Source organism: Enhydrobacter sp. (assembly GCA_025808875.1).
Taxonomy (GTDB): Bacteria; Pseudomonadota; Alphaproteobacteria; order Reyranellales; family Reyranellaceae; genus Reyranella.
The window spans coordinates 3772820-3829806 of the sequence record CP075528.1 but is presented as its reverse complement, the minus strand read 5'-3'; the positions used below and the strand labels follow the sequence as shown (position 1 = coordinate 3829806).

At 61.8% G+C, this 56987-nt stretch carries 55 protein-coding genes (2 of these 55 running past the window's edge); 39 read left to right on the top strand and 16 right to left on the bottom strand.

The features are described 5' to 3' along the window. From KIT25_18960 to KIT25_18900, 13 genes are all read left to right on the top strand, one after another. Nucleotides 1–209, top strand: the end of a protein-coding gene (locus KIT25_18960; GenBank protein ID UYN94110.1) for a conjugal transfer protein TraG. The gene continues 1789 nt to the left of window position 1, outside the view; 209 of the gene's 1998 nt are visible here — the last part of the coding sequence; its start codon lies off the left edge, out of view; its stop codon occupies nt 207–209. 3 nt (nt 210–212) lie between these two features. Beyond that, nucleotides 213–653 carry a ribbon-helix-helix domain-containing protein gene (locus KIT25_18955; GenBank protein UYN94109.1) on the top strand — a complete coding sequence of 147 codons (441 nt, stop codon included), beginning with the start codon at nt 213–215 and terminating at the stop codon, nt 651–653. 466 nt (nt 654–1119) lie between these two features. Further along, complete coding sequence (trbB, locus tag KIT25_18950; GenBank protein UYN97985.1) at nt 1120–2040, top strand: P-type conjugative transfer ATPase TrbB; 921 nt, start codon at nt 1120–1122, stop codon at nt 2038–2040. Further along, entirely contained in the window at nt 2037–2360 is a 324-nt protein-coding gene (locus KIT25_18945; GenBank protein ID UYN94108.1) for a TrbC/VIRB2 family protein, read from the top strand. The genes trbB and KIT25_18945 overlap by 4 nt, the downstream gene beginning before the upstream one ends. Continuing rightward, nucleotides 2360–2623, top strand: a complete 264-nt coding sequence (locus tag KIT25_18940) for a VirB3 family type IV secretion system protein (protein ID UYN94107.1) — start codon at nt 2360–2362, stop codon at nt 2621–2623. The genes KIT25_18945 and KIT25_18940 overlap by 1 nt, the downstream gene beginning before the upstream one ends. Before the next feature lie 9 nt (nt 2624–2632). After that, nucleotides 2633–5074, top strand: a complete 2442-nt coding sequence (locus KIT25_18935) for a conjugal transfer protein TrbE (GenBank protein UYN94106.1) — start codon at nt 2633–2635, stop codon at nt 5072–5074. After that, nucleotides 5071–5808: a P-type conjugative transfer protein TrbJ gene (trbJ, locus tag KIT25_18930; GenBank protein ID UYN94105.1), complete on the top strand. Its 738-nt coding sequence runs from the start codon at nt 5071–5073 to the stop codon at nt 5806–5808. The genes KIT25_18935 and trbJ overlap by 4 nt, the downstream gene beginning before the upstream one ends. 7 nt (nt 5809–5815) lie before the next feature. Continuing rightward, nucleotides 5816–6193 (top strand): putative entry exclusion protein TrbK-alt, encoded by a 378-nt coding sequence (trbK-alt, locus tag KIT25_18925; GenBank protein ID UYN94104.1) that lies wholly within the window; start codon nt 5816–5818, stop codon nt 6191–6193. A 4-nt stretch (nt 6194–6197) separates the two neighbouring features. Next, nucleotides 6198–7454, top strand: a complete 1257-nt coding sequence (gene trbL, locus KIT25_18920; protein UYN94103.1) for a P-type conjugative transfer protein TrbL — start codon at nt 6198–6200, stop codon at nt 7452–7454. Next, entirely contained in the window at nt 7454–8137 is a 684-nt protein-coding gene (locus KIT25_18915; protein ID UYN94102.1) for a conjugal transfer protein TrbF, read from the top strand. Before trbL ends, KIT25_18915 begins: the two co-directional genes overlap by 1 nt. A 77-nt stretch (nt 8138–8214) precedes the next feature. Further along, nucleotides 8215–9147 (top strand): P-type conjugative transfer protein TrbG, encoded by a 933-nt coding sequence (gene trbG, locus KIT25_18910; protein ID UYN94101.1) that lies wholly within the window; start codon nt 8215–8217, stop codon nt 9145–9147. Then, on the top strand, nt 9144–10322 hold the full coding sequence (locus KIT25_18905) for a TrbI/VirB10 family protein (GenBank protein ID UYN94100.1): 1179 nt from the start codon (nt 9144–9146) through the stop codon (nt 10320–10322). The genes trbG and KIT25_18905 overlap by 4 nt, the downstream gene beginning before the upstream one ends. 12 nt (nt 10323–10334) lie before the next feature. Beyond that, nucleotides 10335–10622, top strand: a complete 288-nt coding sequence (locus tag KIT25_18900) for a DUF2274 domain-containing protein (protein ID UYN94099.1) — start codon at nt 10335–10337, stop codon at nt 10620–10622. Here KIT25_18900 and KIT25_18895 read toward each other — a convergent pair. Both KIT25_18895 and KIT25_18890 read right to left on the bottom strand, forming a co-directional pair. After that, entirely contained in the window at nt 10580–11503 is a 924-nt protein-coding gene (locus tag KIT25_18895; GenBank protein UYN94098.1) for a LysR family transcriptional regulator, read from the bottom strand. The two genes, KIT25_18900 and KIT25_18895, sit on opposite strands and share 43 nt — an antisense overlap. 510 nt (nt 11504–12013) lie before the next feature. After that, nucleotides 12014–13633, bottom strand: coding sequence for an NAD(P)/FAD-dependent oxidoreductase (locus KIT25_18890; protein UYN94097.1), 1620 nt, complete (start codon nt 13631–13633; stop codon nt 12014–12016). Nucleotides 13634–13930: 297 nt separating this feature from the next. Here KIT25_18890 and KIT25_18885 point away from each other — a divergent pair, with 297 nt between their 5' ends. Genes KIT25_18885 through KIT25_18860 form a run of 6 tightly spaced genes read left to right on the top strand, consistent with a single transcriptional unit; the run spans nt 13931 to nt 20761 of the window. Continuing rightward, nucleotides 13931–14719 carry an ABC transporter ATP-binding protein gene (locus KIT25_18885; protein UYN94096.1) on the top strand — a complete coding sequence of 263 codons (789 nt, stop codon included), beginning with the start codon at nt 13931–13933 and terminating at the stop codon, nt 14717–14719. After that, a complete protein-coding gene (locus tag KIT25_18880) occupies nt 14716–16656 on the top strand; it encodes an AMP-binding protein (GenBank protein UYN94095.1) in 1941 nt (646 codons plus the stop codon). The genes KIT25_18885 and KIT25_18880 overlap by 4 nt, the downstream gene beginning before the upstream one ends. Before the next feature lie 10 nt (nt 16657–16666). Next, nucleotides 16667–17563 (top strand): branched-chain amino acid ABC transporter permease, encoded by an 897-nt coding sequence (locus KIT25_18875; GenBank protein ID UYN94094.1) that lies wholly within the window; start codon nt 16667–16669, stop codon nt 17561–17563. Between the two features lie 3 nt (nt 17564–17566). Further along, the gene (locus KIT25_18870) at nt 17567–18634 is read left to right on the top strand and encodes a branched-chain amino acid ABC transporter permease (protein ID UYN94093.1); all 1068 of its coding nucleotides are present in this window, start codon (nt 17567–17569) and stop codon (nt 18632–18634) included. A 28-nt stretch (nt 18635–18662) separates the two neighbouring features. Next, on the top strand, nt 18663–19910 hold the full coding sequence (locus KIT25_18865) for an ABC transporter substrate-binding protein (GenBank protein ID UYN94092.1): 1248 nt from the start codon (nt 18663–18665) through the stop codon (nt 19908–19910). Nucleotides 19911–19966: 56 nt separating this feature from the next. Next, nucleotides 19967–20761 (top strand): ABC transporter ATP-binding protein, encoded by a 795-nt coding sequence (locus KIT25_18860; protein UYN94091.1) that lies wholly within the window; start codon nt 19967–19969, stop codon nt 20759–20761. Between the two features lie 376 nt (nt 20762–21137). Here KIT25_18860 and KIT25_18855 read toward each other — a convergent pair whose 3' ends face one another. After that, a complete protein-coding gene (locus tag KIT25_18855; protein UYN94090.1) occupies nt 21138–21812 on the bottom strand; it encodes a TetR family transcriptional regulator in 675 nt (224 codons plus the stop codon). A 386-nt stretch (nt 21813–22198) separates the two neighbouring features. Here KIT25_18855 and KIT25_18850 point away from each other — a divergent pair, with 386 nt between their 5' ends. Both KIT25_18850 and KIT25_18845 read left to right on the top strand, forming a co-directional pair. Beyond that, entirely contained in the window at nt 22199–23356 is a 1158-nt protein-coding gene (locus KIT25_18850; GenBank protein UYN94089.1) for an LLM class flavin-dependent oxidoreductase, read from the top strand. A gap of 361 nt (nt 23357–23717) precedes the next feature. Then, nucleotides 23718–24803: a Zn-dependent alcohol dehydrogenase gene (locus KIT25_18845; GenBank protein ID UYN94088.1), complete on the top strand. Its 1086-nt coding sequence runs from the start codon at nt 23718–23720 to the stop codon at nt 24801–24803. A gap of 46 nt (nt 24804–24849) precedes the next feature. Here the strand turns inward: KIT25_18845 and KIT25_18840 are convergent, their stop codons facing one another. The 4 genes from KIT25_18840 to KIT25_18825 all read right to left on the bottom strand — a co-directional run bounded on the left by KIT25_18840 (nt 24850) and on the right by KIT25_18825 (nt 28049). Further along, the gene (locus KIT25_18840; protein UYN94087.1) at nt 24850–25701 is read right to left on the bottom strand and encodes an alpha/beta hydrolase; all 852 of its coding nucleotides are present in this window, start codon (nt 25699–25701) and stop codon (nt 24850–24852) included. Between the two features lie 96 nt (nt 25702–25797). Next, the gene (locus KIT25_18835) at nt 25798–26373 is read right to left on the bottom strand and encodes a carboxymuconolactone decarboxylase family protein (GenBank protein UYN94086.1); all 576 of its coding nucleotides are present in this window, start codon (nt 26371–26373) and stop codon (nt 25798–25800) included. A 214-nt stretch (nt 26374–26587) separates the two neighbouring features. Next, nucleotides 26588–27817 (bottom strand): cytochrome P450, encoded by a 1230-nt coding sequence (locus KIT25_18830; protein UYN94085.1) that lies wholly within the window; start codon nt 27815–27817, stop codon nt 26588–26590. A 16-nt stretch (nt 27818–27833) separates the two neighbouring features. Continuing rightward, nucleotides 27834–28049, bottom strand: a complete 216-nt coding sequence (locus KIT25_18825) for a ferredoxin (GenBank protein UYN94084.1) — start codon at nt 28047–28049, stop codon at nt 27834–27836. Between the two features lie 342 nt (nt 28050–28391). Here KIT25_18825 and KIT25_18820 point away from each other — a divergent pair, with 342 nt between their 5' ends. The 10 genes from KIT25_18820 to KIT25_18775 all read left to right on the top strand — a co-directional run bounded on the left by KIT25_18820 (nt 28392) and on the right by KIT25_18775 (nt 38163). Next, nucleotides 28392–29165, top strand: a complete 774-nt coding sequence (locus KIT25_18820) for an SDR family oxidoreductase (GenBank protein UYN94083.1) — start codon at nt 28392–28394, stop codon at nt 29163–29165. Further along, entirely contained in the window at nt 29104–29961 is an 858-nt protein-coding gene (locus KIT25_18815) for an enoyl-CoA hydratase/isomerase family protein (protein UYN94082.1), read from the top strand. Before KIT25_18820 ends, KIT25_18815 begins: the two co-directional genes overlap by 62 nt. 10 nt (nt 29962–29971) lie before the next feature. Beyond that, nucleotides 29972–31126, top strand: coding sequence for an acyl-CoA dehydrogenase family protein (locus KIT25_18810; GenBank protein UYN94081.1), 1155 nt, complete (start codon nt 29972–29974; stop codon nt 31124–31126). A gap of 13 nt (nt 31127–31139) precedes the next feature. Further along, entirely contained in the window at nt 31140–31922 is a 783-nt protein-coding gene (locus tag KIT25_18805) for an enoyl-CoA hydratase/isomerase family protein (protein UYN94080.1), read from the top strand. Between the two features lie 36 nt (nt 31923–31958). Further along, nucleotides 31959–33125 (top strand): Rieske 2Fe-2S domain-containing protein, encoded by a 1167-nt coding sequence (locus KIT25_18800; protein ID UYN94079.1) that lies wholly within the window; start codon nt 31959–31961, stop codon nt 33123–33125. After that, nucleotides 33122–34279 (top strand): amidohydrolase, encoded by a 1158-nt coding sequence (locus KIT25_18795; protein ID UYN94078.1) that lies wholly within the window; start codon nt 33122–33124, stop codon nt 34277–34279. Before KIT25_18800 ends, KIT25_18795 begins: the two co-directional genes overlap by 4 nt. Before the next feature lie 57 nt (nt 34280–34336). Continuing rightward, a complete protein-coding gene (locus tag KIT25_18790) occupies nt 34337–35476 on the top strand; it encodes an LLM class flavin-dependent oxidoreductase (protein UYN94077.1) in 1140 nt (379 codons plus the stop codon). A gap of 25 nt (nt 35477–35501) precedes the next feature. Continuing rightward, nucleotides 35502–36374, top strand: coding sequence for an SDR family oxidoreductase (locus tag KIT25_18785; GenBank protein UYN94076.1), 873 nt, complete (start codon nt 35502–35504; stop codon nt 36372–36374). 180 nt (nt 36375–36554) lie between these two features. After that, entirely contained in the window at nt 36555–37676 is a 1122-nt protein-coding gene (locus KIT25_18780) for a zinc-binding dehydrogenase (protein ID UYN94075.1), read from the top strand. A gap of 28 nt (nt 37677–37704) precedes the next feature. Then, nucleotides 37705–38163 carry a PaaI family thioesterase gene (locus KIT25_18775; GenBank protein ID UYN94074.1) on the top strand — a complete coding sequence of 153 codons (459 nt, stop codon included), beginning with the start codon at nt 37705–37707 and terminating at the stop codon, nt 38161–38163. A gap of 61 nt (nt 38164–38224) precedes the next feature. Here the strand turns inward: KIT25_18775 and KIT25_18770 are convergent, their stop codons facing one another. Further along, complete coding sequence (locus KIT25_18770) at nt 38225–38680, bottom strand: MaoC family dehydratase N-terminal domain-containing protein (protein ID UYN94073.1); 456 nt, start codon at nt 38678–38680, stop codon at nt 38225–38227. Between the two features lie 370 nt (nt 38681–39050). On the opposite strand from KIT25_18770, the gene KIT25_18765 reads away from it, so the two are divergent. The 4 genes from KIT25_18765 (at nt 39051) to KIT25_18750 (ending at nt 43390) form a co-directional block, all read left to right on the top strand. Beyond that, nucleotides 39051–40292, top strand: coding sequence for an AMP-binding protein (locus KIT25_18765; protein UYN94072.1), 1242 nt, complete (start codon nt 39051–39053; stop codon nt 40290–40292). Nucleotides 40293–40426: 134 nt separating this feature from the next. Then, a complete protein-coding gene (locus KIT25_18760) occupies nt 40427–41197 on the top strand; it encodes an SDR family oxidoreductase (protein UYN94071.1) in 771 nt (256 codons plus the stop codon). Between the two features lie 34 nt (nt 41198–41231). Further along, nucleotides 41232–42521 (top strand): acyl-CoA/acyl-ACP dehydrogenase, encoded by a 1290-nt coding sequence (locus KIT25_18755; protein UYN94070.1) that lies wholly within the window; start codon nt 41232–41234, stop codon nt 42519–42521. An 89-nt stretch (nt 42522–42610) separates the two neighbouring features. Beyond that, a complete protein-coding gene (locus tag KIT25_18750; protein UYN97984.1) occupies nt 42611–43390 on the top strand; it encodes an SDR family oxidoreductase in 780 nt (259 codons plus the stop codon). A gap of 389 nt (nt 43391–43779) precedes the next feature. On the opposite strand, the gene KIT25_18745 is transcribed toward KIT25_18750, so the two are convergent. Together KIT25_18745 and KIT25_18740 are read right to left on the bottom strand one after the other, a co-directional pair. After that, nucleotides 43780–44439, bottom strand: coding sequence for a 2OG-Fe(II) oxygenase family protein (locus KIT25_18745; GenBank protein ID UYN94069.1), 660 nt, complete (start codon nt 44437–44439; stop codon nt 43780–43782). Nucleotides 44440–44498: 59 nt separating this feature from the next. Next, complete coding sequence (locus KIT25_18740; GenBank protein UYN94068.1) at nt 44499–45659, bottom strand: ABC transporter substrate-binding protein; 1161 nt, start codon at nt 45657–45659, stop codon at nt 44499–44501. A gap of 235 nt (nt 45660–45894) precedes the next feature. Between KIT25_18740 and KIT25_18735 the strand changes: the two genes are divergently transcribed. Then, nucleotides 45895–46383, top strand: a complete 489-nt coding sequence (locus KIT25_18735) for a MarR family transcriptional regulator (GenBank protein ID UYN94067.1) — start codon at nt 45895–45897, stop codon at nt 46381–46383. Nucleotides 46384–46942: 559 nt separating this feature from the next. On the opposite strand, the gene KIT25_18730 is transcribed toward KIT25_18735, so the two are convergent. From KIT25_18730 to KIT25_18705, 6 genes are all read right to left on the bottom strand, one after another. After that, on the bottom strand, nt 46943–48058 hold the full coding sequence (locus KIT25_18730) for an LLM class flavin-dependent oxidoreductase (GenBank protein ID UYN94066.1): 1116 nt from the start codon (nt 48056–48058) through the stop codon (nt 46943–46945). A 193-nt stretch (nt 48059–48251) separates the two neighbouring features. Further along, nucleotides 48252–49946, bottom strand: a complete 1695-nt coding sequence (locus KIT25_18725; GenBank protein ID UYN94065.1) for an amidohydrolase family protein — start codon at nt 49944–49946, stop codon at nt 48252–48254. Nucleotides 49947–49981: 35 nt separating this feature from the next. Then, entirely contained in the window at nt 49982–50431 is a 450-nt protein-coding gene (locus KIT25_18720; protein ID UYN94064.1) for an OB-fold domain-containing protein, read from the bottom strand. An 11-nt stretch (nt 50432–50442) separates the two neighbouring features. Continuing rightward, a complete protein-coding gene (locus KIT25_18715) occupies nt 50443–51591 on the bottom strand; it encodes a thiolase family protein (protein UYN94063.1) in 1149 nt (382 codons plus the stop codon). Beyond that, the gene (locus KIT25_18710; protein ID UYN94062.1) at nt 51588–53132 is read right to left on the bottom strand and encodes an acyl--CoA ligase; all 1545 of its coding nucleotides are present in this window, start codon (nt 53130–53132) and stop codon (nt 51588–51590) included. The genes KIT25_18715 and KIT25_18710 overlap by 4 nt, the downstream gene beginning before the upstream one ends. A 2-nt stretch (nt 53133–53134) precedes the next feature. Further along, entirely contained in the window at nt 53135–54352 is a 1218-nt protein-coding gene (locus KIT25_18705; protein ID UYN94061.1) for a cytochrome P450, read from the bottom strand. A 358-nt stretch (nt 54353–54710) separates the two neighbouring features. On the opposite strand from KIT25_18705, the gene KIT25_18700 reads away from it, so the two are divergent. The 3 genes in view from KIT25_18700 to KIT25_18690 are tightly spaced (at most 51 nt apart) and all read left to right on the top strand, a layout consistent with a single transcriptional unit that may run on beyond the window. Then, nucleotides 54711–55742: a nitronate monooxygenase gene (locus KIT25_18700; protein UYN94060.1), complete on the top strand. Its 1032-nt coding sequence runs from the start codon at nt 54711–54713 to the stop codon at nt 55740–55742. Nucleotides 55743–55793: 51 nt separating this feature from the next. Further along, a complete protein-coding gene (locus KIT25_18695) occupies nt 55794–56822 on the top strand; it encodes a TIGR03617 family F420-dependent LLM class oxidoreductase (GenBank protein UYN94059.1) in 1029 nt (342 codons plus the stop codon). A 24-nt stretch (nt 56823–56846) separates the two neighbouring features. Beyond that, on the top strand, nt 56847–56987 hold the start of the coding sequence (locus KIT25_18690) for a TIGR03619 family F420-dependent LLM class oxidoreductase (GenBank protein UYN94058.1). 885 nt of this gene lie beyond the right edge of the window; 141 of the gene's 1026 nt are visible here — the first part of the coding sequence; it begins with the start codon at nt 56847–56849; the stop codon falls past the right edge of the window.

Sequence of the window (56987 nt, the reverse complement as noted above, 5' to 3'; positions counted from 1 at the left end):
AGGATCCGGCGAACAGTGGAATCCGACGAGAGCCCGAGCTTCCCGAGCACGAGGATATCGCACCCGACCCAGTAATGCCGTCAGCGGAGTTTGCCTTTGGCGAGGACGAGCCAGATGACGAGGCCGTGCGTGCCCGCGTGCTGCGTGCCAAGGCGCGCGGCTTAGCCCGCCAGGCGGCCATGGATCCGAGTGATGGTATCGACCTCTAGGCCATGCGCACCAAGCACACCTTTCGCCTGCCGCCTGAACTGGCGGGAAAGCTTGCCGACTACGCCACACGCAAGCGCGTCCCGCAGGCCCTCATCGTCGAAACTGCCCTTGACTCGTTCTTGTCTCCAGACGCTTCCGAGCGACTGGAGGGGGCACTGGGCCGTCGTCTGGATCGACTCACGCGGCAGGTCGAGCGGCTCGAACGGCATGTCACCATTACGAATGAGGCGTTGGCGCTGTTCGTTCGGTTCTGGCTGACGGCCACTCCTCCGCTACCGGACACCGCCCAACCGGCAGCACAGGCGAAGGGGCGGGAACGGTACGAGGGCTACGTCGAGGCTCTTGGACGACGTCTGGCGAAGGGACGGACACTTGCCGATGAGATTTCTCAGGACATCGCGCCACAAGTACAAGCCAGCGATGAGGCAGCGGACCCAACCTGAGCTTCCGTCGCGCGCCTGCCTTTCTACGCTGAAGCACTACGCCGGTCTGATGTTGTTGCTTCGCCCCATCTTCTCGTCCTCTTAGTCGACCCCAGTCCACGACCGTCGCTCGCACGGTCTCGCACGGGGTGATCGTGACAGTCCATTCCATGCCTATCCGGCTAACACCCGATGAAGGGGGCCTTTGAAATGAGTGACCAGCAACTCGTCGCTCGCATCAAACGGAGCAGCAAGTATTGGGGGCAGACCGCACCGAATCGGTGGTTCGACGTGCGGGTCGTCGACGATCCAGCGTACCGCCTCCGCGGCAACGACAATAACTATCGGCCAAGCGACGTGGCGCTCGGCATGCGCCTCGTAGACGGGTCCATTGTTGATCTTACGTCGGGAAGGACGATCCGTGGGTGATAACCGGATAAGCACGGTTCATTCTTTCCAAGCCGAAGTGATCTCTCGCGGTGCGCGGATGCTGCGCACGGCGCTTGGTCCAGCCATTGCCGCCTGGCTCGAAGATCCTGCCGTCGTCGAGGTCATGCTGAACCCCGATGGCCGGCTGTGGGTCGACCGCCTGTCCACCGGTCTCGCTGAAACCGGCCAGCATCTTGCGGCCGCCGATGGCGAGCGGATCGTGCGGCTTGTCGCTCATCATGTCGGGGCTGAGGTCCATGCCGGCAGCCCCCGTGTGTCGGCCGAGCTGCCCGAGACGGGAGAGCGTTTCGAAGGGCTTCTGCCGCCCGTCGTGACGGCGCCCACCTTTGCGATCCGAAAGCCGGCCGTCGCAGTGTTCTCGCTCGAGGACTATGTCGCGAGTGGGATCATGACGGCCGCCGAGGCCTGTTCTCTCCGAGAGGCCGTCGCCCAACGGCGCAACATCCTGGTCGCCGGCGGTACGTCGACCGGCAAGACGACACTGGCCAATGCCCTCCTGGCCGAGATCGCCAAGACATCGGATCGGGTGGTGCTGATCGAGGACACCCGCGAGCTGCAATGTCGGGCGCCCAATCTCGTGGCCCTGCGCACCAAGGACGGTGTGGCGTCGTTGTCCGACCTGGTGCGCTCTTCGCTGAGGTTGCGGCCAGACCGCATCCCGATCGGCGAGGTCCGCGGCGCCGAAGCGCTCGATCTCTTGAAGGCTTGGGGAACCGGCCATCCTGGCGGAATCGGCACCATCCACGCCGGCACGGCGCTTGGCGCCCTGCGGCGACTAGAGCAGCTCATCCAGGAAGCCGTCGTCACAGTGCCGCGCGCCCTGATCGCCGAAACGATCGACCTGATCGCCGTTCTGTCCGGTCGAGGCACCGCGCGCCGCCTGACCGAGCTCGGTCGCGTCGAAGGACTCGCATCCAACGGAGACTACGCACTCACACTCTTGGGAGATCAAACATGATGCCTTTCGTGTTCCGGCGAGCGGTCACACCGGTCGCTGCCGTCACACTTTCCGTGGCCCTTGCCCCATCGGCCTGGGCAGCGGGCTCCAGCATGCCTTGGGAGCAACCGCTGCAGCAGATCCTGCAATCGGTCGAAGGGCCGGTGGCCAAGATCATTGCCGTGATCATCATCATCATCACAGGCCTCACGCTGGCCTTTGGTGAGACCTCGGGCGGGTTCCGACGCCTGATCCAGATCGTCTTCGGCATCTCGATCGCTTTCGCGGCTTCTAGTTTCTTCCTGTCATTCTTCTCCTTCGGCGGCGGGGCCCTCGTCTGATGGAGGGGCCCGTACCAGGCTTCGTGGTCCCCGTGCACCGCGCTTTAACCGAGCCGATCCTGCTGGGTGGCGCGCCGCGCTCGGTCGCGATCCTTGTCGGCACGCTGGCGGCCGCTTTCGGACTTGGCCTGCGGCTCTGGCTCGCCGGCCTCTTCCTTTGGGTCATCGGTCACGCCTTGGCTGTCTGGGCAGCGAAGCGCGATCCCCTGTTCGTCGACGTGGTGCGCCGGCACCTCCGCATCCCCGGTTTCCTGCGCGTGTGAGGGGTGCCCATGATGAACCTTGCTGAATATCGCAATTCAACGGCGCGCCTCGCGGACTTCCTGCCGTGGGCTGCTCTCATTGCTCCTGGCGTGGTTCTCAACAAAGATGGTTCGTTCCAGCGGAGTGCCGCTTTCCGCGGACCCGATTTGGATTCGGCGGTACCGGCCGAGCTTGTCGCCGTTGCCGGGAGGCTGAACAGTGCGCTCCGTCGCCTTGGGTCCGGCTGGGCGATCTTCGTGGAGGCTCAACGGCAACCCGCGAGCACCTACCCCACAAGCCGCTTCCCCGAGCCGGCGTCGGCGTTGGTTGAAGCCGAACGGAAGGCAGCGTTCGAGGAAGAGGGGGCTCACTTCGAATCAGCTTATTTCCTGACGTTCCTCTATCTACCGCCGACCTCGGAAACGTCAGCAACGCAACGCTTCTTCTATGAAGGTCGGGAGCAGGGCACGGGCATCGACGCCCGCGAGATTCTGAACGGCTTCGTCGATCGAACGGACCGCATCCTGCAGCTTCTCGACGGCTTCATGCCTGAGTGCCGTTGGCTCGACGACGCCGAGACGCTGACCTACCTGCATTCCTGCGTCTCGACCAAGCATCAGCGCGTTCGAGTGCCCGAAATACCGATGTATCTCGATGCTCTGTTGACAGACCAACCATTGACGGGTGGCCTCGAGCCGAGACTGGGCGACGCCCATCTCTGCGTTCTCACGATCGTTGGCTTCCCGAGCGCCACAACCCCTGGGCTCCTGGATGAGCTCAATCGTCTCGCCTTCCCTTACCGCTGGTCGACCCGGGCAATTCTCCTCGACAAGACCGACGCCACAAAGCTTGTCACCAAGATCCGTCGGCAGTGGTTCTCCAAGCGGAAGTCGATCGCCGCGATCCTCAAAGAGGTCATGACGAATGAGGCATCGACCCTGTTGGACACTGATGCACACAACAAGGCGATGGATGCTGATGCAGCCTTGCAGGAGCTCGGGGCCGATGTGGCCGGTGAGGCTTACTGCACCGCCACCGTGACGGTCTGGGATGAGGATCGCCGCGTTGCCAACGAAAAGCTTCGGCTGGTCGAGAAGATCATCCAAGGGCGGGATTTCACCTGCAAGGCGGAGACAGTCAATGCTGTCGACGCCTGGCTGGGGTCCCTGCCTGGTCATGCCTACGCCAATGTGCGTCAGCCGCCCATTTCCACCCTGAATCTTGCTCACATCATCCCTCTCTCGGCCGTTTGGTCGGGATCCGAGAAAGATGAGCACCTGGACGCGCCACCGCTCTTCTTCGCCAAGACGGAAGGCTCAACGCCCTTTCGGTTCGCGATCCACGTCGGTGACGTCGGCCATACCCTCGTTGTGGGGCCCACCGGTGCTGGAAAGTCAGTGCTGCTGGCGTTGATGGCGTTGCAATTTCGTCGATATGCAAACGCGCAGGTCTTTGCCTTCGACTTTGGTGGATCCATCCGTGCCACAACGTTCGCGATGGGCGGAGACTGGCACGATCTCGGTGGTGCCCTGTCCGAAGACACCTCCGAGCCTGTCACCCTTCAGCCGCTGGCGCTCATCGAGGACGTCGCAGAACGAGGGTGGGCTGCGGAGTGGCTTTCGGCCATCCTTACTGCTGAAAAGGTCAGCGTCACCCCTGAGGCCAAGGACCATCTCTGGTCGGCGCTGACGTCGCTCGCCTCGGCGCCCAGCGGCGAGCGCACGCTGACCGGTCTTTCGGTCCTTTTGCAATCGACAGCGCTGAAGCGTGCACTCAGGCCATATTGTCTTGGAGGTGCCTATGGCCGGTTGGTCGACGCCGAGGTCGAGCAGCTCGGCATTGGTTCGGTGCAGGCCTTCGAGACCGAGGGCCTGATTGGGACGGGCGCTGCCGCAGCCGTCCTGGCCTATCTGTTCCATCGCATCGAGGCGCGGCTTGATGGCCGCCCGACCTTGCTGATCGTCGATGAAGGCTGGCTCGCCCTCGACGACGAGGGGTTTGCCGCCCAGCTGCGTGAGTGGCTCAAGACGCTGCGCAAGAAGAATGCGTCGGTGGTTTTCGCCACCCAGTCGCTTGCCGATATCGATGCCTCCAAGATTGCGCCGGCCATCATCGAAAGCTGTCTGACCCGGCTGTTCCTTCCCAATGAGCGAGCAATAGAGCCGCAAATCACGGCCATCTATCGCCGGTTTGGCCTCAATGACCGGCAGATCGAGATCCTGGCCCGTGCGACACCCAAGCGCGACTATTACTGCCAATCCCGCCGCGGCAACCGCCTGTTCGAGCTCGGTCTCGGCGAGATCGCACTCACCCTGACCGCAGCCTCGGCGAAATCGGACCAGGCCCTTATAGACCGGCTCTTGGCCGAGCACGGACGTGAGGGGTTTCTCACTGCCTGGCTGACGGCCCGTGGCGTCCCGTGGGCTGTCGACCTCATCCCCGATCTCAAGAACCTGGAGCCCTCATCATGATTCGACTGACACGGTTCGCTGTCGCCCTTGCAGCCGCCACCACCATCGCGGGCACGGTGCTGCCCGCTTCGGCGCAGATGACCGTATTCGATCCCAGCAACTATTCGCAGAACCTGTTGACGGCGGCACGGGCGCTGCAGCAGGTGAACAACCAGATCACATCGCTGCAGAACGAAGCGCAGATGCTGATCAACCAGGCGCGCAATCTCGCCAGTCTTCCGTATTCGTCGCTGCGGCAGCTGCAACAGTCGATTGGCCGCACGCAGCAGCTGCTGGCCGAAGTCCAAGGCATTGCCTTCGACGTCCAACAGATCGACCAGGCGTTCTCTACGGTCTATGCGCCTGCCTCGACGAGCCAGTCCGACCTGTCGTTGATCGCCAATGCGCGGACGCGCTGGCAGAACACGGTTGATGGCCTGCAGGATGCCCTGCGTGTGCAGGCGACTGTCGTTGGCAACCTCGACACCAATCGCAGCGAAATGCCGGCTTTGATCGCCGCAAGCCAAGGCGCGACGGGCGCGCTCCAGGCGACCCAGGCCGGCAATCAGCTACTAGCGCTTCAGGCGCAGCAGCTTGCGGACTTGACGGCTACTGTCGCGGCGCAGGGCAGGGCCCAAGGGCTCGAGGCGGCGCAGCGTGCTGCCGCTCAGGACCAGGCGCGAGAGCAGCTTCGGCGCTTCCTCACACCGCGCCAAGGCTACCAACCGACTACCGTTCAGATGTTCCACAACTGAGTCAGTCATGCGCGAGCAGCATGATCCTGTGCGGCTGATTATCCAGCTCAGCGCCATAGCCTTGTTGCTGGCAACTGTCGTTCTGAGCGTCGGCGCCTTGCGCGACGTAGCGATCGCGAGCGAGTGGTCCTTCATCGCAACGGGGCAGGCAAGGCCTGATGGTCACGAATGGGCACGTTGCCGAACCGTCACACCTGAGCAACGTCCCCTCGACGAGGCATGCCGGCGTGTCTGGGCGGACAAACGCCGGCGCTTCTTTGGGCTCGACGAGCAAGTAGGCAAGGCCTCGACCGCCGATACTCCGACCACCCCCTCGCAACAGCCGTCAGGCGACACTAGGGCGGAATCCAACCACCCGACCGGTTCGCCAAGTCAGAAGGAGTAGGCCCATGGGCGGGACCGGCGTCATCGATCGCTTTCTGGAAGTGTTCACAAGCTATATCGACAGTGGCTTTGGCCTTCTCGGTAGCGAAGTCGGTTTTCTGGCGACCACGTTGGCCGCCATCGATCTTGTACTGGCCGGCCTGTTCTGGGCGTGGGGCACTGACGAAGACGTCGTTGCTCGATTGGTCAAGAAAACCCTGTTCGTGGGCGTGTTCGCGTACCTCATAGGGAACTGGAACAACCTCGCCCGGATCGTTTTCGAAAGCTTCGCCGGCCTGGGATTGAAGGCGTCAGGCACCGGCCTGTCTGCCGCGGACTTCCTGCGACCCGGGCGCGTCGCCCAAGTCGGTCTCGACGCCGGTAGGCCTCTTCTCGATTCGATCTCCGGTCTCATGGGCTACATCAGCTTCTTCGAGAACTTCATCCAGATCGTGGTCCTGCTCTTTGCCTGGGCGATGGTGCTGCTCGCATTCTTCATCCTGGCGATTCAGCTCTTCGTGACCTTGATTGAGTTCAAGCTGACCACGCTTGCGGGCTTTGTCCTCATTCCTTTCGGCCTGTTCAGCAAAACGGCGTTCGCGGCCGAGCGGGTCTTGGGAAACGTGGTTTCGTCTGGTGTGAAGGTGCTGGTGCTCGCCGTCATCGTCGGCATCGGCTCGACGCTGTTCTCCCAGTTCACGTCTGGGACTGCGGGCATACAGCCGTCCATCGACGACGCTATGGCTCTGGTACTGGCGTCTTTGGCCCTGCTTGGGCTCGGCATCTTTGGCCCCGGCATTGCCAATGGCATCGTCTCCGGCGGTCCCCAACTCGGCGCTGGCTCGGCCGTGGGCACGGGCCTGGCTGCCGGTGGCGTGGCCGTCGCTGGAGCAGCTCTGGCGGCCGGCGGCGCCAGCCTGGCAGGCGGTGCCGCCGCGGGTGCTGCACGAGGGGCGGCCGCATTGGGTGGAGGAGCCGCAGCGGCCTATCGCTCAGGTGGGCTCTCTGGCGTGGTCCAGGCAGGAATGTCCACGGCCGCCAGTCCGCTACGCCGTGCGAGGACTGGCCTCAAGAACAGTTTCGAAGCAGGCGGGCGGGGAGCCGCCGGAGTGGCTGAAGGGAGCGGCGAGCCGGTGCTGAATGACGCGCCGCCCGCCTGGGCGCGCCGCATGAGACGCTCCCAGACCGTCAGCCAGGGCACTTCTGCCGCTACCCACGCCATTCGCTCCGGCGATCACGGCGGCGGCGGGTCATCCGTCGATCTCTCGGAAGAAGGTCGTTGATGTTCAAGCGTCCCTCTGTGCGCTACGGCCACACCCCCCGGCCTGAAACTCCCTATCAGAAGGCAGCTCAGGTCTGGGACGAGCGCATCGGCTCTGCAAGGGTTCAAGCAAAGAACTGGCGGCTGATGGCCTTCGGCTGCCTTGTGCTGTCAGCTGGCCTCGCGGGTGGCCTCCTGTGGCAGGCCACCCGCGGCACCATCACGCCATGGGTCGTCCAGGTGGATCGGCTTGGACAGGCACAGACCGTCGCTCCCGCCAATGCCTTCTATCAACCCACTGATCCGCAGATCGCATTCCACCTCGCCCGCTTCATCGAAGACGTGCGCGGCCTACCGACGGACGCCATCGTCCTGCGCCAGAGCTGGCTGCGCGCCTACGAGTTCACGACCGATCGTGGCGCCTCGGCGCTCAATGACTATGCACGCGCAAACGATCCCTTCGCCAAGCTCGGCAAATTACAGATCTCCGTCGAGGTCTCGAGTGTCATCCGGGCTTCCCCCGAGAGCTTTCGCGTAGCTTGGACCGAACGGCGCTACGAGAACGGCCAGCTTGCCACTACGGAACGGTGGACGGCGATCCTCACTGTTGTGATCGAGACACCACGCGACGCAGATCGACTGCGCAAGAATCCACTTGGAGTCTACGTGAACGCCATCAGCTGGTCGAAGGAGCTCGGGCAATGAGGCAAGCCAGGGGTGCTGACGCAATCGCCTACACTGTTGGACGAACCAGATCCGCTCTCGACAGTTCATGCCGGCGCATGGCCGTCGTAGTGGCGATCCTGGCGACTGCGGGTTGCAGCGCGACCAAGCCACCTCAGATCAGCTATGACAGTAACGTCCCTCCGCTGCCCGCTTCTCAGTCGTCCGTCGACGATCGCCCTCGACCGCTGCATGTCCCGCCGGCCTGGACACCCACACGTGGCGGCAAGGCCGGTACGGTCGAGGCAACCGACGCGATGGCCCGGGTCGAAGCTGCTAATGCTGCCGCGCGTGTCGAGCCGCGCCGCGACGGGTACTTCAACGCCGTGCAGGTCTTTCCCTTCAGCCCAGGTGCCCTGTACCAGGTCTACGTCGCTCCGGGTCAGATCACCGACATCGCCCTCGAGCCGGGCGAGCAGCTCACGGGGCCGGGGCCCGTCGCTGCGGGCGACACCGTGCGATGGATCATCGGTGACACCGAAAGCGGCAACGCCGATACGCGTCGTGTCCACGTTCTGGTCAAGCCGACGCGTCCCGCCATCGAGACCAATCTCGTGATCAATACCGATCGACGCACCTACCTGATCGAGCTTCGTTCGCACGATAGGCCTTACATGCCGTCGGTGGCCTGGTTCTACCCCGAGAGCCGAAGCGCTCGCGCCCGAACTACTCCACCGTCGCCCGTTGTTCCTGAGATTGCGCAACGGCGCTATCGATACGCCATTGAGGGTGACAAGCCCCCGTGGCGGCCGATCAGCGCTTACGATGACGGTCGCAAGGTCTACATCGAGTTCTTGCCGGGCATCGTCCAAGGCGAGATGCCACCGCTCTTCGTCATTGGCCCGGAGGGCAAGCCTGAGCTGGTCAACTACCGCACCTATGGGAATGTGCTCATCGTCGATCGGTTGTTTGCTGCTGCTGAGCTTCGGCTGGGCGACGAGCGGCAGAAAAAGGTACGGATTGTCCGGAGTGATGGAAGGCCTTCGCCATGACCGACCAGTCGGGCAGCACTCCCGGCGTGACTTCTGCGACCTCGGCCGCGACGCGCGCCTTGCGGCTCCGCGGGGAAGGGCCGCGCGTCACGCGTCTCTCCCGAAGCGTCCTAATTGGGGGGACGTCACTTGTCCTGATCGTTGTTTGCGGAGCCTTGTTGTGGGCTCTTCAGACCAACCGCCTACGCAGTCCGACGTCCCAGGAACTTTACACGACTGAGCGACATACCGTTGCTGAGGGCCTTGCGGGGCTGCCTCGTGACTACGCAGGAGTTCCGCGTAACGCACCGCCACTCGGACCGCCTCTGCCTGGCGATCTCGGCCGGCCGATTGTTTCTGCCCAAGCTCAGCCCGGCCCAAATGCCGTCGATCCTGATCAGCAGCGTCGAGCACAAGAGACTGAAGCAGCCCGTGTCAGCCGCCTGTTCGCGTCAAGCAACAGCAAGCCCCAGACGCTTGGACCTCAACAGGCCTCTATGCAAGCGACAGGGATAGCACCGTCAGCTTCAGATGAGGCTTCGATTCAAAATGGACAGGATAGCAAGCTTGCGTTCGTCAATGCGCCCGTTGACCGTCGCACCACGGCCCCGGATCGACTTGCGCGCCCAGCGTCCCCCTATGTCGTACAGGCAGGTACCGTCATCCCGGCCGCGCTGATCACGGGCATGCAGTCCGATCTGCCGGGCCAGATCACTGCACAAGTGACCGAAAACGTCTATGACACGCCGACCGGCCGGTCGCTGCTTATCCCACAAGGTGCGCGGTTGCTGGGTGTCTACGACAGCCAAGTTTCGTTCGGTCAGTCACGAATCCTCTTGGTTTGGACACGCCTGATCCTGCCGAACGGCTATTCCATCGTGCTCGAACGTCAACCTGGCGCGGATGCGGCGGGCCAAGCGGGCCTCGAGGATGGAGTCGACCATCACTGGGGGGCCTTGTTCAAGGCGGCATTGCTCTCCACCATTCTCGCCGTCGGTAGCGAATTAGGGTCCGACCAGAACGAGAGCGACATTGCTCGCGCGCTGCGCAGAGGCGCGGGGGACACGGCGAACCAGGCTGGTGAGCAGATCGTCCGGCGCAATCTCAATGTCCAGCCAACACTGACAATTCGACCAGGCTTCCCGGTTCGCGTGCTTGTCAATCGCGACCTGGTATTGGAGCCCTATCGAAGTTGAGGAAGGAGGACCATGGCGCGCTTGAAAATCGGAGCTATCGCTGATGATACGCCCGTCAAACTATCCATCGTGTTACCAGCTGCGGTCCACCGCGACCTCGTTTCCTATGCCCAAGCTATGAGCAAAGAGAGTGGTCAAACCATTGAACCTGCTCAACTCGTCGGACCCATGGTGCAGAGATTCATGGCGACAGATCGGGCCTTTGCCAAATGGCGACGAAACCATAGATCACCCGAACTCGGCCCCTCTGACGATCGTCATGTATCAGGAACGAGACCCCGCGAGACCATTGAACGGTGAGTGCGAAGCAACGCTAGGAAAGTAGCAAGGGCGGGGTTGGTGTAGTCCTTCTTCCAGCAGGCCGAGTAGATGATCCAGGTCGGCCCTGTTCCGTCATGCACCTCGAGGGTTATGAAACCAGGATCAGGCATACGGGTCGTCCCTTCACAGTGCAAGGTGATACCGAGTCCGACCGCAACCAGACTCAAGAGAGCCTCAGCACCAATAGCGTGTTCCTTGATCGTCGCTTGCTTGCCGATCGTGCCGAGCTTGGTCGCGAGAAGCTCCTTCAGTTCAGGTCCAAGCCCTCGGCGGCTTATGAGGACGACATCATCGCCCAGGTCGGTCCAGTTGGCATAGCAACGCGCGGCAAGAGCGTGTGACTCCGGAACGGCCAGGAGGATTCGCTCCGACCAGAGGGACACAGACTCAATCCCTTCGCTGTTTGCGCGCCCAGTGATAACCGCCAGATCTAGGGCATCAGCCTTCAAGTCCATGAGCAAGCCGGGCTTCGGCCTCACGGCAAGCCGTATATCGACGCCGGGACATTCGCGCGCATAGTCAAGCAACACAGGACGCAGCCTTGTGACGGCATGCGAAGTGGGCAGGCCCAGGTCGAGGCGACCCGCTGCTCCACGACCGAGCGCTCCCGCTCTCGAGACGAGTGCGTCGAAATCGCCAAGGAGGCGCTCGGCCGTCTCCAGCAACTCAGTCCCAGCCAAGGTTGGACGCACGCCGCCGCTTGATCGGACAAAGAGAACAACGCCCAGATGTTCTTCGAGCTCACGGATGCCCCGGCTCATTGTGGACTGCCGAAGGTGCAAAGCTTCAGCGGCACGCCGCAGACTTCCATATCTGGACGCCGCGACGACGAACTTTAGGTGGCGCAAACCGACGTCCATCGTTTATGCCCTCTAAGGCAAACGCTGCTGTCTCCATGACAACGCGAAGAGCCTGTTCACTCGTGCTGTTCGCCAGGCCCTCGATAAATTGCCTAAAGATGTGATGCATCAGCGTTCATACAGCGCTCGTTACGTCACGCTGCACTTCTTCATCGATGGTCAAGTTATTCTCAGTCCACCGCTGTGGTCGTGCAAACAGTCCGGCGCAAGCTGGAGATCATCACAACCGACCTCAGGCTGCACCACGCTCGACAGCATCGTCGGCTTCTCCTCTAATCTGCGCTAAGGGCTCGTGACGAAACAAACGAATCGGTAGGCGCGGTGCCAGACCAAGAGCGCCGGAATCGAGGACTACCGCATCGAAGCATTTATCTCGTCACAGACCCTAAGTGCCGATATGACCAGTTCGGTGATCGAGCACCGCTGCGTCCGTGCAAATCCAGGATGCGCCCCGCCCCTGTCAGTTATGTGCAATGCCTATCGGGAGTTGTTCTTCCGGACGGATTTGGTTTAGCGCAATGCGAACCCTTCATACCCGCGCGCCACGACCTCCTCGCACTTCTGGCGGTATTTGGGCGCGCCGCCGGCGTAGGCCATGAAGGTGCGCTTCTGGCGGCCGGCGACGTTCTTGTTGACGCCGGTGATCCATGAATCGACCTTCATCGCCAGCAGCTTGTTGCCGGTGTCGTAGACGTGCGCCGTCCACTCGTCCTCGGCTTCGCGCGTCGCCTCGAGCCTCTTGAGGCCTTTGTCGCGCATATAGACCAGCATCTCGCCGACGAAATCGACGTTCTGCTCGATGCAGCGCGGGATGTTGCAGAAGGTGGCGGCGTTGTGCGGGCCGACCAGCGTCAGGAAATTGGGGAAGCCCGCGATGTTGAGCCCGAGATAGGTGTGCGGGCCGTCGGCCCACTTGTCCCTGAGCTTCTGGCCGCCCTTGCCCTGGATATCGATGCGATCGAAGGCGCCGGTGATGGCGTCGAAGCCGGTGGCGAAGATGATCATGTCGAACTCGCGCTCGGCATCCGACGTCTTGATGCCCTTGGCGGTGATGCGCTCGATCGGCGTCTCGCGCAGATCGACCAACTTCACGTTGGGTTGGTTGTAGACTTCGTAATAGCCGCTCTCGAGCGGCACGCGGCGCGTGCCGTAGCCGTGGTTGGTCGGGATCAGCTTGTCGGCGATCTTCTGGTCCTTCACGCGGGCGCGGATCTTCTTGACCACGAACCTGGTCATCTCGTCGTTGGCCGCCTTGTCGATCAGCGCGTCCCGGAAATTGCCCTGCCAGAAGGAGAAGCCGGGCTGGCTGTAGAGCTCCTCGAACACCGCCTCGCGCTCCTCGGGTGTGAGATCCATGGCGTTGCGCTGGTCGGCGGTGTGGATGAAGCAGCCCCAGGTCTCGCGGCAGCGCCGGAAGATGTCGTCATAGCGCGCACGGATCTTGTCCATCTCCTCGGGCGAGATCCTCGAGTTGCGCAGCGGCGTGCACCAGTTGGGCGTGCGCTGGAACACCGTGAGATGGCCGACCGTCTTGGCGATCTCGGTGATGGCCTGAACGCCCGACGCACCGGTGCCGATCACCGCCACGCGCTTGCCGGCGAAGGTCACTTCATGCTGCGGCCACAGGCCGGTGTGATAGCACTCGCCCTTGAAATCGTCGGCGCCCGGGATGTTGGGCATGGTCGGCGCCGACAAGGGGCCGATCGCCGTAATCAGGAAGCGCGAGCGTGCGCGCTTGCCGTCCTCGAACACCACCTCCCATTCGCCCGCCGCGTCGTCCCACGATGCCGACTTCACGCGGGCATTGAAAGTGATGTCGCGGCGCAGGTCGAACTTGTCGGCGAGGAACTGGCAGTAGCGCAGATTCTCGGGCTGGCTGGAGAAGTGCTCGGCCCAGTTCCACTCCTTCAGCACTTCGGGCGAGAAGGAGAAGCCGTAGCTCCAGCTCTCCGAGTCGAAACGGCAGCCGGGATAGCGGTTCCAGTACCAGGTGCCGCCGAGATCGCCGCCGGCCTCGTAGACACGCGCCTTGAAGCCGAGCTGGCGCAGCTTGAGAAGCTGGTACATGCCCGACAGGCCGGCGCCGACGACGGCGACTTCCCAACGTTCAATCGCGGTGCTCGTGACCATCATATTCCTCCCTCAGGAACCGCTCCAAACTATGTACGTTGCGGCATAGCCAAGCAGCCACATGAGCGTTGAAACAGTCCTTCACATGCTCCTGCTGGATGCAATCGCCGAACCCACCCAAATCACAATTGTTCTGCATCCCTCTTGACGGCGTCTGCCCATAACAATACCGTCGCAAAAAACAAATGACTATTAGAAAATTTGCGGGATGGAAAGTGCGGTTCAAAAAGTGCGGCTCAAAATTGGCATGGCGTAAGAGGTCTCTACGTGCGTCCGAGAACAGGGACGGACAACGAGATGGATGACGCTCCGATCCTTAACGTTGTCGCTTTGTCCAAGAAGTTCGGTGGCGTCACCGCCGTTCAGGACGTATCGCTCGACGTACCGCGTGGCGGTATCCTCTCGATCATCGGTCCGAACGGAGCGGGGAAGACTTCGCTCCTGAACATGATCTCGGGCTTCTACAAGCCTGATGCCGGCCGAATCGTGCTCGAGGGCAAGAACATCACGCATCGCAAGCCGAGTGAGATCGCCGAGCTTGGCGTGGCGCGCACCTTCCAGAACATCGCCTTGTTCAGTGGTCTGACGGTCCTCGACAACCTGATGCTGGGGCGCCACGTGCGCATGAAGGCGGGCGTGCTGTCGAGCGTCATCTACTGGGGTATGGCGCAGAAGGAGGACATCGCCCACCGCGAGGCGTGCGAGGAGATCATCGAGTTCCTGAAGCTGCAGGATCTGCGCAAGCTGCCGACGGCGGCGCTGGCCTACGGCCTGCGCAAGCGCGTCGAGCTCGGACGCGCCCTCGCCGTCGAGCCGAAGGTCCTGCTGCTCGACGAGCCGATGGGAGGCATGAACCAGGACGAGAAGGAAGACATGGCGCGCTATATCCTAGATGTGAACCAGGAGCGTGGCGTCACGGTCGTGCTGATCGAACACGACATGGGTGTGGTCATGGACATTTCCGACCGGGTCGTGGTGCTCGATCGCGGGCGGCGCATCTCCGCCGGCACGCCGGAAGAGGTGCAACGCGATCCCAAGGTGATCGAAGCCTATCTCGGTACGGCGCGGTCCGAAAGCGGCGCATGACCCTCGTCGAATCCCCGCAGACCGACACGCTGCCAAAGCTTGTGGTGCGCAATGCGGCGATCGACCCGCGCGGCGCCGGCATGCGCGAGAAGACCCGCGGCATCTGGCAGACCTACAGCTGGAGCGACTATCTTGACCAGGTGCGAGACTTTGCCCTCGGCCTCGCCTCGTTGGATTTCAAACGTGGTGACAAGCTCTCGGTGGTGGGTGACAACCGCCCACAGCTCTATTTCGCGCAGCTTGCCGCGCAGGCGCTGGGCGGGGTCTCGGTGCCTGTCTACCAAGACTCCATTGCCGCCGAGCTCGTCTACGTGCTGAACCATGCCGAGACCTCGATCATCGTGGCCGAGGACCAGGAACAGGTGGACAAGGCTCTGTCGCTCAAGGACAAGCTGCCCAAGCTGTGCTGGATCATCTTCGACGATCCTCGTGGCCTGTGGTCGTATGACGATCCGATCCTGCAGTCGTACGAACGCGTCCTAGAGGCCGGCCGTGCATTCGCCAAAGCGCACCCGCAGTACTTCGAGACCGAACTCACCAAGGGTCGCCCCGACGACACGGCAATAATCGCCTACACTTCGGGAACGACGGGCGCCCCCAAGGGCGCTATGCTCAGCCACCGCAACATGATCACTACGGCCGAGGCTTTCGCCGAGGTCAACGACGTCAAGGTCGGCGACAACTGGCTCTCCTATCTGCCGATGGCCTGGGTCGGCGACGCGTCCTTTTCGCTCGGCATGGCGATGGTGGCGCGTCTGACTGCAAATTGCCCGGAAAGCCCGGAGACCGTGCAGCGCGACCTGCGAGAGCTCGGGCCCGACATCATGCTGGCACCGCCCCGTATCTGGGAGAACATGCTGACAGTGATCCGAGTGAAGGCGGCTGATGCTTCGCCGTTGAAGCGCCGCGTGTTCGAGTACTTCCGCGGCCTTGCCGAACGCTGCGAGCTGAAGCGCAGCGATGGCCGTGGGCTGTCGTCAGCGGATCGCGTGGAACTCTTTCTAGGCGAAATCTTGGTCTATGGGCCGGTGCGCGACCAGCTCGGACTGCGCAACGCGCGCTGGTGCTACACTGGCGGTGCCCCATTAGGGCCGGATACCTACCGGTTCTTCCGCTCCTTCGGCATCAACCTCAAGCAGGTCTATGGTGCCACCGAGGCTTCGGCACTCATCTCTTGCCAGCCCGACGCCGAGGCCAACCCCAACACCGTCGGCCGTCCCATCCCGCGTATCGAAGTCAAGATCGACGATCGCGGCGAGGTCATGCTCAAGGGGGCGAACGTCTTCACCGGCTACTTCAAGCAGGAAGACGTGACGCGGGACACCGTGACGCCGGACGGCTGGTTGAAGACGGGCGATGCCGGCTTCTTCGACAAGCAGGGCCACTTGGTCATCATCGACCGTGCCAAGGACGTGGGCAAGCTCGCTGACGGCACCGCGTTCGCCCCGCAGTTCATCGAGAACAAGCTGAAGTTCAGCCCGTTCATCCGCGAAGCCGTCGCGTTCGGCCATGAGCGGCCGTTCGTCGTCGCCATGATTGCCATCGACATGCAGACGGCCGGCACCTGGGCGGAGAAGAGGGGACTGCCCTACACGAGCTTCATGGATCTGAGCCGCAAGCCCGAGGTAGCCGGGCTGATCGGCGGCGAGATCGCCAAGGCCAATGCAACGTTGCCCGACGTGCAGCAGGTCAAGCGCTTCCTGCTGCTCAACAAGGAGCTGGAGGCCGACGATGCGGAGATGACGCGCACCCGCAAGGTGCGCCGCAAGTTCGTCGCCGAGAAGTACGCCGAGGTCATCGCTGCATTCTACAACGACGCCAAGCAGGTGCAGGTCACGATGGAGATCACCTTCGAGGACGGGCGCAAGTCGACGCTCACCTCCGACATCGTCATTCATGATCTGGCGCCGGCCGAGCCGGTGCGCCGGGCAGCGTGAGGTCGAAGCGATGTCGGAAGATCTCGAGTTTTTCCTGGCGCTGACGCTAAACGGCGCTTCGATCGGCCTAATGTATTCGCTGATCGCCCTAGGCTTCGTGCTGGTCTACAAGGCAACCGACGCCATCAACTTCGCTCAGGGCGAGTTCGTCATGCTGGCGGGCCTGATCGTGGCGGTGTCGCTGTCGATCGAGACCATGCCGCTGATCGTGGCGATCGCCATCGTCGTCGCTGTGATGATCGGCTTCGGCTTTGGCCTTGAGCGCATCGTGCTGCGACCCTTGCTCGGGCGGCCGGTCGTCGCAGTGATCATGGCGACCATCGGCCTGGCAGCCGTGCTGCGCGGCCTGGGGCCGCTGATCTTCGGCAGCGAAACCCGCGCGGTGTCCCTGCCTGTCGGCGATGACCCGATCGTCCTTGGTCCGGCGAGCCTGCCGCCGATCCAGGTTGTGGGCGCCGCTGTCGCGCTGCTGTTCTTCCTCGCTTTCAGCTGGTTCTTCAAGAAGAGCCGCATGGGCGTCGCCATGCGTGCTGTCGCCGACAACCAGCAGGTCGCCCAGGCGATGGGCATCGACGTCGAGCGCTACTTTGCGCTCGCCTGGGCGATGGCGGGCATCGTCTCGGCGCTGGGTGGCATCATCTGGGGCAGCATGCTGGGCGTCGACGTTCAGCTCGCTCTGGTCGGGCTGAAGGTCTTCCCCGTGGTGATCCTGGGCGGCCTCGATTCGATCGGCGGCGCTCTCGTCGGCGGGCTGATCATCGGCATCGTCGAGAGCCTGGCGGCCGGCTACCTCGATCCATACGTGGGCGGCGGCACCAAGGACTTCGCGCCGTACGTACTGATGATCCTGGTCCTGATGGTCAGACCCTACGGCATCTTCGGCCGTCGCCAGATCGAGCGCGTGTAGCCCATGTTCCATCGCGAAGCCGGAGTCTTCAAGACGACCTACGCCGCCGACATGGCGCTCTACCCGCTGCCCATCGCCAGATGGACGATGATCGCACTGGCGGTGATCTTCGTGCTGATCGTCCCGATGGTCGTCCACGAATACTACCTGTCGATCCTGAACCTGATCTTCATCGCCATCGTGGGCGCGCTCGGACTCAACATCCTGGTGGGCTACACCGGCCAGATCTCGATCGGCCACGGCGCCTTCATGTCGGTCGGCGCCTATACCGCGGCCAACCTCGCAGTGAAGCTCGACCTGCCGTTCTGGCTGACGCTGCCGGCGGGCGGCCTGATGGCGGCGCTGATCGGCGTGGTGGTCGGCATGCCGAGCCTGCGCATCAAGGGGCTTTATCTCGCGATCGCCACGCTGGCCGGCCAGCTCATCATCGAATGGACCATCAACCGCGTGCCGGCCATCTCGGGCGGCGCGCAGGCGTCGATCGAGGTCGGCCGGCCCACGCTGTTCGGCTTCAGCTTCAACACCCAGGGCAGCCTCTACTTCTTCCTGCTGTTCTTCGCCGTGATCGCGATCGTGGCGACGCTGAACTTGGTGCGCAGCCGCATCGGCCGCGCCTTCGTGGCGGTGCGCGACCAGGATATCGCGGCCGAGATCATCGGTATCAATATCTACCGCTACAAGCTCTTGGCCTTCGCGATTTCGTCCTTCTATGCCGGCGTCTGCGGCGTGCTCTACACATACTATTTCGGCATCGCCAACTACGAGCAGTTTCAGCTCATCGTGTCTATCGACTATCTCGCCATGATCATCATTGGTGGACTGGGCTCGGTTCTGGGCTCGATCCTCGGCGCCATTTTCGTCACTCTGCTGCCCATTGTGATCCGCATTTTCATGGAGAACGTCGGATCGCTGTTCTTCACCGCAGTCGAGATGGCCAACGTGATCTCGGGGCTGCGGCTGGGGGTGTTCGGCGCGTTGATCATCTTCTTTTTGATCGTCGAGCCCGAGGGGCTCAATCGACTGTGGAGGAATGTCCGGAGCTATTTCCGGGTATGGCCCTTCTCCTATTAGAGGGGCATAGCTGCGAAGGGAGCAACTCATGACAAGGTTCGTTAAAAGCTGGCTCGGGATCGCGGCGATCACCGCAACCCTCGTTTTTAGCGGAGGCCAAGCCTTCGCTCAGAAGGAACTCGTATTCGGCCTGCAATGCGACAGGACCGGCGCGACTGCGACCGTGGGAACGGCGCTGTGCCCCGGCTATCACGACTACATCGCCCTGGTGAACAGCAAGGGCGGCGTCGAGGGCCACAAGATCAGGGTCATCGAGATCGACAACGAGTACAAGGTGCCGCCCGGCATCGAGGCGCACGAACGGTTCAAGAAGGATGGGGCGATCATCGAGGGTCTCTACGCTACCCCTGTGGTTATGGCGCTCACTAAGAGGCTCGAAGAGGACAAGATACTCGGCACGTCGCCCGGCTTCGGGGCGGCTGCGGCGGCTGACGGCAAGCGCTTTCCGTATGCCTTCCCAATCGCCGCAACCTACTGGTCGCAGGCGGGTGCAGCGGTGGCTTTTGCCAAGGAGAAGCTGGGCGATCTCAAGGGCAAGAAGATCGCCTATCTATTCTACGACAACCCGGCGGGCAAGGAACCACTGCCTATCCTCGAGGACCTCGCCAAGTCCGAGGGTTTCGAGATGCGCACCTTCGCGGTGCCGGCGCCGGGCCTGGAGATGGGCGCGCAGATTCTCGACATCACCGGCCGCTACAAGCCGGACTTCATCATCACCCACTTGTTCGGCCGCTCGCCGTCGGTCTCCATCAAGGAGCTGAAGGGCAAGGGCTATCCGCTGAGCAAGGTGGTTGCCTTCGTGTGGGGCAGCGCCGAGGCTGATATCATCGCGGCGGGCGGAATGGCCACGGCTGAAGGTTATAATGGCATTCAGTTCGCCGGTGTTGGCAAGGACTTCCCGGTGATCAAGGACATCGAAGCGATGTACAAGGCGCAGGGCAAGAGCCCGCCCAAGGAGATGGACTCGACCGTCTACTACAACCGCGGCGTCTTCATCGCGGCGTTGCACGTCGAGGCAGTGCGTAACGCCATCAAGGCCAAGGGCGGTGCGGCGCCGACTTCGGAAGAGGTCAAGAAAGGCATGGAGTCGATCAAGGGCTTTACCCTGGGTGGCCTCGTACCACCGATGGAGCTCACCCCGGCCGACCACGAGGGCGGCGGCTGGGTGCAGATCTGGACCGTCAAAGGCGGCAAGCTCGTCAAGAGCAAGGACTGGTTCCAGGGCTACCGGCCGGTCATCCTCAAGCACCTCGCGGCGGAAGCCTCGAAGTCCTGAACGCGAAAAGGGCGGGCGGCAATCGCCCGCCACTCGCCCCTCACACAGATTGGTTCATGCTCGCAATCAACAACATCGAGGTCGTCTACGACCGCGTCATACTCGTCCTGAAGGGCGTGTCGATCGATGTCGGCGAAGGTGCGATTACGACATTGCTGGGCGCCAACGGCGCCGGCAAGACGACCACGCTTAAGGCCATCTCGGGCGTGTTGCGCAGCGAGCGCGGCGAGGTCACCAAGGGCACGATCCAGCTTGGTGAGCAACGCATCGACGGGCTGCGCGCCCACGACGTGATGCGGCTGGGCCTCGCCCAGGTCTTCGAGGGAAGACGGGTGTTCGAGCATCTGACCACGGAGGAGAACCTGATCGCCGGCGGCCACGTCCAGAGGGACCTCGGCGCGGTGAAGCAGGGCATCGAGCTGGTCTATTCGTATTTCCCGCGGCTCCGCGAGCGGCGGCACCAGCTGTCAGGCTACCTCAGTGGCGGCGAGCAGCAGATGCTGGCGATCGGCCGGGCACTGATGAGCCGGCCGAAGGTGGTGCTGCTCGACGAGCCTTCGCTAGGCCTCGCTCCCATGCTGGTGGAAGAGATCTTCGGCATCGTCGGCCGGTTGGTGAAGCAAGAGAACTTGTCGGTGCTGCTGGTCGAGCAGAACGCCACCATGGCGCTAGCGGTGGCCGATCATGGATACGTCATGGAGAACGGCCGTATCGTGCTGGAAGGCCCGGCCGAGAAGCTGCGCAACAACTCCGACATCAAGGAGTTCTATCTTGGCCTCAATGAAGGCGGGGCACGCAAATCCTACCACGACACGAAGCACTACAAGCGACGCAAACGATGGCTCTCATGATCTTCGATAGCGCAAGAACCGGCAGCCGCACCGAAATGGGGCCAGCTTTGCGGGGGCCAAAATGATCGGAATTAGCTTGTAATGCACAGCGACGCCGTCTCTCGTGTACTATCGCCAGCGCCCCGGGATGACGGATCTGATAGGGCATCTGGAGCAAACCGACCTCGTTTGTCGTACTGAGCCGTCGGTGAAGAACTCGCAAGGTGTTGAAGTGGGGCGAAGGCTGCGCTGGAGGCGGATTTGGAATCGCAGGATTTGACGCCGCAGTGGCCGGATCTTGCGATTTCGTTCTTGGTGAAGGGAGTCTCAGTTTCCCGACATGATCGAGCGCGAAAATCTGATGGTCTTCGATCAGCTCGCGCTCGCCCCTGATCACTCAAGAACGAGCACGCCGCCCTTTGGAAGAACGCTCGAAATGGTCGCTGTCCAAGCCTGCGCCATTCAGCACGATATCGCATACATTCCGAGCCAGCTCGGAAATAGCCAAATGACCTGGACGATACCACGTAGCCGCCCAGTTCATTGCACCGAGCAGCAACAAGCGCAAAACCATCAAGTCGACATCCTTTCGAATCGCTCCGGCGCGCTGTCCCTCGGCAAGCAGCCGGCCCCAATACTCACCATATGCGGCGCGAAGCTTTCGATTCTGTCGTTTGACAGCGGCCGGCGCCTGCTCGAACACTCGTATATTGGCCGACGTATAGTCGCTCTGCTGCAAAAGCATCGTAAGATGGGCTGTCACAGCGGCTTCGAGCTTTTCACTGAATGCGGATGAAGCCGGCAAGGACCCGACGGCGAGACGGACCGCCGAGAACACTCGGGTAATGCCTACATCGAGCACCTCCTGCAGGATATCGTCCTTCGACTCGAAGTGATAGTAGATGCTCCCACCCTGCATCTCTGCAGTCATCGCGATGTCGCTAATGGTCGTTGCGGCATATCCTTTGAGACTGAATGCGCGTGCCGCCGCATCGAGAATGCGTTGCCTTGTGATAGCCGATTTCGGATGGGACGTACGACGGGACCGCGTCGACACTTCCTGTTGACTCACCCAAACCCCCTTTTGGAGCCAGCGCGGAATGGCTCAAACAACAACACGCGGGCCTTGCCGCCGGACTCGGTCCGCGAAGCGCCCCTTTAACGTAACATAATACCGATATGCGGCCCAAATAACAGGATGATCCGTTGTCGGGATTGGTTACGACCGGCCAGTCCCTTGACTCCTTGGCACGGCGTGCCTAGCGTATCTAATGGTCATTCGAAAATGGCTCACATGCAGGATTTCGACTTCCGTGTGTCTCCGGATGGTAGCTTCTCGAAGCCACTACCTTGGTTATGCGACGATGGCGGAGGAGGATCGGCGAGTTGACCACTCCGAGAACACGTAACGATCGATCCTGAAGGTACTAACCGTCTTTCAAGTTGGGACCGACCTACATGATCAAACGCTTCCATGTCCTTTATGTCGGACAGATCGAGCTGGACAACATCGGTCTCGAGGGCACGCCCGCCAACGACCGACGCTACTCGAACCAGCGCCTGAGCGAAGTCTTCGAGACCGCCCGCGACGTGGCGCGCACCATGGACGATCTCGGTTACTACGCGCTATGGGCGGCGGAGCACCACTTCCAGCGTGAGGGCTACGAGTGCCTGCCCAACCTGATACAGCTCGGCCTGTGGCTTGCCACGCAAACCCGGCGCCTGAAATTCGGCTGCGCCTTCAACGTTCTGCCGATGTGGCACCCCATTCGATTGGCCGAAGATTATGCCATGGCCGACATTGTGACGGACGGCCGCGTGATCATGGGCGTCGGCCGCGGCTACCACAGCCGTGAGGTTGAGACGTTCGGGGCGCCGCTGCTCGATGCCGAAGCCAACCGCGAATACTTCGAGGAGCAGCTCCAGCTCCTGCTGAAGTGTTTCAACGAGGAGGCCTTCCACTTCAAGGGCAAGTACTTCGAGTGTCCGCCGCCCGTCGACTACCGCGGCTACCGGCTGAAGGAGATCACGATAGTGCCGCGGCCCAAGCACCTGCCGGTCGAGATCTGGATGCCGATCGCCAGCGGCAGGACCATCGACATGATGGCCCGGTACGGCCTCAAGGCCATGGTGACTTTGAACGGCGAGAAGATACTCGACGATGTCGCGCGCGAGTATCACGCCGCGTGCGCTCGCCACGGCCGCCCCAAGCAGCTCGGCGAGGACATGATCTGGGGCGCGGGCTTATACCTTGCCGGCAGCCAGGAGGAGGCGATCCGGCGCGTTGAGCCGGCCCATGACGAGCGCTACAAGTGGTTCGCGCCGTTCGGGTTCGTGCGCTACGCCGATGACCAGGGCCGTACCTGGGGCACTCCTGGTGCGCCGTCGACGATCCCGTCGATCCGCGAGGGTGTGAAGCAGAAGGCATGGTTCTGTGGCACGCCCGCCGAGGTCATCGACGGAATCAGATCAATCGAAGCCAAGTATCCGGGGCTCGAGGATTTCATGATCCACTGGGCTGAAGGATTGTCGCCAGCCGAGTTCAAGGAGCAGCTGCGCTGGTTCGCGCGCGATGTCATGCCGGCGTTCGGGAAAGCAAAGCTTGCTGCAGAGTAGCGCGCCAGAACGAAGCGCACGAGGTAACGCGATGGCCAGACGCTTTCTGGTGGCATTTTGTCTTCGTGGCGCTCTTGCGACGGTCAGTCCACGGCAGAGCGCCGGGTACGTCCGGTCGGCCAGATTCCCGGGGCGGCCGACAATCGTGACGTCGCTCGCATGATCGATTGCCTAACGGACGAACAACGCCAGGCGCAGAACTCGGGCGACGCGTGGCGCGCGAGCAAATCGCCGTGCGCGCCCAGGAGACCGATGCCAAGGACGAATATCCGCAGGATCGAAGAGTTCAGCCGCGTTTGCTACAACACTGCCTATCGGGCAGAACTCAATCGCGCCGGGATAAGCGTCGGGGAGGAACGAAATGAAAGCCCAAGCCGCCATCATGTACGCCATCAACGAACCGTTGAGGATCGAAGAGATACTTCTCGACAAGCCGGCCGGCGGCGAGGTGCTGATTCGCACGGCCTTTGCGGGGGTCTGCCATAGTGACCTGCACTACATAGAGGGCCTCTACACGCGTCCGTGCCCGTGCGTTCTGGGCCACGAATCGGCCGGTGTGGTGGAGGCGGTCGGCGACGAGGTGACCTACGTGAGACCAGGTGATCATGTGATCACGTGCATCTCTACGTTCTGTGGCGAGTGCGAGTACTGTATGACTGGCAGGCTATCGCTTTGCTTGAGCCCAAGCACGCGCCGCGATCCGAATGGCCCACAGCGCATTATGCTGAATGGGACGCCGTTACCGCATACGAGCAATCTTTCGTCGTTCGCTGAATACATGCTAGTGCATGAGCGTTCGATCGTGAAGATCCGCCCCGACATGCCGCTGGACCGGGCAGCGGTGATTGGATGTGCCGTCATGACGGGCGCGGGGGCAGTGTTCCGAACCGCAAAGGTCGAGCCAGGATCAACGGTTGCGGTGATCGGGCTGGGTGGCATTGGCCTGTCGGCCGTGAACGGCGCCGCGATCGCTGGCGCCGGTCGCATCATCGTGATCGACAAGGTCGCCTCCAAACTCGAGTTGGCGAAGGAGTTTGGCGCGACGGATGTGTTGGACGCGAGCGCGACCGATCCGATCAAGGCGGTTCGCGAGATGACCGCCGGCGGGGTCGAATACTCGTTCGAGTGTGTCGGCTCGAAGACGACGGTTGAGCAGGCGTTCCGCATGTTGCGGCGCGGGGGCACGGCCACGATCATCGGCATGATGCCACTGGGCACCCGATTTGAGGTGTCTGGGGCGGAGCTTCTTGGCGAGAAGCGCATCCAGGGCTCCGCGATGGGATCCAACAAGTTCCGAATCGATATGCCGCGGTTGGTTGACTTCTATCTGCGGGGCGATCTGAAGCTCGACAAGCTCATTTCGGGGCGCACCCAGCTTGCCAGCATCAACGAAGCATTCGCGCAGCTCAAGACTGGCGAAACCGCGCGGACAGTCATCCAATTCTAACGCCGCCTGCGCCGAGGCGGCCACAGTGTGAACGGGAGTTTGTCTCTTACTTGGTCGAGTGGAGGGTTTCCAGGAACGCGAGGACCGCTTCCGAGAAACGATCGTTCTGATCGCCGACCACCATATGCCCTGCATCCGCGACATTCGAATACCTTGCGCCTGGAACAAGCTCCAGAAATGCCTTGGTGACCTCTTCGCTGACCAGGTCGCTCATTCCTCCTCGAACTAGGTGGATCGGACAGCCAACGCGCCGAGCGGCATTTTCCAGTCGCTCGAAGCGCCGTTCGTGCTCTGGTGGCTGCACATTGGTGATGAAACGTGGATCCCAATGCCATCGGTAGCGACCGTCTGGTCCGAGCCGCAGGTTCTTGGTGAGACCATTCAGGTTTCGGCGCCGCTGGCGATGAGGCAAGTAGTCAGCAATGACGTCTGCTGCTTCGTCGATTGATCGGAAACCCTTCTGGACATGGGCGGTCATGAAGCCCACGATGCGATTTATCCCTGCCATCTCCATTCTTGGCGTGACGTCAACCAACGTCAGACTGGAGAATGTTCCCGGCGCTTTCTCTCCCTCGGCAACAAGAGCGGCGAGTCCGCCGAGAGAGGCGCCGACTACCGCGGGCGGCCGACGCAAATGCCGAGCAACCGCAATCAAGTCGTCGGCGAATGCGTCTAGTTCATAGCGTCCATCTTCCGACCAGTCGCTGTCACCATGCCCACGCAGGTCGAGCGCGATAGCACGATAGCCGTGAGCGCAAAGCTTTCTCATGGTTCTGTCCCACGCGTGTCGGGTCTGGCCCCCACCGTGGGCAAGCAAGATCGCCGGCTGGCCGTCTCCCCCGACGACACTGGCGGCGAGCCGATTTCCATCAACGCCTACTAAACTCAACTCTTCCATTGACGTCTCCTGCATATACCTAACCCGATCAGGCCGAGCCACGTGCTACGGCCCGGAACATGTCAACGCATTGGTTGGCCAATACGCATGCATGTCTCAGGCATCGCCTCCCTCAGGGATTTTGCCATCGGGCGGCCAGCTCTTGACGCCTTCTTCCAAAGGGATCTCGAGGCTTCGAAGAAGTTGTGCGAACATGTTCCAGTTTCCGATCGCGATGACCATCTCAAGCAACTGCTCGGAACTGCCGACGTGCCGCACGCACTCGGCCCACACGGAGTCGGAGATTTTGCCATGCCCCAGTGTATCGTCGACTGCGGCCAGCACCGCGCGGTCGGCCGCGCCAAGCCGCGTCGAGGAGCGCCAATCGCGGACTGCGAGGACGTCCTCCGGGGGCAGCCCGACGCGTGCCGCGAAATGCCAGTGCTGGGTCCATTCGTACTTGGCGCCCGTAATCCACCCGATACGCATGATCAGCAGCTCGCGAAGACGGACGTCCAGCTTGTTGCCGGTGAACAGAAGCGTGGTCAGCAAGTGATTGACCGCAGCCGCCAGTTGCGGGTGACGCAACAGCGTTCGGTAAACGCTGAGGCCAGCCATCGACTCCCGAATACCGCACTCTCGGGCAACGACCTTCGCTTGGTCGACTGACAACATCTCCACCCGTGCGACCATTCAATCTTCCCTTCCTGCGTGACCAACCGCCACCGCTACAGCCAATTTCCATCACGCGCCATTCATCCATGTGATGGCGCAGCCACCTTGGTCTCGCCGCTGTTAGGGTGCCCGACGAAGGGCAGCTGCGCAGAGCCGGTCCGGTCGGGAACGAGCAGCGTCGCACAAACCGCAAGTATCAACGAGCATCAAGAAGCGGGCGAAGCTCCCAAGGTCATTTAAAGACCAATGGAAGCTTTCGAGGACCGCGGACCGGGCCGTGCGACCAGATCACCGAGGCCGGATCAGTGAGCTCGAAGTCAGGAATTCGGGCGAGCCATTCCTCGAGTGCAACGGTGATCTCCATGCGGGCCAGATTCGAGCCGATACAACGATGAATGCCCAGCCCGAAGGCCGCATGGCGGTTCTCAGTCCGATCAATCACCACACGATCAGCTTGCGGAAAGACCTCTGGATCGCGGTTGGCCGCCGGAAAAGACAGCAATACCATTTCGCGTTCCTTGAACGGGCAGCCGCCAACCGTGGTTTCCTTGGCGACCTGGCGGGCCATCGTCACCGGGGCGTAGGCTCGCAGAAACTCCTCTATGGCAGTCGGCATGAGTGCCGGCTCGCTGAGGAGCCGGCGACGGTCATCCCGGTGCTGGGCCAGATGCCATAGGCATGAGCCGATAGCGCTCCAGGTCGTGTCGATACCCGCAATCAGCAGAAGGCGAAGCGTGCCGAGTATGTGCTCATCGGACAGGGGCTGATCAGCCATTCGGGCCTTGAGCAGGAACGTAATGAGATCCTCGCCGCCTGCCGAGCGTCGCTGGGCGATATGTTGCCTGAAGTAGTCGTCCATCTCATCGAGCGCTTTGCGGAAGGACACATCTTCGGCAATGCCATCGTGGAGAAGCAGTTGGATCCAACGCCGAAACGTCTCGCCATCTTCCTCTGGCAGTCCGAGCATGTGTGCTATGACGGCGACGGGAACATGCTGCGCGTAGTCCGCTGCCGCGTCGCAGCCATTGTCCGATGCGAAGCGATCGATCAGCTCGCGGCAGATTTTTCGTGTCTTGGGTTCCAGGCGGCTTATGGCGTCAGGCGTGAACGCAGGCAGCAACAGCATGCGCGACGGCCGGTGATGCGGTGGATCAGAGGTAATCGGCGGCGACGCCAGCGTCGACGCTGCTGCAGAGGACTTCTCCTTCTCAGAATCAGATGATGCGCGCGGTGGCATCTCGCGAACTACAACACGGCGCGAAGAAAAGTGTTTCGTATCGTATGCGATTGCCCGGATATCGGCGTAACGACTGGGGAAGTAGACGCCACGATATCTTTCGGTGTGGGCGATCGGGCATTGCCGGCGCAACTCGTCCCAGATCTGGTGGGGCTCAGTGACCCAGCGTGGGTCGAGATGATCAAAATCGGTGGTCCAATCCAGGACAGGCGGACGATCCGTCATCGTGACCTCCTTTATGCTAAGCTTGCACCACCTTGATTGCGAATTCGGGGCAATTGGCTTCTGCAAGCCGGGCCTTGTCCTCAAGGCCGGCAGGCACTGTGCCGTCGCCGACCGCGTGTGCATGCCCGAACTCATCCAGTTCGAACAATTTCGGTGCTATCGCCTTGCACCTGTTGTGTCCCTGGCATAGCGCTGGATCGACGACGACTTGAAGGACCTTTTGCTCGGGCATCTCCAGAATCCTCCCTGCACAGCGCCCAATAAACCATTGAGGAGTCTGCTTGCGTCACGGTTCTGACCCAATTGACCGCTTCGACGCTTGCCGGTGGGCGATATTCTCTAATGAACGTTAGAAGTTCTGACGCATCTCGTCAATTGGCGCAAACGGCTTCCTTGTCCCAAGGCTGTAGGCCAAGCATCATCGATGCCCGCCGACAGAAGCGTGCCGCCAGGCATTCGCACGGGCGATGGACTTGCTTGACACATCGATAACATCTACCTAGGTTTCTAATGTATATTTGAAAAGCATGCGTGTGGGCTAGCGATCCCAATCGCCCAGCGTATGTCTTTTGGGATGGCTGTGACCAAGATGCGCGGACTGAAGGACAAACCCGTCATTGTGACCGGCGGTGGCAGTGGTATTGGCCGCGCGATCGCTGAACGCCTGGCCGTGGAAGGAGCCGTGGTTGGCATCTTCGACATCAACGGCCAAGCGGCGGAGGCCACAGCGAACTCGCTTCGAGAGAACGGCGGCCGTGCATTCGGGTACAAGGTCGACATTGTCGATTATGACGCGGTGGCACGGGCGGTTGATGCGTTTGAAGCAGCTGCCGGACCGATCAGCGGACTGGTGAACAACGCAGGTTGGGACAAGGCGGTTCGCTTCGTGGAGACGGACCGGGCCCTCTGGCAAAAGGTGATCGACATCAATCTCTGGGGCCCGCTCAATGTCACGCATGTCGTGCTGAAGAAGATGGTCGAGCACGGCAAGGGCCATATTGTCAGCATAGCCTCCGACGCGGGTCGGGTCGGTTCATCGGGCGAAGCGGTCTATTCGGCTTGCAAGGGCGGCATTGCTGCGTTCGGCAAGACGGTTGCACGAGAAGTTGCGCGTCAAGGAATCGTGGTCAACGCAGTCTGTCCGGGACCGACGGACACACCTTTGTTCGCGACTGTCAGCGAATCCGCGGCAGGGCTTGCGGAGGCGCTCAAAAAGGCAATCCCCCTCCGCCGCTTGGGCAAGCCCGATGATTACCCCGGCATCGTATGCTTCCTGTTGAGCGACGATGCCAGCTTCATCACCGGCCAGACGATCAGCGTCTCCGGCGGCCTCACAATGCACGGGTAAGCCGATGGACTATACGGACATCCTCTATGCCGAGGCCAATCAGGTCGCCACGATCACGATCAACCGGCCAAAGGTCTACAATGCTTTCCGCCCGCGCACGGTGGTCGAGTTGCTGGACGCATTCCTCAAAGCGGGCTGGGCGAGCGATATTGGTGCGATCGTGCTCACCGGCGCTGGCGACAAGGCGTTCTGTACCGGTGGGGACCAGTCGGATCACAGCGGCCAATACGGCGACGGGTCGACGCGCGGTACGGTCGGCATGCCGGTCGAGGAGTTGCACAGCGTCATCCGCGACGTGCCCAAGCCGGTCATTGCCAAAGTGCGCGGATACGCGATTGGCGGTGGCAATGTTCTGGCGACGATCTGCGATCTCACCATTGCCGGCGAGGGCGCGATTTTCGGTCAGGTTGGGCCGAAAATGGGCTCCGTCGACCCCGGATTCGGCACCGCCTATCTCGCGCGTGTGGTTGGTGAGAAAAAGGCGCGAGAGATCTGGTACATGTGCAGGCGCTACTCGGCGCACCAGGCGATGGAGATGGGGCTGGTCAACGCCGTGGTGCCCGACGACAAGCTCGACGCCGAAGTCGAGACCTGGTGTGCCGAACTGGTGCAGCGCAGTCCTACGGCCATCGCCATCGCCAAGAAGTCCTTCAATGCCGACAGCGACAGCATTCGCGGTATCGGGGGGCTCGGGATGCAGGCCCTGCGGCTCTACTACGCAACCGCCGAATCCCAGGAAGGGGTCAAGGCCCTCAACGAGAAGCGCCTGCCGCGCTTCCGGGACTTCGTCAAGTAGGAGCTGTAGGTTGGACTTTTCCCTGACCCCGGAACAGCAGCAGATCGGCGAGACGGCGCGGCGCTTTGGCGTCGAAAAGCTCGCCCCGGGTTATATCGCTCGCGAAAAGGACGGACGCATTGCGCCGTCACTGATCAGCGAGATGGGCGGCCTTGGGCTGATCGGGGTCGACCTGCCACAGACGTTCGGTGGGCTCGACGCGGACGGAGTGACAGCCGGGCTCGTGATCGAAGGCGTGGCAGCGGCCGATCTCAGCATCGCCTACGTTCAGCTTCTGGGGTCGTTGATGGGCTCGATCTTGGTGCACCACGCGCCGATCGAGATCGCGAAGGAGGTCGTACCGAGGATCTGTCGCGGCGAGACTGTGGTGGCACTCGGCCTGACCGAGCCCCGTGGTGGGTCTGACGCGGCGAATCTCCAGCTCAAGGCGCGCCGCACCAACGACGGCTACGTGCTCGATGGCGAGAAGACGTCGATTTCGATGATCGAACAGGCGGGATCGATCGTCGTCTTCGCCCGCACTGGCGAGGCAGGTTCCGGTGCTCGGGGTGTGACTGCCTTTCATGTGCCGCTCGACCTGCCGGGCATTAGCCGTTCCAGCTTCAACGATGTGGGCTCGAAGGTTGTCGGCCGGGGGTCGGTCTTCTTCCAGGACGTCAAGGTGCCTGACGAATGGCGCATCGGAGGCGAGGGCGAGGGCTTTCGTACGGTCATGCAGGGTTTCGACTACAGCAGGGCATTGATTGGGCTGCAGGTGCTGGCGCCAGCCGCCGCCTCGCTTGAGGAAACCTGGCGGTACGTCACTGAGCGCCAAGCCTTCGGCCATCCGCTGGCACGCTATCAAGGCGTCACCGAACCCTTGGCCGAGGCGGAAACGCTGCTCACTGCGGCACGGCTTCTCTGCTACCGAACGCTGTGGCTGCGCGACCAAGGGAAGCCCCACACGGCGGAAGCCGCAATGTGCAAATGGTGGGCTCCCAAGACAGCCTTCGAGACGATCCACCGGTGCCTCCTGACGCACGGCCATTCCGGCTACACCATGGACCTGCCGCATCAGCAGCGGCTGCGCGATGTGATGGGCCTGCAGATCGGCGACGGCACCGAGCAGATCCAGAAGATGATCATCGCGCGCGAGAAGATCGGGCGCGTGGCGGTACCGTACTAGGCGGAGGGTGCCGATGGCCGAAGAATCGCCCGTCCTCACCGAGCTGCAAGCCAATATCGGTGTGGTAACACTGAACCGTCCCGGCAAGTTCAACTGCATATCGCGCGGTCTGGCGGACGGCCTGTCTGCCGCGGTGCGATCCTTGGAGGCCAATGCTGAGTGTCGTGTCGTGGTGCTCAAGGCCAACGGCAAGCATTTCTGCACCGGCGCTGATCTGGACGAAGTCCTCGCGGCGCGCGAGACCCGCGCCACCCTCGAAGCTTTCATCACCGCAGGACACGACGCGCTCACCGCCCTTGAGCGCTCGCGCTTGCCAATCGTCGGAGCAGTGCATGGCCTATGCCTCGCTGGCGGGCTGGAGCTGATGATGGCGTGCGATGTCGTGTTCGCCGCCAGCTCGGCTCGTTTCGGTGACCAGCATGCACAGTACGGTCTGATCCCCGGATGGGGTGGCACGCAGCGCCTGCCCCGCCTGGTCGGCCTGCGCCGGGCCCTCCACCTGATGTACAGCGCCGAGTGGCTGGACGCGACCACTGCGCGCGAGTGTGGCCTCGTGAATATTGTGGTCGAGGAGACGGCACTTGCCGAGCGTGCCATGACGTACGCGCAGACGCTGGCGGTTCGCAATCCACAGTCCATCGCGGCGATGAAGTCACTGGCTCGTCAAGGCCTCGACGTCCCTCTGGCCGAAGGACTGGCGCGCGAGTGTGAGTGCGTCGTCGACGCGCTGCGGTCGGAGAACGTCTCCGAAGGATTGGCCGCCTTTCAGGCCCGTCGGGTCCCGAAATTCAGTTAGTCCAGTGCACCTTGTACGCGATCAGGAGGATTACTCATGGAGCACGCAACACAAGTCGAACTGGCTCGCACTATGTTCTCATACATCGACAAGGGCGAGCAGGCGCGTAGCGTATCGCCCTTTGCCAATCCGGTCCGAGACTATATCTGTTCAGATCAGGCCGCGCACGAACGCGACCTGTTGTTCCGCGAGCATCCCCTCATCCTCGGCATGACTGCCGACCTTCCAAAGCCCGGCGATTTCTTTACCAACGATTTCACCGGCCGTCCGATTCTGGTTGTTCGCGGCAAAGACGGCAAGGTGAACGCGTTCCTCAACGTCTGCCGCCATCGTGGCGCCAAGCTGGCGACAGCCGATCTCGCGCAAGGTTGTGCACGCGCCGGCACCTCCTTTGTGTGCCCGTACCACGGGTGGGCGTACGGTCTGGACGGGCAATTGCTGGGCGTGCGCGACGCCGAGGCCTTTGGCGATGTGGACCGCGCAACGCACGGCCTGCGGCGGCTTGCGGCGGTGGAACGCCATGGGTTCATCTGGGTTCGGCCCGGCGGCGACACGCCCTTTGATCCCGACGCGATCCTGGGCGATCTCACGTCGGAATTCGGGGCATACGGCTTCGATCGCTACAGCCATTACGAGACACGAACGCTAAGGCGGGCGATGAACTGGAAGCTTGTCATTGGCACCTTCCTGGAAGGCTATCATATCAAGGTCCTTCATCGGAACACGATCGCGCCACTGATTCTCGGCACACACACCACCTTCGATGCCTATGGCCGCCATGGGCGCATGGCGGTGCCGCGCCCGGGGCTGGCGGCGTTGCGCGAAATGCCGGAGCGCGACTGGGACGTGCTGAGGCACACGGCGGTCGTCTATGCGCTGTTCCCGAACACCGTGCTGGTCTGGCAGGGCGACCACATGGAGACTTGGCGCGTCTTCCCGGGGGCCAGTCCCGACGAGAGTGTGATGCATGCCTCGCTCTACATTCCGGAACCGGCACTCACCGATAAGGCGAAACGCCATTGGGATCGCAACATGAAGATCCTGCTCGACACGGTAGAACAGGAGGACTTCCCGCTGGGGGAGAACATGCAGCGCGGCTTCCATTCCGGCGCGCAAGACCACCTGCTGTTCGGCCGCAACGAGCCGGCGCTGGCACATTTCCATCGTTCCGTCCACCAGGCACTGGGGCTCCCACGAGCATGAGTCCCTTTCCAGGGAGCACGCCCATCATCGATCAGCTACGCGAGGAGACGACCATGACTTTCGTTCCAATATCCGCAGATTCGCACATCACCGAGCCGGCCAATTGCTATCGCGACCATATCGAGCCCGCTTGGCGCGAACGCGCCCCCCACATCGAGCGCGATCCCAAGTTCGGCGACGTCTATGTCGTCGAAGGCATGAAGCAGACCATCCCGATGGGCCTGGTTGCTGCGGCCGGCGTCGAGCCCAGCAGCCTCCGCCCGGGCGGGGCGCGCTTCGAGGACCTTCATCGCGGCGGCTGGGATCCGGCAGCCCGGCTGGCCGACCAGGACCGCGATGGTGTGGGCGCCGAAGTCATCTATCCGACCGTCGGCATGGTGCTCTGCAATCATCCGGACCAAGACTACAAGAAGGCCTGCTTCGACGCCTACAACCGCTGGCTCCAGCAGTACACCGCGCACGCGCCGGACCGCCTGATCGGCATCGGCCAGACCGGCATTCGAACCGTCAAGGAAGGTATCGCCGATCTCGAGCGCATCAAGGCAATGGGCTTCAGGGGCGTCATGATGCCCGGCAACCCAGGCGAACTCGACTATGATGACCCGGCCTACGATCCCTTCTGGGAAGCGGCCGTGGCCCTGGACCTGCCGTTGTCGTTCCATATCCTGACGTCGAAGACGGACAGCATCAATTCGCACCGCGGTCCCAAGATTAGCGGATTTCTTTCGATTATCCGCGGCTGTCAGGACATCATGAGTATGCTGATCTTCAGCGGCGTGTTCGAACGCCATCCCAAGCTTAAGGTGGTGTGTGTCGAGGCCGATGCCGGCTGGGCGCCGCACTTCATGTACCGCATGGACCATGCGTACAAGCGGCACCGCTACTGGATGAAGGGCAAGGAGCTGGCGCGGCTGCCGTCGGAGTATTTCCGCGACAATATCAGCTTGACGTTCCAAGACGACTACATCGCGTTCAAGCTCGCCGACATGATGGCGCCTCAACAACTGATGTGGGCCAGCGACTTTCCCCATAGTGATTCGACCTGGCCGTGGAGCCAGGACGTGATCGCCGAGCAGACCGCACATCTCAGTCCATCCTTGAGGCAACGGGTCCTGCACGACAACGTGGCAGACCTCTACAAGCTTGCGGCCTAACCACACCCCGCTTCTCATCCTGAACCGGCAGCAAGTTCGGAAGCAACGAGGGACCTCATGAAGTTTAGCCTGTTCGTCTACTGCACGATCGGCCGGCGGGCTGAACTCGAAGGCGGTATGGCCGGCCGCAAGCCCGAGCTCTATCAGCGCATGCTCGACGAGATCGCCGAATATGCGCGCTTTGCCGACGATGCCGGCTATTTCGGGTTTGGCCATCCCGAACACCATCTGCAGATCGAGGGCTTCGAGATCTCGAACGATCCCCGGCTGATGGCGATGTGGCTGGGCAAGCACACAAAAACGCTGCGGGTCATCACCTGCGGCTTCGTATCGACAACGCACAATCCGCTGCGGGTGGCGGAGGACATCGCCACCATGGACCACATGCTGGGCGGGCGCTTCGGTGTGGGGCTGGTGCGTGGCTACCAGGCGCGCTGGGTCGAGAATTTCAAGGTGCGCGAGGATCTTCATGCGGTCGGTCCATGGAACAAGGATTCGCCGGTCGACGCTGCCAACCGGGCGTATTTCGATGAGTTCGTCGACGTCGTCGTCAAGGCACTGACCCACGAAACCTTCTGCCATCGAGGCCAGTACTGGAATTTCCCACCGGTCGGCATGGTCAACCCTCATCCGCACGGCGTGTACACGACCTATGGACAGGGTGTCGCTCCGGACATGCGGATCAACGAAGTCGGCATTGCGCCGCGGCCGCTGCAGACGCCGCATCCGCCGCTCTATGGCGGCTTCGCCGCCTCCATGCGTACGGCGCTGTTCTGGGCAAAGTACGGGGGCCGGCCCATCGTGCTGACCGATAATCTCGACTTCTACAGCCATCTCAATCGTGCGTACCACGACGAGGCGGAGAAACACGGGCGAGCCGTCAGCTCCGGCCACGCGACGGCTTGGGGCGGCATTTTCATCTGCGCCCCGACTGACGCCGAAGCACATGCCCAGCTCGAGGACATGCGTTGGTTCTGGGACCAGTGGTCTGCTCCCTTTGGCCAAGGACTGCCCGAGCTGCTCGTCGGCTCGCCTGATACCATCTCGCGGCGGCTGGAAGCTGTTCAGAAAGCCGTGCCCGGGCAGGACGAGATCGTCCTGCTGATTCCTCAGGGTCTGCATGATCGCGGCCAGATCCTGCAATCGCTAGAGCTGATGGCGACTAAAGTCATGCCTCGCTTCGCAGACGCGGCTTGATCATGCCCGCTCAACGTTTTCATTCATGACCGGCCCGACGTCTCCCGGCGATCGCCGATTCGGCTTCACCGATGCCGAACTCATCGCGCATCCTACTGTATTCGCCGCGGACCTGTTCAGCGGCAAGGTGGTTCTCGTTTCAGGCGGCGGCAGTGGCATCGGCAAGGCAATCGCCGTTCTGTTTGCGCGGTTGGGTGCTCATCTCGTTCTATGTGGCCGCAAGCCAGAGAAACTCGAGGCCGCGGTCGCCTTGCTGCGTGGCCTCGGCAGCGACGTCGATGCCATGGCGATGAGCATTCGTGAGCCGGACGAGGTCGAATCCCTCATGGAGCGCGCATGGTTGAGACATGGCCGGCTTGATGTGCTCGTCAACAACGCCGGCGGACAATTTGCGCAGCCAGCGATCGATTTCACCGTCAAGGGTTGGAAAGCCGTCATCGACACCAACCTGAGCGGCACATGGTACATGATGCAGGCCGCCGCCCGGCGCTGGCGAGATCGCGACCAAGCAGGCAACATCGTGAATATCACGGCCACGATCGAGCGTGGATTGCCGCACATGGCGCATTCGACGGCGGCGCGCGCCGGAGTGATCTACCTGTCGAAGACGGTGGCAGTGGAATGGGCGCCCCTTGGTATCCGGGTAAACTGCCTCGGCGTCGGTGCGGTCGAGAGCAGCGGCTTCGCGCAGTATTCCGAGGAGGGCCGCAAGACCTTCTACGAGAGCAACCCCATGCGCCGCCCAGGGGACGTCTGGGACGTCGTCGAAGGCTGCGTCTACCTGGCCGGTCCCTCGGGCAAGTTCATCACCGGCGAAGTCCTGACCATCGATGGCGGGCAGCAGATGTGGGGCGACTTCTGGTCGGCCGGCCGTCCGGACTACTTCAAGGTCGGCTAGTTCGGTTGGTTGAAACGCATTCCTGGACCTGATCATCCTAAGGAGGCGATGAACCAGATCATAGTCAATGAACCCAATCGCTGGCGTCTTGAACCACCGGGCTGCATCGGCCGGCCGGCGCGCGCTCGCGCATAGCCCGGTAAGACCAACACGACGCCGTGTCGGAGAAGAGGTGACGCGATGCTGCCCAAGAAAACGATGGCCATGGTTCAGACGGGTCCGCGCCAACTGGAGCGTCGTGATCTCCCGATCCCGCCGATAAGCGCCGACAGCGCGATTCTCAGAATCGAGGCTTGCGGCATCTGCGGCAGCGACCACGAGCAATACGAAGGCGCGCTGAGCACGCCTTATCCGGTCGTCCCCGGCCATGAGCCGTTGGGTATCATTGCGGCCATCGGCGATGTTGCAGCGAAGCGCTGGCGCGTCGATGTCGGCGACCGTGTCTGCGTCGAGACGATGCTGTCCTGCCACTGTTGCAACACGTGTCTCGGCGGGCACTACCATCTGTGCGACCGGCGGCAGATCTATTCCTACATCCCGCTCACCGTGGCGCCGGGAATCTGGGGTGCGTACTCGCAGTACATGTATCTTGCGCCCAATGCGATCGTTCACCGGATCGACAAGTCCTTGCCGCCTGAGATCGCTGTCATGTTCAATCCACTCGGCGCCGGTTTTCGCTGGGCGGTCGAGCTTCCCGGGACAAGCGCCGGCGATACCGTGATGATTCTCGGGCCGGGGCAGCGCGGATTGGCCAGCGTCGTGGCCGCACGCCATGCTGGAGTGGGCACCATCATCGTTACTGGACTGGCCTCGGACGCCAAGAAGCTGGCCGTCGCGCGTGCACTCGGCGCGGACTACACGATCGACGTAGACAACGAGAACCCCAGGGAGCGCGTCCGAGAGATCACGGGCGGAAGAGGCGTGGATGTCGTTGTCGATGTCACGTCGTACGCCACCCAACCCGTGCGAGGGGCGCTCGACTACGTGCGTCGCGGCGGCACAATCGTCCTTGCCGGAGTGAAGGGATTCACCATGCAGGACGGAAAGAGGCGTCAAAAGACGGTGCCGGATTTCGTCTCCGACATGGTTGTCTGGAAGGAAATCACCATTAAGGGTGCCATCGGCGTTCTCAGCTCAGGCTACCGCAAGGCGATTGATCTAATTGAAAGCCGCAAGGTTCCGCTTGCGCTGATGCACACGCACGATTTCGCGCTGGAGGAGGCTGATCTGGCGATCCGAACGCTTGCCGGCCAGGTCGACGGCGAACGGTCGATCCACTCCTGCCTTATCCCGCCCTCGTAGAGACAACAGTTCCGGAAAAAGCAACGTCATGAACCTACCGCCGCGGCTCCCGCCCTTCGATGAGGAGGTGGCTCGCCGCTTCCTCGAACCGACCGTACCGTCATCCGGCCTCCCGCAGTTCCTCGGTCTACGCACCACGCTCGTCGAGCCCGGGCGACTGCGCGTGGAAATGGCGGCGGACCCGAAGCTGCTGACGCGTTTCGGCAATCTGCATGGCGGCGTACTCGCCGCATTGTGCGATCATACGCTTGGACTCGTATGCTATCCGCACATGCAGCCGGGACAATGGGCGGCCACCACGGAATTCAAACTAAATCTCCTCGCGCCAGTCTCGGCCGGTACCGTGATTGCGGAGGCACGTATTGTCGCCATGACCCGTTCGACGGCAGTGGTGCGGATCGACGTGGAGAACGACGGGCGGCCCTGTGGTGCGGCTCAAGGCACGGTTCTGATCATGCAACCAAAGCCACCGAAGTCCCGTGACTAGACTTGGTTCTCGCCCTTTGCCAAACCACCGGCGACGGTATTCGCTGACAAAGGTGATGGGTTCAGCTGCGCCCTGCCATCATCCGGGTAACATTGTAGGTTATGACCACCTCGTTGCGCTGATTGACAATGCTGTTGATCGTCGTGACGATTCCCCGATTCCCTTTGCTGGTTGGCCGGATCGCCGTCACTTCCACTTCGCCGTGAATAGTATCGCCGACATTGGTAGGAGCATGCACCTTTATGGTCGATTCCAGCATGGCGAGCCCCGTATGCTGCATCGTGGCCTGAACCAAAAGGCCTTCAACGAAGCAGTAGCAAAGAGCACCCGGCACCGGACGGCCTCGCATGGCACCATGTTGCTCGCTGAACGTCACATCGGTGAAGATCATCTCGACCATACCTGTGGCATTGATGAAATTCACCAGATCAGCTTCGGTGATGGTGCGATTGATGGTGCGAAACTTCTGGCCGACCTTGAGGTCAGTCCAGAACAGCCCGAGGCCGACGTACTCCATGCGCTCTCCTCATGCCGCAGCGAGGGGTGCGGCAACCGCTGCCATCACGCTCCCGGAGGGCGGGCATACCACACCAATGTTCTAATGTTAATTAGAATGTAGCTACGAAACTCGCTACAAATTTGATGTTCCTTGAGAGCCGCATATATATATTCTAATGAAGGTTCGATGCTAGTGGAACGCAAATCCAAAGGCTGGGATGCAAGGAGTGACCGCAAAGTGGGCGAGAATTGCGGCTTGGCGGAGGTCCGGCTTCGATTGAACACGGCCATTTCATGCATGCCTCGGACTCTCGTGAAGTATTGCCGGCACCGCAGATCTTCGCGGCCTTAGCGGATGTTCAGAGACGCTCAGAAAGGCGGCGCTAGATATGGAACGCACCGAATACTTCGACGCTCTTGAAACGCGTTCGTCCGAAGAACGGGAGATTGCATTGGCCGCCGCCCTTGAGGCGCAAGTCGCGCATGCCCAGGCCAATGCGCCGTTCTTCGTCGAATGGCTGAAGGACGTCGATCCGGCCATGGTAACGAGCCGCGCTGCGCTCGCACGCCTTCCAATTCTGCGTAAAGCGGACCTAAGTGCCGTGCAGAAAAGGAGTCCGCCGATGGGAGGGTTGCTCAGCGTGCCGCTCGCGCAAGTCCAGCACATTTTCATGTCGCCAGGGCCCATTTTCGAGATCGATACCGCTGAAAAGGACTATTTGCGCGGCGCACGGGCCATGTATGCGGCAGGGTTTCGTGCCGGCGATATCGTTCACAATACCTTTTCGTACCACCTCACGCCGGCCGGCCTCATGATGGAGGCCGCAGCGCGGTCATTGGGCTGCGCGGTCGTGCCGGGAGGCGTCGGCCAGACCGAGTTGCAGCTCGACGCCATAGAGGCCATCCGACCGGGGAGCTACGTTGGAACACCCTCGTTTCTGAAGATTCTCCTCGAGAAAGCTGATGACCTTGGCAAGGACATTTCGTCGATTCGAAAGGCCTTTGTCAGCGCTGAGGCGCTGCCACCTTCGCTCCGCCAAATGTTTCGCGACCGTGGCATATCGGCCTTTCAGAGCTATGGCACGGCAGATGTGGGCATCATCGCCTACGAATCCCAAGCCCTGGAGGGCATGATCGTCGACGAAGGCGTTCTGGTCGAGATCGTGCGGCCGGGCACCGGCGATCCCGTTGCCGACGGCGAGGTAGGCGAAGTGGTCGTTACGACCTTCAGCAAGGCCTATCCTTTGGTGCGCTTCGGAACCGGTGACCTGTCCGCCGTGCTGCCCGGCATCAGCCCTTGTGGCCGCACGAACATGCGCATCAAGGGTTGGATGGGGCGTGCCGACCAGCGCACCAAGGTCAAGGGCATGTTTGTTGACCCAGCACAGATTGCGCTGGTCGCCCGGCGTCATCCGGAGTTCGGCCGCGTGCGGCTGGTCGTCGACTGGGTCGATCAGCAAGACGTCATGATCTTGAAAGCCGAGCTCATCGGGGGCTCCGCCGACTTGGCTAAGGCGGTGGAAGGCAACATCCAGAATATCTGCAAGGTCCGAGGACGCGTGGAGTTCGTGGCGCCCGGCAGCCTGCCTAACGACGGCAAGGTGATCGACGATGTGCGCAAATACACCTGATCAGTCGACGCCCAGGCGGACGAGTCGGTGTTTGCGTCGCGACGCCTTTGCATGAACGGAGGCGGGCGACAGGTCTAGCCACCGCGCCGTCGATGACCTCGGGGGAACGGCGCCGTGCACCAAGGTGAAGGAGAATGATGATGGCCCAGACTGATCTGACCGGCAGGGTAGCGGTTGTAACGGGCGCTGGTAGAGGCCTCGGCCGTGCCTATGCGCAGGGGCTTGCCAAGGCTGGGGCCACGGTCGTTGCGCTCGATCTCTCGGATTGCAGCGATACAGTTCGCGACATTGAGACTAACGGCGGTCGGGCATTCGGCCGGCGATGCGATGTTGGAGACATGACCAGTTGCCGCGACGCGGCGGACGACGCCCTCACCCGGCTTGGCCGGGTGGATGTGCTGGTCAACAACGCGGCATTGTTTGCGACGCTCAAGTCGGGTCGCTTTGATACGATCGCCGAGGGAGACTGGGAGTCATGCATGCGTGTCAATGTCACCGGCGTGTGGAATTGCTGCCGTGCGTTTGTGCCGCCCATGCGCGAACGGGGTGGCTCCGTGGTCAATATCTCCTCGTTGGCTGCGACATACGGTCTGCCCAACGCCCTGCATTACACGACGTCTAAGGCGGCCGTGATTGGATTGACGCGAGGTCTGGCGCGCGAACTGGGCCGCTTCAACATACGTGTCAACGCAGTGGCCCCTGCGACCGTTGAGACAGACGGCATGAGCCAGTTCTTCGGTGAGAAGAAGGAAGACGCTGTGAAGGCTATTGTCTCCGGCCAGTCGATTCGCCGTGTCCTCACAACCGACGATCTGGTTGGCACAATCCTCTATCTTGCCTCCGATGCCAGCTCGATGGTGACAGGCCAAACGATTGCCGTCGATGGCGGGACGGTCTCCCTCTAATTCCACATCAGGTCAGGCTATGTCGGGTCTGGGAATGCGCGTGCTCCAAACCTGCACCAGGCAACCGACAACCGTTGAAAGGATCACATTGACCGCCCTTGCCTTTCCGATTCCTGACGACGTCACCGCAATAGCGGATGGCATCGAAGGTTTCCTTCGCAGAGAGGTGTTCCCGCGTCACCAGAACGATCATGCGCTGCTGTCCGATCCGCGTCGCACGTACAGCGAGGATGGCCGCTATGTCCCTGCCGTGGTCGAGCATATTCGAGGCGTGCGCATTGCGGCCGCAAAGGCTGGTTACTATTCGATGTCAGTGCCTGTGGAACTGGGTGGGGCAGGCATGGGCATGCTTGCCTACTTCGTTGTTTGGGAGCGTATCTATCGTCTTTGTGGCAGCCACAATTGGCTGGGTGCTTATGCGGTCAGCCACTGGGCCTTCGGTCCAAGCCAGGTCCTATTGAAAGTGACGGATCGTGCACGCTCCGAGATTCTAGCGGGCATGATGGAGGGCCGGACATCGATGTGCTTCGGCATGTCTGAGCCTGGCGCCGGCTCGGATGCGACCATGATCCGTACGAAAGCGAGACAAACCGACTCTGGCTGGCGACTCAACGGCCGCAAGATCTGGACGACGAACGCGCCGCAGGCAGACTATTGCATCGTCTTTGCCGTGACCGATCCGGACCGTGCGTCACGCCGGGCTGGTGGCATCAGCGCCTTTCTCGTGCCGACCGCGTCACCCGGCTTCAGGCTGGAGAATGTCATCCGCATGCATGGGTCGGTGGGTGGCAACGAGGGCTCCATCGTGCTGGAGGACGTGCAGGTCGAGCCATGGCAGCTGGTCGGCGAACTGCATGAGGGCTTCCGCATCGGACTGTTGGGCGTCTCTATCGGCCGTATCTACAATTCAGCTCGCGCTGTGGGACTTGGCCGTTGGGCGATCGAGGCAGCGCTGCGTTATACTCAGCAGCGTGAGGCTTTCGGCAAGCCGATCGCGGAATACCAAGGCGTGACGTTTCCGTTGGCCGAAGCGGCGATGGAGCTGCATGCGGCGCATCTTATGGCGCTGAATGCGGCGACCTTGATCGACCGCGGCGAGCGGGCGGTGAAGGAGCTGTCGATGGCCAAGGCCTATGCGGTGGAAATCGGTGCCCGGGCGCTGGATCGCGCTATCCAGACTCATGGCGCCATGGGTTTCACCAACGAGCTCGGACTTGTTCATGCGTGGCAGGACGTTCGCTCGGTGAACGTGGCGGACGGCACAAATGAGGTCTTGCGGCGCACGATTGTGCAACGCCTCCTTGCGGGAGACACGGAATTGTAGGCGTCCCGGAAGCGTCTCAGGCTCCGTTCGTATGCGGAGTGCTGCTCTACGCGGTCGCCGAGCGAATGTTTGCTAAGAAGGAAGACACCATGCGAATGAAGGGCAAGGTCGGCATCGTTACAGCGGCGGCCTCGGGAATGGGGAGGGCAGGGGCAGTTCGTTTCGCGCGCGAGGGCGCTGCCGTCGCCGTTGTCGATCGGGACGAGGCAGGCGTTGCTGCCGCGGTCGCACAGATCGTGAACTCTGGAGGCCGAGCGAAGGGCATCGTCGCCGATTTAGGCGAAGCCGATGCGGCGCGCGAGATCGTCAAGGAAGCCGCCAACGCCTTTGGCGGCCTCGATTTCGTCTGGAACCATCTCGGCCATCCCGGTCCCGCTTCGGTTGAGGGCCTGGATCTGGCGGATTTCGACTTGGCGGTCCGCCTAAACTTGCGTTCTGTGCTGATCACCACCGAAGCAGCCATTCCAGAATTGCGAGCGCGAGGCGGCGGTACACTGCTCTTTACGGCCTCGACATCAGGCCTGCATGGCTCGCCATTTAGTCCTGTCTATTCTGCCATGAAGTTCGGGGTCGTTGGTCTCACGCGCTCGCTCGCCAAGCGCTTGGCCCGCGATGGGATTCGCGTCAACGCTCTGTGCCCGGGCCCCATAGATACGCCGATGTTACGCGTGTTCGTCGCCAGACCCGACCAACAAAGTACACGCGGCCAAGATCCAGAGGAACTCATCCGCAAGCACGCTGGCATGACGCCTTTAGGACGGCCGGGCAGCCCTGAGGAGATTGCCAACGCAGCACTGTTTCTCTTGTCCGACGAGGCTTCTTTCGTGACTGGCGCGGCTCTACCAGTCGATGGAGGATCAACGGCATGAACAAGCTGGATGCGATGGTTCACGAGCGAGTTGGCACGCCGGAAGCGGGATGTCGTGTTTGCTGAGCTGGTCTTCGCGAAACCTACGGCACGAACCGAGGTAGCTCAACAAGATCCATTCATTTCACGAATCTGCCGACGGGCGATCATCGTTAGGCATCAAGCGCGACAGCCTGCGCACTTCTCGCGTATCAATCCTCAAGGGCGCCGCAATCAGTGAAGCGCCAGCTCCTGGCAGGCGGTAAACCGCCTGGCTGCCGGGGCGTTGATACCACCCTCGATTTCGCGACAATCGACAATCTGCAAAAGGACTACAGCAAAGTAGACGCAAAATCGCGCATACTCCTTACGCTCTTACGCTCGGCTATACTTCAAGATAATCGGATGCGCTCACAGCGTGAGATTGAAGGCGACGGAGATACGCTCGGCGGTTCCGTGATAGGGGCGCACCTGGTGCATCAGCCAGGCGGGGAACATCACAAGCCGGCCGGGCTTGGGCCGCAGCGCCTGAATGGAGGTATTCGAAAGGTCGCTCGATCCAACATAGCCGAGATGCGGCGCTAACATCAGCGGCAAGGGCCCACGTGGATCCATGAACTCTAGCTCACCTCCAAGCGACGGATCGGCGTCAATGCCGCCGTCGTCGACGTAGTAGACTCCTGACCAGAACGCGCCTGGGTGCGAGTGAAATGCGTTGCCCTCGTCCTTGCGGTTGATATTCGCCCACATGTTCGCTCGCCACGTTACGGCAAAATGCCCAGGGTGCGGTCCGCTGCCCGGATTTCCCTCGCGATCTGTCGTCATGCGGTTCGCGACGTTTCGGCCGAATGCCAGCAGCTTGAGGGCGGCCGTACTACCCCAGGTTTCCATGTCGTCGCTCGACTGCCAGCCGCCCAGGTTGGAACGCACGCGGCCGGCGGGATGGGTTCTCTCGCGCTGCTCGATCACCCGGCGCAACTGAGCGTTGAGCGATACTGCGTCCGGCACATCGAATAGGGCGATCACCGTCGCGAACAGCGAAAGGGCATTAAGCTCCGTTGCGGCCTTCATGTCCGTCCCCACAGTTCTAACGAGACTTGAATGGCGAGCGCAGCTGCAGCCAGTGCGCGCTAGGAGCTTTCGTTTGACATCACCTCGCCGAAGAGCTCCCAGGTTTCGCCTTCGAAGCGCTGCAGGCGTTCCGATTGAATGGGATAGTAATCTGTTGGACTGGTGTTGACAGTAATGCCGGGCAGCAACAGCGGGACGGTGAGCTTCTTGAGGTTGGCCGCCTGCTTCATCAGGTTGGCGCGTGTGAGTTCATTGCCGCACTGCTCCAGTGTCTTGTGCAAGGTGTAGGAAACGGCATACGCATAAACGTTGAAACCGTCGGCCAAACTGGCACTGGGATTGTATTTGGCCATCCACACGCGCCAAGCTTTCATGTCGTCCGAATTGTCCCACTGCTTGTCGGTGGGATCCTTCAGATAGGCCGCTGTGACGATGCCTTGGCTGTTCTCGAATCCGGCTGGTTTCAGCACTGCCGCTACCGAGGAGGATACATTGTTCAGGTAATGGGCCGGCTTCCAGCCGATGTCGGCTGCCTTGCGGATAGCCTGGGCCGCGAACTTCGGTGTCGTGATGTTGAAGAATACGTTGGCGCCCGAGTCCTTAAGCTGGATGATCTGCGAATCGACCGTCGGGTCGGTCACTTCGTACGTGACGTGCTTGACGATCTTACCGACGTCCTTGCCCAGCCCGTCGCGCATGCCATCGTAATAGTCTTTGCCGTAGTCGTCGTTCTGCATCAGCACGGCGACCTTCGGATCCTTGACGGTGGCCAGGATATGCTTGGCATAGATCACGGCCTCGGTGTGGTAGTCGGGCTGCCAGCCCATAGTCCACGGGAACTCCTTCGGCTTGCCCCATTTGGAGGCGCCCGTAGCCACAAAGAGCTGTGGCACTTTCTTGGTGTTCAAGTACTTCTGGATCGCTGTGTTGCTCGGCGTTCCCAGCGTTTGGAACATTGCGAACACCTTTTCCTGCTCGACCAGTTGACGCACCACTTCGACGGCCTTGGGCGGGCTGTAGCCGTCGTCCATCGTGATGAACTTCACCTTGCGGCCGTTGACGCCGCCCTGGTCATTGACCATCTTCCAATAGGCGTCGATCGCCTTGCCAATCACGCCATAGGCGGAGGCCGGCCCACTGTAGGGGTTCGCGTTACCGATTTTGATCTCGATGTCGCTGACGCCATCGTCGTATTTGGCCTTCTGTGCGTACACTGTCATGCCAGCGAACATGGTCGCCGTGGCCGAAGCGCTCGCCAGAAAACTGCGTCTTGTGGCTCCCATAGTGGAATCTCCCAATCGAAAGCGAAGCGTCTGTTTTTTGAATGCTTATTCGATTTTCGACGACTGGCAAGACGGCTCGGTGCCTGTCAGTTGTTCGGGAGCGTAGACCAGCTCTGCAAAAAAGGCATAAGACATATATTATAAGGTATACTTATCAATATGGGAGACTGTCGTGGCGGATCCAGATTCAAGCATTGGGTTTCTCGTGGGGGATGTCGCGCGCCTGCTGCGGCGCAATTTCAATCGGCGGGCGCAGGCACTCGGTCTATCGCAAGCTCAATGGAGAGCGCTTGCCTATCTGTCACGCCAGCAAGGCGTGAGTCAGGCCTCCCTCGCAGACCGCTTGGAGATCCAGCCGATCACGCTCGTCCGCCTTCTCGATCGTCTTCAGGCAGCTGGTTTGGTGACCCGTAGGCCTGATCCGCATGACCGGCGCGCGTTCCGGCTCTATCTGACGGATAGGGCGCAGCCTCTGCTCGCACGCATGTGGTCAATTGCTACCCAAACTCGGGAACAGGCACTCGCAGGTATGCCGATCCAACGACAACGAATGCTCATAAAGTCGCTGCAGCATCTAAGGCAGAACCTTCTTCAAGCCGAGGACAGTGCCACGGCCAACAGCCAAAAGGACAGGCGAATCAGAAATGCAGCAAACGCGTGATCAAACAACTCCGGCGGCAAACCCGGTTTCCATGCGCGCCCGGGAGCAGGCGCGGATGGCGTCGCCGAGATCGTTTCAGTTTCTCATCTGGCGTACAAACGCCGCCGCTCGCTTCGATCCGTCCTCCTGCCGCTTGGTTCGGTCACTCTGTGGCCGCTAGAGACTAAAGGCGGATACACCTACCTTGCAGGCGACCGGTACCTGGGCAGAGACAATGCGTACGTGAAGAAGACAAGGTCGTCGAGATACATCATATGCGCTGTCTTGTCTCCATCTTGCGGTGATGGCGGCACGAGCTTCATGGTCCGATGGTCGAAGCCGCCAGGGTTCGCACGCACGTCGGACACAGAGCGAACGCTTCGTGTCAGAACGACAACTGCATCACGGGTGCGGCCCTGTCCGGGAGTTGGACAGCACGGTGGGGCTATCGCGCGCGACACCAACAGACGCCTCCCAACGAGCGGTGCAAGGCGCGTCAGGAGCGCAACCGCGTGGCCGAACCGGAATGTGCCCTGCCGAGAATCTTCTCTGCTCTCAGCGGTCTGGTTTAGCGCTTCGATCACTCAGCTGCGTGGGCATAGCGGTGATCCGGCAACATACCTGCGCGATCGATGGCTGCACCGGCGTCAAACTTCTTGAGCTCGGGCATCACCGTCTTGGCGAACAGCCGCATGTTGCGCACTGCTTCCTCATGGGCCATCCCCGCGTAGGAGAATACGCCAACATAACCTGAGTTCTTGGTCTGCCGGTGAATGGCCATGATCTTCTCGTGGACTTGATCTGGAGTACCGTAGACCTGTAGCTCGGCGAAGAATTCTATTGCCTTTTCCTCACCGTAACTATGCAGCTTCTCGTTCATCTTGGCATAGTACTCGTATCCTTTGGTGTTCTTGATGTGCTCGCCCGCGAACTGATAGTGGGCGAGAACGGTACGGTAGTAGCCACCGATGTACTTCAACGCCATCTCACGCGCCCGCTCCGGGCTTTCATCGACGAAGGTCCAGCCAGCCGAAATCGGCTGCGGTGCATCCGTGCCATTGATCTCGCGATAGAGCCGATTGTACTCCGCAAGCTCCTTTTCGACCTCACGCCAGGGCTTTTGTGGGATGATCAGCAGGCCAACGCCAAGCTTGGCCATGATCCGCGAGCTTTCCGGGCTTACCGCCGCGGCGTAGGTGCGGCCCCGGAAACTCTTGAATGGAGCTGGCCGGATTGCTGCCGGCGGCTGCCGATAGAACTTGTCATTATGTTCCATGAGTCCCGTCTCAAGACCGTTGAGCAACGCCTCGGCGTACGCGACAAAGCGCTCCCGGCTTTCACCCATATCCAGCCGAAACCCGTCAAACTCGACCTTACCCGCGCCCCGACCCAGACCAAGGATCATGCGACCTCCTGACAACTGGTCGAGCATGGAGACCTGCTCGGCGACGCGCATGGGATCGTGCCAAGGCAATACCACGACCATCGACCCCAGTCGCACGTCCTTGGTTCGCCCGGCCATATAGGACAGGAACTGCACAACATCGGGGCACATCGTGTAGTCAGTGAAATGATGCTCGACCGACCAGATCGACTCGAAGCCTAGCGGTTCGGCCATGTCGGCCAGCGCAAGCTCATTCAAATACACCTGCCGGTCCGTGAGCTGACGCCCGGTATTTTGGAATATGGTGGCCATTCCAACATGCATCGTCTTTCTCCTCGCGTAGAACTCAACCTTTGAGACAACCTCTTGCTGGAACCATCCGTCTGCGGACATACAGCGCACCTACGTCGAACGAGATGGCTCAATCCCCGATGTGATGGTCATTCCCACCGTTTACGGTCAATCCGCACCTCAGGGTGCAGCACTCTGGTGCCGCCTGCCGAAGCTAGGCGCCTGCGCGACCTCCGCGGAGCAGCATGCCTGGCAGTGGCCCCGCCGGATCGACAGCGTCGACGCCGCGGCTGCGAATCACGGTTCCGTTGACGACCACACCTTCGATGCCGGATGCATCGGAGATCAGTCGGTCAGCTCCAGCGGGGAAGTCGTTTATGCGGCGCAGCTTGCTCGCACCGATCGTCGCGGGATCAAAGATCACCAGATCGGCCGGTGCACCAAGCGCCAGGCGACCGCGATCTACGAGACCGAACACCTCTGCGGGGCGCGATGTCAGCATGCGAACCCCTTCCTCGAGGCTAAATGCGCTCTTCTCCCGTACCCAATGCCCGAGAAAATAGGTCGGCAAGCACGCGTCACAGAGCTGGCTGGCATGCGCACCGGCATCAGACAGTCCCACCACGGTACACGTGCTCTTCAGCAACGGCTCTACTTCGCTCTCCTCGTGGTTGGCCACCGGCATGCGGAAGCGCGCTTCGAGTCCGGTACGCAGCGCCATGTCGAGCGCCAAATCCGTCGGCAGGACATCGCGTTCACGCGCGATGTCGAAAAGCAGGCGCTCCTCCAACTCCGGCTCTGGCGTGTACTGGCCGACCACCGTCTTGGCGAAGGTGGCGCGGAACGTAGGAGGACCGTTCGTCAGCATCCGCTCTGCGAAGGCCCGTCGGAACTCCGGATCGGCGTAAATGCGGGCCTTGCCGTCGGCATCTGCGGCTGAAATCGGCTTGAACAGGCTCAGTGGCTCGAACGGGAACGGTGCCTTGAACTGGTACTCGAAATTGAGCGGCCGGGGCGTGACCTGTGGCACGATCTTCAATCCCTCGGCTGCGATGGCCTCCGAGCGCGCGAGTTGTTGGCGGTGGTCGCCGACGCCGAACGAAAGGCCGGCGAGAAGGGCCGTCCATGTGATCGGCCGCCCGGTCGCTCGGGCAATCTCCACGAACTCGTCCAGGAACAATTCCTTGCCGATGGTCGCCTGCATGATTCCACGGCCGGCTTCGCCCAAAACACCGGCCAGGGCTTTGATTTCGGCCAAGTCGGCGACTCGGCTCGGCACAGGTCGCCCACCATAGCCGACATGGGTCGAGGCCTTTGATGTTGCGAACCCGATCGCTCCGGCATCGATCGCTCCTCGCACGATCGCCTTCATCTCGGCGATTTCCGCGGACGTGGCGGCGCGCTCGGTAGCTGCTTCGCCCATCACCCAAAGGCGCACCGGTGTATGACCGACGAGGACTCCGATGTTGATCGCGATGCCGCGCTGCTCGATCGCGTCGAGGAATTCCGGGAAGGTCTGGAACGGCCAACTTGCGCCAAGGCCGGCCCCAAGCGCATCGACACTCATGCCCTCGACCTTCTCGAGGGTCCGCACGATCAGGTCCCGGTGCGCCGGCCGGGTCGGCGCGACGCCGAAGCCGCAATTGCCGAGCACGGCCGTCGTCACGCCGTGCCACGGCGAGATGCTCAGCATACGGTCCCACATGACCTGGGCATCGTAGTGGGTGTGGATGTCGACGAAACCCGGCGAGACGACCAGCCCGCCGGCATCGAGGGTGCTGTGGGCCTGCCCAGGGGCGGCGCCCAACGCGACAATGCGCCGATCCTTGATTGCCACGTCGCCGCGATAGCGCTCTCTGCCGGACCCGTCGACGATCTCGGCGCCGATAATCTTTAGATCATAATCCATAGCTTCCTCCTTAAGTAGCCGGCAGCCGCGGGAACTCACTGAACTGAGGAGACGCAAGGATCGCCATCATCCTGGGATCCTCTTTCGTCTGGCGTTGTGGGTATAAAATGCAGCCCGTCGGCACCAGAGCCGCCCACGAACACGGCTCGCACAGGCATCAAGATCCACAACGCGTCTGTCGATGCCGCGCGAACTTCCGAAACGAGCCGAATTCCCGGTGCGTCTGGGAATTCAATCAGGCCGACGACGTACGGCAGCCTGTCGACGAACGTGGGCGCGAAAGCATGCCGTACAACCGTCCACGAATAGAGTGTGCCCCGGGGCTCGACGGCGCACCATTCGATGTCGGCAGCGAAGCAATGTGGACAACGTGTCAGCGGATACCAATGGAAGCGACCACACGCCTCACACCTTGGAAAGCCCAGCCGGCGCTTCGCGACGTTGTGCCAGAACGGGGCGAATTCGGGCATCTGTTCGTCCGTCATGGGTCGCTCCATCATCGTCCCAGCAGCAGCACGCCGAAGTCGGGCATCGACAATCCGGTCACGAGGCCGATTTCGGCGTCGGGAACCTGGGCCCGGCCAGCCTCATGCCGGAGTTGTCGCACCGCCTCGGTTACATGCTCGATTCCAAGGCGATAGCTGTATGCGAGAAACCCGCCATGCGTGTTGACCGGTAGGGGACCGCCTGGCGCGATGCCGCCGTCCTGGATGAAGCAGCCGGCCTCGCCCTTGCGGCAGAGACCGGTGTCTTCGAGCTGCAACAGGCAGGAGATCGAGAAGCAGTCGTAGATCTCGGCGAAGTCGACATCCTTCGGGCCAAGGCGAGCGGATGCGAAAGCGCGCCGAGCGGCTTCGGCGGCGCCAGGCATAGCGGTGAGGCAGGAACCCTGCGTGAACACCGAGTCACCGGTGACGGGCGCCGAGGCAAACCCCGTCCCGAGCACTCTGACCGGCCGTTTCGAACAATCGCGTGCGTGATCCATGGCCGTCATCACGAAGGCGCCAGCTCCGTCGGTAATCAGGCAACAGTCCGCCGCCCGAAGCGGCTCCGCGATCATGCGTGAGGTGAGATACTCCTCGAACGTCAGGGAGTCGCGAAGCTGGCCGCGGCCGTTGAGCAGGGCGTGTTGCCGGTGCGACACGGCCAAGGCGCCGAGCTGGCGCTCGGTGAGACCGTACTCGTGCATGTAGCGCCGCGCCCAGAGGGCAAAATAGATCGGCTGCGCATTGAAGCCGTAAGGCTTCTCGAACGCCTGCTTTGCAGGGTAAAGGTCGTGAAATGCGTAAGGACCTCCGGCGCGAGTTCCCCAGTCGACTCCGAAGTAGCCAACGACGACTTTTGCGAGGCCCGACGCGATTGCATGCTGCGCGAGCATGGGCGCACAGGCGATTCCTGCGCCGCCCAAGGAAGCGGAAGCTGCAAAACAGTTCGAAGCGCCAAGCTGACCGGCGAGGTAGTCGAAGGGCACCTGTGTCGGCATGATGACCGCGTCGGTGACCAACCCGTCGACCTCCTTCGGAGAGATGCCTGCGTCGGCGAGGGCGGCCATCACGGCATCCACCACCATCGCACGCAAAGTCCGGCCTGAGCGACGCACTGGTGGCGTTTCGCCAATCCCGACGATCGCGATCTCGCAGGTCATGCGTGCTCCTGTGCCAGCCAGCGCTCGACCTCGTGGCGCTGTATCTTGCCCGTTGTGCTGCGCGGCAGGGCATTGAAGGCGACGAAGCGGATGTCCTTCGGGCGCTTGTAGCCGGCGAGATGGCGGCGGCAGAGCTCGGTAAGGTCTTCGGCTGTAAGACTTTCATCCCGGCGTGCGACGAAAGCCACAGGCACCTCGCCCCACTTCTCGTCGCGACTGCGGACCACGACAGCGTCGGCGACGCGATGGTCGGCGAGCAGGACGCGCTCGATCTCGGCCGGGTAGATGTTCTCGCCGCCCGACTTGATCAAGTATTTGGCACGGTCGACGAAATCGAGCCTACCGTCCGGTCGCCGGACGAACATATCGCCCATGTGGAACCATCCACCGCGAAAGTCCTTCGCGTTCACTTCCGGGGCGTTCCAGTAGCCGCTGAAAAGCGTTGGGCCGCGAAACGCCAGCTCTCCAGGTGTTCCATCTGGCACGTCCCGGTCTTCCGCATCGACGAGTCGGAACTCGCATAGCGAGTTTTGGCTTTTCGACAGGTCGGTCGGCACTTCACCGATGGGGATGCGACCACCCGACATCGGCGGGATTCCGGTTTCGGTCGAGCCGAAAGTATTGGCGTAGGAGGCCTGCAGCAGCTGTGTGATCTCCGCGATCTGCGCCCGCGGAACGAGATCGGCCATGGCGCCAATCAATTTGATTCCTTTGGGCCTGATGGTTCGCGCACGAAGCTCACGAATAACTTGGTCGATCATGCCGGGCATCAGCACAAGCCACCATTGCCGCTCCGTCTCGACGCTGTCCAAGATCCGGGCAACGTCGAACCCGTCGACGACGACCACCTTCCCGCCGATGGTGAGCAGGCTGATCGATTGGTCCAATGACACCATATGAAACATTGGGGGCCATGCCACGAAGGCATCAGTGCGATCGAGGTCGAAGTCGAGGCAGTTCACGTGCAGCCTCGCGATCTCGGCCCGGTGGCTGATCAGGGCGCCCTTGGGCAGTCCGGTTGTTCCGCTGGTGTAGATGATGACCAGACCATCTTCTGGCTGTGCCGCGATGTCGGGTTCGTCAACGGGCTGTGCCGCCAGCCGTTTCTCGTAATCGGCCCCCAGTTCGATGATGGTGTGACAGCCATGTTCAAGGGCGCTCAGCGCACCCACGAACCGCTCCGAGACCAGCGTCACCTTGGGTGTCGTCAAGCGAATGCAGTGAGCCAGCTCTTCTTCGGTAAGCCGCCAATTCAGAGCGCAGAGGATCAGCCCGAGCTTTGCCCCGGCGAAAGCCAACTCGAGGTATTCGCAACGGTTCTCGGAAAGGATTGCGACGCGATCGCCTCGCTGCAGCCCGAGGGCGGCCAGGGCATGCGCCAAGCAGTTTACGCGCGCATTGAACTCACCATAGCTCCACATGCGGCCTCGATCGACAACGGCTGGTGATTTCGGCCGCACGCGCGCTTGCGCCCGCAAGAGCTCGCCAACAGTAATTCGGGCGGCGAGGGCGGCATCCTGACCGAATGGAGCATGCGACATGCTCAGTCCGCCATGACATAGGAGATAACGAGCTGCCTCATGCTGCGCGTCACGAGTTCGTCGTGCCATTCCGGTTGAGGCGTCTCGAGCCGGATTTCCGGCAGCCTCGAAAGCAGCCGGTCGAACGCAATCCGAGCTTCGAGGCGTGCGAGCGGTGCTCCAAGGCAGAAGTGGATGCCCAAACCGAAAGCGACGTGGCGGTTGACAGGACGGTCAACCTTGAAAAGGTCGGGATCCGCGAAGACGGTCGAATCTCGAGCGGCGGAATTGAGCGCCACGAAAACACGCTGCCCTCGTCGGATATCCGCATCACCCAAACGCAGATCTTCAGTAGCAATCCGTGTCACCGTCTGGGCAGGCCCTTCGTACCGCAGCATTTCCTCCACAGCGCCCGGGATGAGGGACCGATTGCGCCGCAGCGCCTCAATCGAGGCCGGGTTTCGCAGGAGCCAATAGAGCCCGTTGGCCAACAGGCTGGCCGTTGTTTCGTGGCCAGCAAAGAGCAACAGGATGAGCGTCGAAACCATTTCATCTTCGCTCAGCCCTTCGGGCCCGATCCCCGCTTCGAGAAGCCGCCCGGTCAAGTCGTCACGTGGATTGCGGCGGTGGTCATGGAGCGTCTCGCGAAAGAATGTGACCATGTCGTTTGCAGCCGCGCTTGCCCGGTCGTACTTGTCCGGCGTAGCGCGGGCCAAGGCGACGAAGTCCTTGAGGTTTTCGGACCACTTTCTGAGATCCTCGACCCGCTCCCTGGGAACACCGAACAGGTCCGAAATCACGCGCGCCGGCAGCGGAAAGGCGAACGCCTCGATGAAATCCACCCGATCGCGCCCCCTGAAGCCGTCCAGCAGTTCTTCAACGCGTTGCATTATCATCGGGTGGAGACGCGCGATTTCCTGCGGCAGGAAGTACTTGGCAAGGGCCTTGCGCAGCTTCTCATGGCGCGGTGGATCATTGAACACCATCCAATCCGCCAGCACAGCGGTTAGCCGCTCGATCTTGCCTCGCGTGTCTGGTCCGATATGGCTCAGAAAGGGATCCAGCTTTGCAGCCGAGAAGCGGGGGTCTTTCAACACCAGAGAGGCATCGGCGTGGCGCGTGATCACCCATCCCTTAAGGGATGGGTTCCAGTGAAGAGGTTCTTCTGCGCGCAGCCGCCGATACACGTTGTGCGGATCAGAGATGAAGTCTGGATGCGTCAGATTGGGGGCTGTTTCCATGGGCCTTCACCGCATATGGGTCTAAATCTAATGTTCATTTGAAATGCTAGCCGAGTCAAATCAACAGCAGCCGGAGAGCCTAGCTTTTCTGTCAGCCGCCGGCGCCGCCGGTTCGTTCGGTATTCGGCAAATTTTCGAATGACAATTCGAATGATCTACCTATAGTGCAAGGTGTGTCAACGCAGACCAAGGGTTGGTTTGCGCACAAGACCAGCGACGACGCGGGTAAAGGAACGAGAGGCGACGCGATTAGAGCGAACGACCCGAGTGCCGGCACGAGTCGCTTTGCGGTAGCGATACCGGAGCGAATGAATGTCGATGAAGGCGATCGCCTAGTTCGCATCAGGGAAGGACCTTCATGACGCCGACGAGGGAAACGTTGGCCACACTGGCCCGGCACCGCCTACTGACACCGCTCTGCAAGCGACTCGGCTTGGAGCACCCGGTATTCCAGGCGGGCATGGGCTGGGTCGCGCGCGCAGAACTCGCCGCGGCGGTATCAGCCGCCGGTGGTCTCGGTGTGATTGGTGCCGGATCGAACATGACGGCAGACGAGCTACGTCGTGAGATCCGTGCTGTGCGGGCGCGCACGGACAGGCCATTCGGCGTCGACATCTTGTTCGCAACCGTGCGGGCCGCCGGGGCGGAGGTCGAACACTATACGGCCTCTGTCGCTGCGATGGTGGAGGTGGTCCTTGATGAGCGAGTTCCCGTGCTCATATCAGGGCTCGGCAGCCCCGCCGCCGTAGTGCCGGAGGCGCACGCGCGCGGTATTTTCGTGATGTCGGTGGTCGGAGCGGTGCAGCATGCGGAGCGGGCCGTTGCAGATGCCGTTGATGCAGTCATTGCCTCGGGCTGTGACGGCGGCGGCCATGTCGGCCAGATCGGAACTGCGGTGCTGGTGCCAGCGGTCGTCGACGCCGTGGAGGTGCCGGTCCTGGCTGGCGGCGGCCTTGCAGACGGCCGCGGGCTTGCTGCAGCATTGGCGTTCGGCGCACAAGGGATCTGGATGGGCACGCGCTTCATCGCCACCTATGAGGCGCGGGCGCATGAAAACTACAAGAAGAGGATCGTGGCAACCAGCACCGCTGGGACTGTCGTGACCCGGGCCCACAGCGGCAAGCCTTGCCGTCTGATTCGCAACCGTTTCACCGACTCCTGGGTTGGGCGCGAGCACGAGATCGAACCCTATCCCTTGCAGGCCGTGCACGTGGGTCACCCGGCTTCGGAGCGCGGCCGGCTGGAGGGTGATGTGGAGAACGGCGTTTTGCCCGCGGGCCAAAGCTGCGGTCTGGTCGGGTCGGTTGTGCCGGCTGCTGAGGTCGTCCAGCAAATCGTCCGAGAGGCGGAAGCCACGCTCGACCGACTGTGCCGGCGGGTCGCAACGTGAATGCCGACGAGCGGACCATGTGAGGGGTTGGGCGCGATGCAGGTGTTTACGATGCTGCCGGTGAACGACTGGAATCAGACCGGATCGGCAGCGCGAGCGGCGGAGACGGCTGGGTTCGACGCGCTCATGACGGTGGAGGCGAAGCATGACCCATTCTTGCCGCTCGCCGTCGCGGCGCTTGCGACCAAACGGATCGCACTTACCACGTCTGTCGCAGTCGCCTTTCCGCGCAGCCCGGCGGTGACAGCAATGCAGGCTTGGGACCTGCATGCCAACTCGACAGGCCGCTTCGTGCTCGGGCTGGGCAGCCAGGTGAAAGGCCACAACGAACGCCGCTTCGGCGTTCCTTGGACCCCGCCGGCACCGCGCCTGCGCGACTATGTTCGAGCCCTGCGCGCGATCTGGCGCTGTTGGCAGACTGGCGAAGAGCTGCGTCACGAGGGCGAGCACTATCGGCTCACGCTTATGACCCCGGACTTTTCGCCCGAGCCGACCGGCCTGCCGATGGTGCCGGTGACTATTGCAGCGGTTGGGCCGGCAATGTTGCGGGTGGCCGGTGAGGTCGCCGACGGTGTGCGGCTGCACCCGATCTGCTCGCGGCGCTATCTTGAGGAAGTGTGTATGCCGCGCCTGGTGGAGGGCATGCGCCGTAGCGGCCGCAAGCGCGAGAACTTCAACGTGCATGGCGGCGGTTTCATCGCGACCGGGCCGGACGCCGCGTCGGTGGCGAAAGCCATGGACTGGGTGCGCTTCCGCATCGCATTCTACGGTTCCACGCGTACCTATATGCCCATTCTGGAGCTGCATGGGCTCCAGGATCTCGGGATGAAGCTGCATGATCTCTCGGTCCAGGGCCGTTGGAGGGAAATGGCGGCACTTGTCTCGGACGACGTTGTGCGCATTTTTGCGGCCTGCGGCACTTACGACGAGATCGTGCCTGCCATCGAAACACGTTTCGGTGGAGCAGCGGACGCTATCGAGCTGAACTTTGCACCGGGAACGGAGCCTGGACCGATGCGCGAGCTCGTCGCCAACATCCACCGGATACCGCATGCTTTCCAGGGCTTTGCCACCACCTGAGTTCCAGTCCTCGGGGAGACGTCCATGCTACTGCCGCTCGATGCTCGCCTGAGGATTGGCGTCCAGACGATCCACCGTCGCACCGAACCTGCGACCGGCGCATGGCTACCACGCATCGACGAACTGGTCTCGCTGGTGCAACTCGTGGACCGTAGCGGCTTCGAC

Coding starts and splice junctions, on each gene's coding strand:
- KIT25_18955 (UYN94109.1), top strand. CDS start 213: ATGCGCACCAAGCACACCTTTCGCCTGCCGCCTGAACTGGCGGGAAAG.
- trbB (UYN97985.1), top strand. CDS start 1,120: ATGCTGCGCACGGCGCTTGGTCCAGCCATTGCCGCCTGGCTCGAAGAT.
- KIT25_18945 (UYN94108.1), top strand. CDS start 2,037: ATGATGCCTTTCGTGTTCCGGCGAGCGGTCACACCGGTCGCTGCCGTC.
- KIT25_18940 (UYN94107.1), top strand. CDS start 2,360: ATGGAGGGGCCCGTACCAGGCTTCGTGGTCCCCGTGCACCGCGCTTTA.
- KIT25_18935 (UYN94106.1), top strand. CDS start 2,633: ATGATGAACCTTGCTGAATATCGCAATTCAACGGCGCGCCTCGCGGAC.
- trbJ (UYN94105.1), top strand. CDS start 5,071: ATGATTCGACTGACACGGTTCGCTGTCGCCCTTGCAGCCGCCACCACC.
- trbK-alt (UYN94104.1), top strand. CDS start 5,816: ATGCGCGAGCAGCATGATCCTGTGCGGCTGATTATCCAGCTCAGCGCC.
- trbL (UYN94103.1), top strand. CDS start 6,198: ATGGGCGGGACCGGCGTCATCGATCGCTTTCTGGAAGTGTTCACAAGC.
- KIT25_18915 (UYN94102.1), top strand. CDS start 7,454: ATGTTCAAGCGTCCCTCTGTGCGCTACGGCCACACCCCCCGGCCTGAA.
- trbG (UYN94101.1), top strand. CDS start 8,215: ATGGCCGTCGTAGTGGCGATCCTGGCGACTGCGGGTTGCAGCGCGACC.
- KIT25_18905 (UYN94100.1), top strand. CDS start 9,144: ATGACCGACCAGTCGGGCAGCACTCCCGGCGTGACTTCTGCGACCTCG.
- KIT25_18900 (UYN94099.1), top strand. CDS start 10,335: ATGGCGCGCTTGAAAATCGGAGCTATCGCTGATGATACGCCCGTCAAA.
- KIT25_18895 (UYN94098.1), bottom strand. CDS start 11,503: ATGGACGTCGGTTTGCGCCACCTAAAGTTCGTCGTCGCGGCGTCCAGA.
- KIT25_18890 (UYN94097.1), bottom strand. CDS start 13,633: ATGGTCACGAGCACCGCGATTGAACGTTGGGAAGTCGCCGTCGTCGGC.
- KIT25_18885 (UYN94096.1), top strand. CDS start 13,931: ATGGATGACGCTCCGATCCTTAACGTTGTCGCTTTGTCCAAGAAGTTC.
- KIT25_18880 (UYN94095.1), top strand. CDS start 14,716: ATGACCCTCGTCGAATCCCCGCAGACCGACACGCTGCCAAAGCTTGTG.
- KIT25_18875 (UYN94094.1), top strand. CDS start 16,667: ATGTCGGAAGATCTCGAGTTTTTCCTGGCGCTGACGCTAAACGGCGCT.
- KIT25_18870 (UYN94093.1), top strand. CDS start 17,567: ATGTTCCATCGCGAAGCCGGAGTCTTCAAGACGACCTACGCCGCCGAC.
- KIT25_18865 (UYN94092.1), top strand. CDS start 18,663: ATGACAAGGTTCGTTAAAAGCTGGCTCGGGATCGCGGCGATCACCGCA.
- KIT25_18860 (UYN94091.1), top strand. CDS start 19,967: ATGCTCGCAATCAACAACATCGAGGTCGTCTACGACCGCGTCATACTC.
- KIT25_18850 (UYN94089.1), top strand. CDS start 22,199: ATGATCAAACGCTTCCATGTCCTTTATGTCGGACAGATCGAGCTGGAC.
- KIT25_18845 (UYN94088.1), top strand. CDS start 23,718: ATGAAAGCCCAAGCCGCCATCATGTACGCCATCAACGAACCGTTGAGG.
- KIT25_18840 (UYN94087.1), bottom strand. CDS start 25,701: ATGGAAGAGTTGAGTTTAGTAGGCGTTGATGGAAATCGGCTCGCCGCC.
- KIT25_18835 (UYN94086.1), bottom strand. CDS start 26,373: ATGGTCGCACGGGTGGAGATGTTGTCAGTCGACCAAGCGAAGGTCGTT.
- KIT25_18830 (UYN94085.1), bottom strand. CDS start 27,817: ATGACGGATCGTCCGCCTGTCCTGGATTGGACCACCGATTTTGATCAT.
- KIT25_18825 (UYN94084.1), bottom strand. CDS start 28,049: ATGCCCGAGCAAAAGGTCCTTCAAGTCGTCGTCGATCCAGCGCTATGC.
- KIT25_18820 (UYN94083.1), top strand. CDS start 28,392: ATGGCTGTGACCAAGATGCGCGGACTGAAGGACAAACCCGTCATTGTG.
- KIT25_18815 (UYN94082.1), top strand. CDS start 29,104: ATGCCAGCTTCATCACCGGCCAGACGATCAGCGTCTCCGGCGGCCTCA.
- KIT25_18805 (UYN94080.1), top strand. CDS start 31,140: ATGGCCGAAGAATCGCCCGTCCTCACCGAGCTGCAAGCCAATATCGGT.
- KIT25_18800 (UYN94079.1), top strand. CDS start 31,959: ATGGAGCACGCAACACAAGTCGAACTGGCTCGCACTATGTTCTCATAC.
- KIT25_18795 (UYN94078.1), top strand. CDS start 33,122: ATGAGTCCCTTTCCAGGGAGCACGCCCATCATCGATCAGCTACGCGAG.
- KIT25_18790 (UYN94077.1), top strand. CDS start 34,337: ATGAAGTTTAGCCTGTTCGTCTACTGCACGATCGGCCGGCGGGCTGAA.
- KIT25_18785 (UYN94076.1), top strand. CDS start 35,502: ATGACCGGCCCGACGTCTCCCGGCGATCGCCGATTCGGCTTCACCGAT.
- KIT25_18780 (UYN94075.1), top strand. CDS start 36,555: ATGCTGCCCAAGAAAACGATGGCCATGGTTCAGACGGGTCCGCGCCAA.
- KIT25_18775 (UYN94074.1), top strand. CDS start 37,705: ATGAACCTACCGCCGCGGCTCCCGCCCTTCGATGAGGAGGTGGCTCGC.
- KIT25_18770 (UYN94073.1), bottom strand. CDS start 38,680: ATGGAGTACGTCGGCCTCGGGCTGTTCTGGACTGACCTCAAGGTCGGC.
- KIT25_18765 (UYN94072.1), top strand. CDS start 39,051: ATGGAACGCACCGAATACTTCGACGCTCTTGAAACGCGTTCGTCCGAA.
- KIT25_18760 (UYN94071.1), top strand. CDS start 40,427: ATGATGATGGCCCAGACTGATCTGACCGGCAGGGTAGCGGTTGTAACG.
- KIT25_18755 (UYN94070.1), top strand. CDS start 41,232: ATGCGCGTGCTCCAAACCTGCACCAGGCAACCGACAACCGTTGAAAGG.
- KIT25_18750 (UYN97984.1), top strand. CDS start 42,611: ATGCGAATGAAGGGCAAGGTCGGCATCGTTACAGCGGCGGCCTCGGGA.
- KIT25_18745 (UYN94069.1), bottom strand. CDS start 44,439: ATGAAGGCCGCAACGGAGCTTAATGCCCTTTCGCTGTTCGCGACGGTG.
- KIT25_18740 (UYN94068.1), bottom strand. CDS start 45,659: ATGACAGTGTACGCACAGAAGGCCAAATACGACGATGGCGTCAGCGAC.
- KIT25_18730 (UYN94066.1), bottom strand. CDS start 48,058: ATGGCCACCATATTCCAAAATACCGGGCGTCAGCTCACGGACCGGCAG.
- KIT25_18725 (UYN94065.1), bottom strand. CDS start 49,946: ATGGATTATGATCTAAAGATTATCGGCGCCGAGATCGTCGACGGGTCC.
- KIT25_18720 (UYN94064.1), bottom strand. CDS start 50,431: ATGACGGACGAACAGATGCCCGAATTCGCCCCGTTCTGGCACAACGTC.
- KIT25_18715 (UYN94063.1), bottom strand. CDS start 51,591: ATGACCTGCGAGATCGCGATCGTCGGGATTGGCGAAACGCCACCAGTG.
- KIT25_18710 (UYN94062.1), bottom strand. CDS start 53,132: ATGTCGCATGCTCCATTCGGTCAGGATGCCGCCCTCGCCGCCCGAATT.
- KIT25_18705 (UYN94061.1), bottom strand. CDS start 54,352: ATGGAAACAGCCCCCAATCTGACGCATCCAGACTTCATCTCTGATCCG.
- KIT25_18700 (UYN94060.1), top strand. CDS start 54,711: ATGACGCCGACGAGGGAAACGTTGGCCACACTGGCCCGGCACCGCCTA.
- KIT25_18695 (UYN94059.1), top strand. CDS start 55,794: ATGCTGCCGGTGAACGACTGGAATCAGACCGGATCGGCAGCGCGAGCG.